The organism is Aeromicrobium sp. (assembly GCF_023146395.1).
GTDB lineage: Bacteria > Actinomycetota > Actinomycetes > Propionibacteriales > Nocardioidaceae > Aeromicrobium.
In genome coordinates this window covers 1-42,234 of sequence record NZ_JAGLCD010000003.1, presented here as the reverse complement: position 1 = coordinate 42,234, position 42,234 = coordinate 1, and the positions used below count along the sequence as shown (strand labels likewise).

Here is a 42,234-nt window from a genome sequence, read left to right as displayed (position 1 = left end):
TTCCTCGGACCAACTCGACCAGCGGAGGTCTCGAACTGCGGAGGGTTCGGGGTCAGCGGGACTTGAGGGAGCGGTCGCGGGTGGGGGCGTAGAGGTAGGACTCGCCGGCGCGGACGTCCTCGGCGAGGGCACGGCCCACCAGGATCACGGCGGCCTGGCGCAGACCCGCGGCCTCCACCTGATCGGCGATGTCGCCGAGCGTGCCGCGCAGCACGAGCCGGTCAGGACGCGACGCGTGTGCCACGACGACCACGGGGCAGTCGGCCCCGTAGTGCTCGGCCAGCTCGGTCGCGAGGGCCCGGGTCCGGGTGATCGCCAGGTGCAGGCACAGCGTGGCGCCCGTGGCGGCGAACGCCGCGAGCGACTCCCCCACCGGCATCGCGGTCGACCGCGCCTGCGTGCGCGTGAGCACGACCGACTGCACGAGCTCGGGCACCGTGAGCTCGGCCGCGACGGTCGCCGCAGCGGCCGCGTAGGCGGGCACGCCCGGGGTGACGTCCCACGGCACGCCGTGCGCGTCCAGGCGGCGCCCCTGCTCGTGCACCGCCGAGTAGAGCGACGGATCGCCCGAGCACAGCCGCACGACGTCCAGACCGGCCTCGTGCGCGCCGACGAGCTCGGCCGTGATCCGGTCGAGGTCGAGGTCCTGGGTGTCGACGAGCCGGACGCCCTCGCGACAGTGGCCGAGCACCTCGGCGTCGAGGTACGTGCCGGCGTAGACCACGACGTCGGCGGCCCCCAGCATCGCCGCGGCGCGCAGGGTCAGCAGGTCCGCGGCGCCGGGGCCGGCCCCCACGAAGTGGATCGTCACGGTGTCTCTTCCTTCGTCACGGCCCACTGCACGACGGCGCGCGCGGGCTCCCAGCCGGTGAACGTGCCGATCGGCCGTGCCGTCTCGACGGCGAGGCGGGTCAGCTCCCCGCCCACGCGGCTTGCCCAGTCCACCACGACCCGTTCGGTCTCGAGCGTCACGGCGTGCACGACGAGCCGGCCCCCGGGACCCAGCCGGGCCCACGCCGTGTCGAGCACGCCCTCGCCGGTGGCACCCCCGCCGACGAACACCGCATCGGGGTCGGGCAGGTCCGCCAGCGCATCCGGTGCGCGACCCTCGACGACCTGCAGCCCGGGCACGCCCAGCCGAGCCGCGTTCCGGGCGATGCGGGCGGCGCGCTCCGGGTGCGACTCCACGGCCACCGTGCGGCAGGTCGGATGCGCCCGCATCCACTCGATGCCGACCGACCCGGCCCCCGCGCCCACGTCCCACAGCACGGCCCCGGGGACCGGCGCGAGCCGCGCGAGCGCCGAAGCCCGCAGGTCGCGCTTGGTGAGCTGACCGTCGTGCTCGAAGGCGTCGTCCGGCAAGCCGGCGACCCAGCCGAGGAACGACGTCGGGCGGTCGGCGACGACCTCGACCGCCAGCACGTGCAGCGACGGCACCGCGTGCTTCCAGGTCTGGGCGGTCGAGCTCGCGACCGACTCGTCCGCGCCGCCGAGGTGCGCGAGGGCCGTGACCCGACTCGCGCCGAGCCCGGCGTCCACGAGCAGCGACACGACCTCGGCCGGCACGTGCTCGTCACGACTCAGCACGAGCAGCCGCTGCCCTGCGGCGAGGTGGCGCGGCAGCTGGGCGTGGTCACGCAGGACCGTGACGCTCTCCGCGGGCCACCCCATCCGAGCCCGCGCGAGCGACTCGGACGAGACCGCTGGGTGCACCACGAGACGTTCCGGCGGCACGAAGTCCCGCAGCGTCGTGCCGATGCCCGCGACGAACGGATCGCCCGACGCCAGCACCACGACACGACGGTCGGACCACGACGCGACGAGCCCGGGCAGCGCGGCGCGCATCGGCGACGGCCAGACGACGCGCTCCGCCGTCACGTGCGGCGGCAGCATCGCGAGGTGACGCTCGCCGCCCACGACGACCTCGGCCTGCGCGACCAGCGCGCGCAGGGGTTCGGCGAGCCCCTCCCAGCCGTCGGCACCGACACCGACGAGGTGCACGTCGCCGCGCCTCAGGGTCTCAGCCATGGGCGCGAGGCTAGCGGTGCCGACCCCACGCGCTAGCCTGAGCCCGAACAGAACGGCCCGAGGTGCCCCACGCGTGGGGAGAATCGGGAAGCCGGTGAGAATCCGGCACAGGGCCCGCTACGGTGACCCGGACCTGGATCCGGGAAGTCCGGAGACCGGCCTCGGGCCGCCCCATGGCGCACAGCGCCTGGCAAGAGTGCGGGAGCCCTACATGCCACGTCAGTACCCCTTCACGGCCGTCGTCGGATCCGACGACATGGCCCTGGCGCTCGTCCTCGCGACGATCTCGCCCTCGATCGGCGGCGTCCTCGTGCGCGGCGAGAAGGGCACCGCGAAGTCGACCATGGTGCGCGCGCTCGCCGGCGTGCTGCCCCCGATCGACGTCGTGGCGGGCGACCGGTTCTCGTCCGATCCGCGCACTGCCGACCCGCGGTCGCCCGACGGACCGTTCGGCCCCGAGCCCGAGATCGAGACCCGGCCCGTGCGTCTCGTCGAGCTGCCCGTCGGCGCCTCCGAGGACCGCGTGCTCGGCTCGCTGCACCTGCAGAAGGCGCTCAGCGAGGGCGTCACGGAGTACGAGCCCGGCCTGCTGGCCAAGGCGCACCGCGGGATCCTCTACGTCGACGAGGTCAACCTGCTGCACGACCACCTGGTCGACCTCCTGCTGGACGCCGCGGCGATGGGCCGCAGCACCGTGGAGCGCGACGGCGTCTCGGTCGAGCACGCGGCCCGGTTCGTGCTGATCGGCACGATGAATCCCGAGGAGGGCGAGCTGCGCCCGCAGCTGCTCGACCGCTTCGGCCTGACGGTCGACGTCGCCGCGCCCCGCGACCCGCAGCTGCGCGCCGAGGTGACCCGCCGCCGGCTCGCCTTCGACGCCGCACCGGAGACCTTCACGCAGCGATTCGCCGCCGAGGAGACTGCTCTGCGCGAGCGTCTCTCGGCCGCGCAGGAGCTGCTCGAGCAGGTGCTCCTGACCGACGACGACCTCGTGCGCATCGCCGAGATCTGCGCCGCGTTCGACGTCGACGGCATGCGGGCCGACATCGTCACGGCGCGCGCGGCCGTCGCCCATGCCGCATGGCAGGGCCGCACGCACGTCACGACCGAGGACATCCGTGTGGCGGCTCGACTCGCACTGCCGCACCGCCGCCGGCGCAATCCGTTCGACGCCCCGGGCATCGACCAGCAGCAGCTCGACGACCTGCTGGGCGACGACGAGGAGCCGCAGGGGCCAGACGACGAGCCGGATCCTGATCCCGATGGCGACGGGGGTGGCGACGGGGATGACGACGGGGGCGACGGTCCGCCCGCGGGACCCGACGGCGGCAGCGACGACGGCCCCGGCGACGCCACTGGCGAGGCCGAGGACCGTGGAGCCCCGACGCCTCCCCCGGGCGGCGACGCCGACGGCGAGCCCACTGGATCAGGCTCGGGCACGACGACGACCGCCCAGGCCGGCGAGCCGTCGCGGGCCCGCCTGTTCACGGTCGACGGCCTCGGCGCGGGTGAAGCCGGTCGGCGCTCGCGTGCCCTGACCTCGAACGGTCGCCGGGTCGGCGCCCGGCGCGCGGAGGGTTCCGGCGGCCGCCTCGACCTGCCGCAGACCCTGTGGGCCGCGGCACCCCACCAGGCGACCCGCCGCACGGCGGGGGTGCCGGGCCACGGGCGGCCAGACGGCACGGCGGGGGTGCCGGGCCACGGGCGGCCAGAAGCGAACACCGTGCGGCTCGAGCCGTCCGACCTGCGGGTCGCGGTGACCGAGGGCCGCGAGTCGAACCTCGTGCTGTTCTGCGTCGACGCGTCCGGCTCGATGGCCGCACGCCGGCGCATGGAGCAGGTCAAGACCGCGATCCTCTCGCTCCTGCTCGACGCGTACCAGCGCCGCGACAAGGTGGGCCTGGTGACGTTCCGCGGCGGCGAGGCCGAGCTCGCGCTGCCGCCCACCGGGTCGATCGACATCGCGGCCCGCCGCCTCGACGACCTCCCCGCCGGCGGCCGCACCCCGCTGGCCGAGGGGCTGCTCCAGGTCGTCGAGACGCTGCGCATCGAGCGGGTGCGGGACCCGCGCCGTCGTCCCCTGCTGGTGCTGGTGACCGACGGCCGCGCGACCCACGGTCCCGACGCCGTCCCGCGCTCGCAGCGCGCCGCGTCGCTGCTCTCGGGCGTCGAGACCGTCGTCGTCGACTGCGAGACGGGCCGGATGAGCCTGGGCCTCGCGCGCCAGCTCGCCGAGGTCATGGCGGCGAGCTACCTCCCGCTCGGCGACGTCACGGCCGACGCCCTGACGAGCGTCGTACGGACGGAGGTGGCCTGATGCCCCAGGGCGAGCCACTGATCGTCCCCGACGACGGGCTGACGACCAAGCAGCGTCGCAACCGGCCGCTGCTGATGGTCAACACCGGCGACGGCAAGGGCAAGTCCACGTCGGCGTTCGGACTGGCCCTGCGCGGCTGGAACCAGGGCTGGGACATCGGCGTGTTCCAGTTCGTGAAGTCGGCCAAGTGGCGCATCGGCGAGCAGACCGTGCTCGAGCGGCTCGGCGAGCTGCACGCTCAGACCGGTGAGGGCGGCCCCGTCGAGTGGCACAAGATGGGCTCCGGCTGGTCGTGGTCGCGCAAGCAGGGCACCGACACCGACCACGCTGCCGAGGCCGCCGAGGGCTGGGGCGAGGTCAAGCGCCGCCTCGCCGACGAGCGCCACACGCTCTACGTGCTCGACGAGTTCACGTACCTGATGGAGCGCGGCTGGGTCGACGCCGACGACGTCGTCGAGACGCTCCGTGACCGCCCCGGCCACCAGCACGTCATGATCACGGGCCGCCGCGCCCACCCCGCCCTGCGCGAGATCGCCGATCTCGTGACCGAGATGCAGCACGAGAAGCACCCCTTCGACCGTGGCCAGAAGGGCCAGAGGGGGATCGAGTGGTGACGTCGTCAGCTCGGCGGCTGGCTCACGGCTCTGGATCCACTGACCGCCACCCCGATGGAGCCAGCCACCTCGATGGGGTGACGGACAGTGGTTCGGTCTCCCACCGCCTGCCGAGGTTTGTGGTGGCGGCTCCTGCCTCGGGGCACGGGAAGACCACCGTGGCCACGGGGCTCATGGCGGCCCTCGCGGCGGCAGGTCACGTCGTGAGCGGGCACAAGGTCGGACCCGACTACATCGACCCCGGCTACCACTCGCTGGCGACCGGACGGCCCGGCCGCAACCTCGACCCCCACCTCGTCGGCGAGGAGCGCCTGGCACCGCTGCTCAAGCACGGCGCGCGGCTCGATCGCCGCCCACGGCCCGGCACCCCCGCCGCGATGGCGGACGTCGCCGTGATCGAGGGCGTCATGGGGCTCTACGACGGGCAGATCGGCGGCGACGGATTCGCCTCCACCGCCCACGTCGCCGCCGCGACCCGCAGCCCCGTCGTGCTGGTGGTCGACATCTCGTCGGCCTCGCGCACGATCGGCGCGCTCGTCCACGGCATCGCGAGCTTCGACCCCGCCGTGCGCCTCGCCGGCGTGATCCTCAACAAGTCCGGGTCGCCGCGGCACGCCGACGAGGTCCGCCGGTCGATCGAGCCGCTCGGCCTGCCGGTGCTCGGCGTGCTGTCGCGCGACGACGGCATCGTGGCCCCGTCACGGCACCTCGGCCTGGTCCCCGCGCAGGAGCGGGACGAGGCCGCCCAGGCGCTCGACCGGCTCGCGGCCCAGGTCGCCGAGCGGATCGACCTCGACACGGTCGTCGAGATCGCCCGCTCCGCCCCCGACCTCGACACCGCCGCCTGGGACCCCGCCGACCACGTGACGCCCGTCGAGGGCGCCCCCGTCGTCGCGGTGGCCGGGGGCCGCGCCTTCACGTTCACCTACGCCGAGACGACCGAGCTGCTCGAGGCCGCGGGCTGCCGGGTCGAGGTCTTCGACCCGCTCACCGCGACCGAGCTGCCCGCCGGCACCCGCGCGCTGTACCTCGGGGGCGGGTTCCCCGAGGTGCACGCCGCCGGGCTCACGGGCAACACGGCCCTGCGCGAGCAGCTGCGCCAGGCCGTGGCCGACGGCGTGCCCACCGTGGCCGAGTGCGCCGGCCTGCTCTACCTGTGCCGCAGCGTCGACGACGTGCCGATGATCGGCGCCCTCGACGCCGAGGCGGTCATGTCGCCACGCCTCACGCTCGCGTACCGCACCGGCATCGCCGGCCAGGACACCCTGCTGACCCGCGCGGGCGAGCGGGTCACGGCCCACGAGTTCCACCGCACGCACGTCGAGCCCGTGCACGGCGAGGTGCCCGCGTGGATCGACCGCGGGGCGTCGATCGGCTTCGCGAGCCCCACGCTGCACGCGTCCTACCTGCACACGCACTGGGCCGGGGCTCCGCACCTCGCCCAGCGCCTGGCCGGCGCCGCGGCGGCCTCCCCCGTGGCGGCGGGCGCGGCCCGCGTCGCGAGCACCGCGGTCGTCACCGAGCACACCCCGCCGGTCGAGCGCCCGGGTGGGCCGGGCCTCGGGTGGCACGGCGACGCCGAGCTCGACGACGGTCTGGTCGACCTCGCGGTCAACGTGACCGACGAGCCCCAGCCCGCCTGGCTCACGCACGCCCTGACCGACGCGATGGCGCGCGTCGGCGGCTATCCCGATCCGCGCGCCGCCGAGAAGGCCGTGGCCCGGCGCCATGGCCGCTCGCCCGCCGAGGTCCTGGCGACCTCGGGAGCCGCCGAGGCGTTCACCCTCGTCGCGCGGGCCCGCCCGTGGCGTCACCCCGTCGTGGTGCACCCGCAGTTCACCGAGCCCGAGGTCGCCCTGACGGCGGCCGGTCACGCCGTGCACCGCGTCGTCACGCGCCCCGAGGACGGCTTCCGGCTCGACCCCGAGGCCGTGCCCGACGAGGCGGACCTCGTGATCGTCGGCAACCCGACCAACCCCACCTCGGTCCTGCACCCCGTGACCGACCTGCGCCGGCTGCTGCGGCCCGGCCGGGTCGTCGTGGTCGACGAGGCCTTCATGGACGCCGTGCCCGGCGAGCGCGCGAGCCTGACCGGCGTGCCGATGCCTGGCCTGGTGGTGCTCCGCAGCCTCACGAAGCTCTGGGGCCTGCCCGGCATCCGCGCCGGCTACGTCGTGGGCGACGGCGAGGTCGTCGCCGAGCTGCGCCGACAGCAGCCGCCGTGGTCGGTCTCGACCCCCGCGCTCGCGGTGCTCGTGGCGACCACGAGCGACGAGGCCGTCGCGGAGGCCGAGCGCCGCGCACGCCTGGTCACGACGCAGCGCGCGATCCTCGTCGACGGGCTGACCGAGCTCGGGGTGCCCGTTGCCGGCCCCGCCACGGCCTCGTTCGTGCTGGCCCGGCCCGGCGAGGGGACCCACGCGCGCCTGCGCGCCGCGGGCTTCGCGGTGCGCCGCGCCGACACGTTCCCGGGCCTGGACGACTCCTGGGTCCGCATCGCGGTGCGGCGCCCGACCACGACCCGCTCACTCCTGGCGGCCTGGCGAGGGATGCTGCGATGACGACACTCACGATCACCCCCGGCAGTCGCGTCCTCGTGACCGCCGGCGACCCCCGCACCGCGTCCCGGGTCGAGACCCTGCTGGGCGCCGGTGCCGCCGTGACCGTCGTGGCTCCCGAGGTCTGCGCCACGATCGAGGACTGGCACCTGCGGGGCCTGCTCACCTGGGAGCCGCGCGAGGCCACGCTCGACGACGTCCGCGCGGCCGACCTCGTGGTCAACGCCGTCGCCGCGGCGGCAGCCGCCCCCGGCCCGGCGGCCACCCGCGGGCCCGGCACGGTCACGCTCGTGGGCGGCGGGCCCTCGGACCCCGGCCTCCTGACGGTCGCCGGCCACGCCGCGCTGCTGGCGGCCGACGTCGTCGTGACCGACCGCCTCGCGCCGCTCGCCGCGCTCGAGGCGCTGCCCCCGCACGTCGAGATCATCGACGTCGCCAAGATCCCGCACGGCCGGTCGACGTCGCAGGAGGACATCAACCGCGTCCTCGTCGAGCAGGCCCTGGCCGGGCGCGACGTCGTGCGGCTCAAGGGCGGCGACCCGTTCGTGTTCGGCCGCGGCGGCGAGGAGCTCGACGCGTGCCACGCCGCCGGCGTGCCCACGCGCGTGCTCCCGGGCGTCACCTCCGCCATCGCGGCACCCGAGCTCGCGGGCATCCCCGTGACGCACCGGGGCCTCACCCAGGGCTTCACGGTGGTCTCGGGTCACGTCCCGCCCGGGCACCCGGACTCGACCGTCGACTGGTCGGCGCTGGCCCGGTCCGGCACCACGATCGTCGTGCTGATGGGGGTGCGCACGCTCCCCGCGATCGCCGCGGCCCTCGTCGCTGGCGGTCTCGACCCCGCCACCCCCGCCGCGGTCGTCGCCGATGCGGGCCGCAGCAGCCAGCAGGTCGTGCGCGGCACCGTGACGACGATCGAGACGCTCGCACGCGACGCCGGCATCGGTGCGCCCGCGGTCGTCGTCGTGGGGGCCGTGGCGGCCCGTGGCGCCGATCGCCCCGCCGAGCAGCGCCCGGTCCACGCATGATCGTGTGGCTGCGGCACGGGCAGTCGACCTGGAACGCGGCCGGCCGCTTCCAGGGCCACACCCCGCACCCGCCGCTGACCGCGCTCGGCCTCGAGCAGGCGTATGCGGCCGCGGCCGAGGCCGCACCACTCGGGATCGAGCACGTCGTGTCGTCGCCTGCGGTCCGGGCCCGCCAGACCGCGGTCGTCGTGGCTCGCGCGCTCGGGCTCCCGGTGCACCTCGACCCGCGCCTGGTCGAGCAGGGCTACGGCGAGCCGCTCGACCTCGTCGACGCCCGCACCGCAGCGGCCCTGGCCGACGTCCCGAACGGCACCGCGCTGGTCGTCAGCCACGGCGACGTCATCGCCCTGGCGGTCTCCCGGGCCACGGGCGAGCCCGCACGCCTGCCCGACAACGGTGAGCTGCAGATCGTTCCGTGAGACGTTCGCCCCAGCCGTCGCAGACCGCAACGACCATGCCCTACGATCAGGCTGATCGAGACCTCGGAAGCCGGTGAGAGTCCGGCACAGTCGCGCTACTGTGACACCCGCTCCGGCGGGTGGAGTCAGACCCGAATCTCGACATTCCACCCACCACGGGACGCACGTATCCCGAAGGAGTCCAGATGAGCCAGCTCAACCCGACCGTGTCCGGAACCGCCGTCACCCCGGTCGCCATCCCCGTCCGCGATCTCGCCCCGTGGGCCCTCTTCGCCGCGCTGCTCGCGGTCGTCGTGACCTACTTCGTGGGCGCCGAGCAGGGGGCCTTCTCCCTGTTCGCCGGCAGCGACGTGCACGAGTGGGTCCACGACGGACGCCACCTGCTCGGCTTCCCCTGCCACTGACCACGCCGCCCCTGGTGCGCACCGCCACTGATGCGCACCGCGCACGACGGTCACCTCGGGTGACCGTCGTCCTCCCCTGCCGGTAGCCCGGCGACCTCGCTTCGCGGCGCGGCGACCCCGACGTGGTTCGGCGCGCCCGCACTCCTGGACGGAACCCACCCCATGAACGCACGCAGCTTTCTGATCAACGGCCTGATCGCCGGTCTCCTCGGGGGCCTGATCGCCTTCGTCGTCGCGATCGGCGTCGGCGAGCCCGCCATCGACGACGCGATCGCGGTCGAGGAGGCCGCCGCGGCCCCCGCCGACACCGCGGTGCACGACCACGACCACGACGAGACCGAGGAGGGCGCGGCCCACTCGCACTCGCACGGTGACGAGGAAGGCGGCATCACCCGCGGCCAGCAGGCCGGCCCCGGCCTCGCCACCGCCACGGTGCTCGTCGGGGCGGTGCTCGGCGGTCTGGTCGGCATCGCGTCGGCGTTCGCCGCGGGACGCTTCGGCCGCCTCTCGCCCGTCGCCACGACCGCGCTCGTCACGGCGGTCGGCTTCGTCGCCGTCGTGCTCGCGCCGTGGCTGAAGTACCCGCCGAACCCGCCGGCCACCGGCAGCGGCGACACGATCGGGGAGCGCACGGCCCTGTACTTCGGCTTCCTGGCGATCTCGATCCTCGCGGTGGTCGCCGCGATCATCGTCGCGCGCCAGGTGCTCGCCGGTCGTTCGGCCTGGCTGGCCACCGCGGTCGGCGGCGCGGTGTACCTCGCGGTGGTGGGCGTCGCGTTCGCCGTCATGGCGCCGATCGACGAGGTGCCCAACTCCTTCCCGGCCAACACGCTGTTCGAGTTCCGGGTCGGGTCGCTCATCACGCAGGCCGCGCTGTGGCTCGTGCTCGGCGTGGTCCTGACCGGCCTCGTGAACCGGGCCTGGAACCGCGACGTCGATGACCTCGCTCGACGCGACGCGGCGGCCGCCCTGTGAGCACGCTTCCCGTCACCGGCACGCCGGTCACCGCCCCGGACCCTGCACTCGTCGCGGCGGCCCGGGAGCGGCTGGCCGGGCTCGCGACACCCGCCGGGGCGCTCGGTCGCCTCGGTGACCTCGCCGTCTGGGTCGCCGCGACCCAGGGCGCGGTGCCGCCGCCGGCCCTCGAGCGGGTCCGGGCCGTCGTGCTGGCCGGGGACCACGGCGTCGCCGACCACGGCGTCTCGGCCTACCCCAAGGCGATCACCGGTGCCATGGTGCGCACGTTCGTCTCCGGGCGTGCGGGTGTCTCGGTGCTCGCGGCCCAGCACGGGGTGTCGGTGCGCGTGTTGGACCTCGGGGTCGAGGAGGAGCTCGCGGATCTCGACCCCGAGGTGCGGGAGTTCAAGGTGCGCCCCGGGTCCGGGGCGATCCACCTCGAGGACGCCCTCTCGGCCGATGAGACCCGTCGGGCGCTCGAGGCGGGCGCGACGATCGCCGCCCAGGAGATCGCCGCAGGCGCGCAGCTGCTCGTCTCGGGCGACATGGGCATCGGCAACACGACGCCGGCCGCCGCGCTGATCGCCGCGTCGCTCGGTCTGCCGGCCCACGAGGTCACGGGCCGTGGCACCGGCCTCGACGACGCGGGACTGACGCACAAGACCGCGGTCGTGCAGCAGGCGCTCGACCGGGTGGGTGACCGCACGGACGACCCGGTCCAGACTCTGCAGGCCCTCGGCAGCGCCGACCTCGCCGCCTCGGCGGCGTTCCTCGCCACCGCCGCCCGCGCCGGCGTGCCCGTGCTGCTCGACGGCGTCATCAGCGTCGCCGCGGCCGTGCTCGCCGACCGGCTCGCACCGGGCGCCGCCGCGTGGTTCGCCGCCGGCCACCGCTCGACCGAGCCGGGCCAGCAGGTCGCGCTCGCGAAGCTCGGCCTCGAGCCGATCCTCGATCTCGGGATGCGACTCGGCGAGGGCAGCGGCGCGGTCGCGGCCGTGCCGATCGTCCGCTCCGCCGGACTCCTGCTGACCGACATGGCCCTGCTCGCCGACCTGCTGCCCTGATGTCGGACTCGTCTCCGACCCGATCGGCACTGCGCGACGGCTGGCTGCTGGCGGCCGGCACGCTCACGGTCGTGCGCTGGCCGTCGCCGGTCCGGGTCGACCGGCGCTCAGCCGGCGCCGCGATGCTGCTGGCCCCACTGGCGGTCCTGCCCATCGGGCTCGCGGCGGCGCTCGTGGTCTGGCTCGGCGACCTCGTCGACGCGCCACCGCTCGCGGTCGGCCTGCTCACGACCGGTGTGCTCGCGCTCGCGAGCCGGGGGCTGCACCTGGACGGGCTCTCGGACGTCGCCGACAGCCTCACCGCGTCGCATGACCGCGAGCGCTCGCTCGAGGTCATGAAGGGCGGCACCGCGGGGCCGGCCGGAGCGGCGACGCTCGTCGTGGTGCTCGGGCTGCAGGCCGCCTGCGTCGCGGCGCTCGTGGGCACCGGCGCGGCGCCGCTCGTGGTCGGCGGGCTCGTGTGCCTGTCGCGCGCGGCACTGTCGATCTGCTGCGCCTCGGGGGTGCCGCCGGCCCGCGACTCCGGCCTGGCGATCAGCTTCGCCGGCACGGTGCCGAGGGTCGCGGCGGCCGTGACCTGGGTCCTCCTCGCCCTCACCGGTGTCGGTCTGGCGCTCGCGGCCGACCTGCCGTGGTGGCGCGGACTCGTGCTCGCCGGGGCCCTGCTGCTCGGCACCCTGGCCGTGCTGGAGCGCTGCCTTCGGCGCCACGGCGGGGTCACGGGCGACTGCTTCGGCGCCGCGATCGAGATCGCCCTCACCGCGGGGCTGATCGCCGCGAGCGTGCCGTGAGCCGCTCCCGCGCCGCCGGCCTGGTGCTCGGCTACGCCGCCGACCGCCTGCTGGGCGACCCGGCCCGGTGGCACCCCGTGGCCGGATTCGGTCGCGCGGCCGGTGCCCTCGAGCAGCGCCTCTACGCCGACCGCCGCAGCAACGGTGTCGCGTTCACGGCGGTCGCGGTCGGTGCGGTGACCGTGGCCGGCCACCTGGCCGAGCGGTGCACCGCGGACCGTCCCAGCCGGCACGCGTTCGCGACCGCCGTGACCACGTGGGCCGTGCTCGGCGGTCGTTCCCTGGGCCGCGAGGCCACGGCGGTCGGCGACCACGTGCTCGCCGGCGACCTGCCGGCCGCGCGGCACCGGGTGCGCAGCCTCGTCGGCCGTGACCCCCGTGCGCTCGACGCCGACCAGCTCGCCCGGGCCGTGGTCGAGTCGGTCGCCGAGAACACCTCCGACGCCGTGGTCGCGCCGCTGTGGTGGGGCGCCGTCGCGGGCGTGCCGGGGCTCGTGGGCTACCGCGCGGTCAACACGCTCGATGCGATGGTGGGCCACCGCTCCGCGCGGTATCGCCGCTTCGGCTGGGCGTCGGCCCGGCTCGACGACCTCGCCAATCTCGTGCCCGCCCGGCTCGCGGCGGCACTCGCCACGGTGGCCGCTCCCCTGGTCGGGGGCAGTCCGTCCGCCGCCCGGCGCGCGTGGCGTGAGGACGCCCCTGGGCACCCGAGCCCCAATGCGGGAGCCGTGGAGGCCGCGTTCGCCGGGGCGCTCGGGGTGCGGCTCGGCGGCGTCAACCACTACGAGGGGGTCATGGACGAACGCGTCCGCCTCGGCGACGGCCCGCCGCCCGCGCCGGCCGACGTGCCCCGCTCCGTGCGCCTCGCGAGCGCCGTCGGCGCCGGTGCCCTGGTGGTGGCCGCCGCCGTGACCCTCCGCCCCCGCCGCTGACGCCGACCCAGATTTGCGCCCAGTTGTGCGGTTCGCGTGGTCGACTTCTGCACAACTGGGCGCAAATCTGGCGCAGGCGGTCAGGTGCGGAGCCAGGTCAGCACGGCGGCGGGGTCGGTCACGGTGGGGACGTCGGGGGCGGGGTCGGAGCGACGGACCACGACGACCGGGATCGATCGCCGCGCCGCGGCCTCGAGCTTGGGCCGGGTGTGGGTGCCCCCGGAGTCCTTCGTGACCAGGACGTCGAGGCCGTGGTCGTCGATCAGCGCCAGCTCGCCCTCGAGCGCATAGGGACCCCGGTTCAGCAGCAGGGTCCAGGCCTCGGGCAGCGCGATCTCCGACGGATCGACGACCCGCACCAGCGCGGCGTGCTGGGCGAGCGGTCCGACGAACCGGTCGAGGGCCTGGCGACCCACCGTGAGGAACGGCCGCCGCCCCAGGTCGGCCGCCCGCACCGCCGCCGCCTCGTGGTCGTCGACCCAGTGCCAGTGCTCGGACCCGGGCACCGCGGACCAGCCCGGCCGGGCCAGACGCAGCAGCGGCACGGCCTCGGCGGCGCAGGCCGCCGCCGCGTGGCGGGTCATGCCCGCCGCGAACGGGTGCGTCGCGTCGACCACGGCCGTGACGCCGCGCTCGCGCAGGTGCGACCGCAGCCCCTCCACCCCGCCGAAGCCACCGATGCGCACGGGTCCGACCGGCAGCTTCGGGCGCGCGACCCGGCCGGCCAGGGAGGACTCGAACACGATCCCGGCCGCCAGCAGTCGCTCGGCGAGATCGCGCGCCTCCGACGTGCCACCCAGCAGCAGGACGTGCGCCTCGGGGGTCACGTGCCGGCTCCCGGCGCCAGGCGCCGCAGTCCGGCCGGCGGACCCGACATGGCCAGGTCGAGCAGCCGGTCGACGTCGAGATGCTGCTCGACGAGGTCACCCAGCACGTCGAGCCGTGCCTCGCGGCGCGCAGCGAAGGAGACGTCCGAGGCCGGCGCGGGCCGGCCGGTGACGGCCGCGACCTCGGCCAGCAGCGCCCGACGCAGTCCATCGGACTCCAGGCTCCCGTGCCACATCGTGCCGAACACGGCGCCGGCGCGAGCCCCCGCGAGGAAGTCCTCGACGCCCTCGCCACGCGTGATGCGGCCGTGGTGGATCTCGTAGCCCGACGCCTCGTGCCCCAGCGCGGAGCCGGTGGGAAGGCGCAGGACCTTCTCAGCGCCGAACTCGGTGCGCACGTCGAGCAGGCCGAGCCCGCCGACCTCGGCTCCGACCGCACCCTCGACGCCGGCGGGGTCGCTCACGGTGCGCCCGAGCATCTGGAAGCCCCCGCAGATGCCGAGCACGGGTCCGCCCGCGGCCGCGTGCCGCAGCACGGCGTCCGCCAGGCCCCGCTCGCGCAGCCAGGCGAGGTCCGCGATCGTGGCACGCGTGCCCGGGAGCACCACGAGGTCGACCCCGTCGAGGTGGTGCGGCTGCGAGGCGAACACCAGGTCGACGCCCGGCTCGATGCCCAACGCGTCGACGTCGGTGAAGTTGCTGATGCGGGGCAGCCGCACGACCGCCACCCGCAGGGCGTCGTCGGGCGACGCCGACCGGCGCCCCTCGAGGTCGAGCGCGTCCTCGGAGTCGAGCCACAGGTCGGGGTGCCACGGCAGGACCCCGAGGGTCGGGCGCCCCGAGAGCTCGGCGAGCCGGTCGATGCCCGGGGCGAGCAGCGAGACGTCGCCGCGGAACTTGTTCATGACGAACCCCGCCACGAGGTCCTGGTCGGCCCCCTCGAGCAGCGCGACCGTGCCGAAGAGGGCGGCGAAGACCCCGCCCCGGTCGATGTCGCCCACGACGAGCGTCGGCAGACCGGCGTGCCGCGCGAGCCCCATGTTGACGTAGTCGTTCGCCCGCAGGTTGATCTCGGTGGGCGAACCGGCCCCCTCGGCGACGACGACGTCGTACCGCGACGCGAGGTCGTCGAGCGCGGCGAACGCGGCCTCGGCGAGGTGGGCCCGTCCGCCGTCGGTGAAGCTGCGCGCCCCCAGCGTGCCGGCGGGACGACCCATCACGACGACGTGGCTCGTGTGGTCGCTGCCCGGCTTCAGCAGCACCGGGTTCATCGCCGCCTCGGGCTCCGCGCCGGCCGCGACCGCCTGGATCCACTGCGCTCGACCGATTTCGCCGTGCTGTCCCGCCGCCCACGGCCCGGCACCCCCGCCGAGGGGGCGCACGACCATCGAGTTGTTCGACATGTTCTGGCTCTTGAACGGGGCGACCTTGACCCCGCGACGGGCGAAGGCCCGGCAGATCGCGGTCGTGACGATCGTCTTGCCGGCGTCCGAGGTCGTGCCGGCGACCAGGAGTCCCTTCACCCGAGGCCCCGTCGCGCGTCAGGCTGCTTGTTGAGCCACGGCGCGAGCAGGCGCGTGATGAACGGCAGGGCCACGTAGGTCATGACCGGCGTCATGACCAGGACGCTCACGAGCACGCGCAGCGGCAGCACGAGGTCGGGCAGCAGATGGCTCGACGCCCAGTTGGCCGCGACGCTCAGGGGGAAGAACACCAGGAAGATCGCGCACATCTGCTTCCACCGCGGCGGCGGCACGGGCGCCGGCCGGAGGTCGCGGACGTCGACGCTGCTGGGCTCGTCGAACCAGCCCTCGATCCCCGTGCGCTGCTCGTGACGCGCCTCCTCCACAAACCCCTGCGCGGACTCCAGCCACCAGCGTCGCTGGTGCGACTCGTTCCAGGCCTCGAGGTGCTCGGGTGAGTCGAAGCGGTAGAGCATGTGCCACTCGGTCGACCCCGCGGAGGGGCGCACCCATCCCGATCCCAGGAATCCGTCGAAGCGCTCCGACAGCTGCGTGCCCGCCCGGAGCCACGCGAGCATCTGCTGCTCGTGGTCGGGATCGACGTGCCGCGTGATGGAGACGGTGACGGGTCCGGTCATGACGTCAGGCTAGGCGTCGTGGTGGCCACGTGCTGCACCCGCCGCAGTGCTCGTCGCAGCGTCGTGAGCAGGGCGGGCCCGAGCACGACCAGGCACAGCGCGGTCGTGATGGCGCGCCCGGTGTCCCACCCCCAGGTCGAGGTGAGCAGCGTGTAGACGACGAACCGGTGGAGGTTCTCCAGCACGGGGTCGCCGGGCACCATCTGGGCCGTGTCACCCGCACCAGGCGACGCGATGCCGAGCGTGAACGGCCACGACGACAGGTTCATGAGGAATCCGTAGAGATAGGCCGCAACGACGCCGTACAGCACGAGCACCGCGATCTCGGCGCGCCCGCGCAGCCGCGACGGCAGCAGGCCCGCCCCCATCCCGATCCACGCCGCGCACATCATCTGGAACGGCAGCCACGGCCCCACGCCCGAGCTCAGCAGCGCGGAGGCGAACAGGCTCGTGCACCCCAGCACGAAGCCGAATCCGGCTCCGTACACGCGCCCGGCGATGATGAGCAGGAAGAAGATCGTCTCGATGCCGGCGGTGCCCGCGCCGAGCAGCCGGATCGCCCCGTTGACCGCCGTGAGCACCGCCAGGACGGCCAGGACCTTGGAGTCCATGCCGCCCTCGGTCAGCTCCGCGACCACGACCAGGACGACGACCGGCAGCAGCAGCATGAAGATGAACGGCTGGTCGACCCGCGTGTCGCCGGGCGCGGGTTGCAGGATCAGCGGCCAGAGGAACATCGCGAGCCCGGCCAGGCTGGCCACGGCCAGGACGGCGACCGACCGGGGCCCGAGTCGCAGTGCGGTGTCGCGTCCGGCCTGCACGTCGCGGCTCATCGCAGCGCCTCCCGCACCTGCGGGACCGTGAGCCAGGGCGGACCGAGGACCTTGCTGACCTGGGGGGCGAACGACGGCGACTCGGCGAGCACCTCGGCCGCAGGACCACGCGAGACGACCTCGCCCTCGGCCATCACGACGACGGCGTCGGCGACCTCGGCGACGAACTCGACGTCGTGGCTCGCGACCACGACGCCATGACCTCGCGCGGCGAGGTCGTGCAGGATCGCGGTGAGCGCCGCCTTGCCCGCGTAGTCGAGACCGCGGGTCGGCTCGTCGAGGACGACGAGCAGCGGCGACGACGTGAGCACGACGGACAGCACGAGCGCGAGCCGCTGGCCCTCGGAGAGGTCGCGCGGGTGCTGGGCGTCGCCGATCTCGGGCGCGAGGCGGTCCAGCAGCCCGCGACACGTCCCGGACGGCACCGCGGCCTGGTCGTCGGCAGCGGCGCACTCCTCGGCGACCGTCTCGAGGTAGAGCAGGTCGGCGGCCGTCTGGGGCACGAGCCCGACCCGCGCTCGGGCGTCCTCGGCCGACATCGTGGCCGGGTCGTCGCCGCCGATCTCGACCGTGCCCGCGGCTCGCTTCTGGGCGCCGCGCAGCGCCCACAGCAGCGACGACTTCCCGGACCCGTTGCGACCCATCAGACCGACGACCTCGCCCGCGGCGACGTCGAGGTCGACCTCGCGGACCGCGGCGAAGGACTTGTAGGCGACCGAGACACCCCGGGCACGGAGCACCGCGTCGCCCGCCCGCACCTGCGGGGGCGCCGGTTCACGCAGCCGCGCCAGGAGATCGGTGCGCCGGCGGCGAGCCTCCCGCACCGAGAGCGGCAGCGGGTCCCATCCCGCAAGTCGCCCGAGCTCGACGATCGGCGGGGCCACCGGTGAGTCGACGAGCGCGGCCGCTGGCTCCCCGACCGACACCGAGCCGTCGTGCACCACGACCAGGCGGTCGGCGAACGGGATGACCCGCTCCATGCGGTGCTCGGCGATCACGACCGTGAGGCCGAGGTCGTCGACGAGCCGGGCCACGGTGGCCAGCACGTCCTCCGCCGCCGTGGGATCGAGCGCCGACGTGGGCTCGTCGAGCACCAGCACCCGCGGGTGCATCGTGAGCACCGCTCCGATCGCGACCCGTTGCTGCTGACCGCCGGAGAGGGCACGGAGCGGCCGGCGCCGCAGGTCGGCGATGCCGAGGAGGTCGAGCGTCTCCTCGACCCGTCGGCGCATGGTCTGGGCGGGAAGACCGAGCTGCTCCATGCCGTACGCGAGCTCGTCCTCGACGACGTCGCTGACGAATCCCGAGAGCGGATCCTGGGGCACGAAGCCCACCACGTGCGCGAGCTCGCGCGGCGGGAGGCCGAGGATCGAGCGGCCGTCGACCAGCACGTCGCCTGCCAGGGTGCCGCCCGTGAAGTGCGGCACGAGGCCGTTGAACAGGCCGAGCAGGGTGGACTTGCCCGAGCCGGTGCGGCCGCAGGCCAGCACGAGCTCGCCCTCGTCGAGGCGCAGGTCGACGTGCTGCCAGGTCCAGTCGGTGCCGGTGTAGGCGAACGAGACGTCGCGCAGCTCAAGCATCGACGACCTCCTCCGGGCTGGGGCTCTGTGTGCCACGTTCGACCGCGGGCGGCGGCGTGACGAACGCCGGCAGGGCCCCCACCATGATGATGGCGAGCACCCAGGGCGAGACCTCCGGCCACCCGTCGAGCCCCGGGACGACGGCGAACGGGTCGAGTGCGTACGCCCGGTCGACCCCGATCGCCACGGCGATCCCGGCACCCGCGGTGACCAGCTCGGCGGTCCGCCAGCGGTCGGGTCGGTATCGCGTGCGCTCGACCCGGCGCCCCGCCGACCAGAGTCCAGCGGCGGCCGTGAGCAGCCCGACCGCGAGGCCGCCGACCGCGAGCGCGCGGGGTGCCGTCGCGTCGAGATAGGCGTAGATGCCGACGCAGAGCGCAAAGAGTGCGACGAGCATCAGCACGCCGGTGACGAGCCGCTCGCGGGCGGTGGCGCGGCCACTGCGGCCGTACCCTCGCGCGTCCATGCCCATCGCGAGCGTCATCGACCGCTCGAGGGCGTCCTCGAGCACGGGCACGACCACCCGTCGCAGCACGCCGACGCCGCGGCGCGGGGACCCCCGCAGCTGCCGGGCCCGGTTGACCCGCTGCACGCTCTCGGCGAGCTGCGGGAAGATCGTGAGCGCGACGACGACCGCGGTGCCCACCTCGTACAGCGCAGGCGGCACGGACTTCAGCAGGCGCTTCGGGTTGGCCAGGGCGTTCGCGGCACCCACGCACAGCACGATGGCGCCCAGCCGCAGGCCGTCGTAGAAGCCGCTGAGCAGGGCCACGAGGGTCACGTCACCGAGCAGCTGGATGCCGCGAGCCGCCTCCGGCAGGGGGATCTCCGGCAGGTGCAGCACGATGACGTCCGCGTCGGTGGCCGCGGTGCCGAAGACGATCCGGAACACCACCCGCAGGACCACGATGAAGATCGCGAGGAACACGTAGAGACGGAACGACAGGGCCCACGGGGCCTCCGAGCGACGCGCCATCACGACCAGCGCGGCGACCGCCCAGATCAGCAGCAGCGCGACCGGATTGAGCGTGAACGTGGCGGCTGCGGCCAGACCGATCGCCCACAGCCACCAGGCTCCGGGGTGCAGGTCACGCGCGAGCATCATCAGTCCTGTTCAGGTCGGCCGGGCCACCGCTCGACGATACGGCTCAGGCGCCGGACTGGCGGCGTCGGTTGACCACGATCGCGGCAGCCACGACACCAGCGACCAGGAGCACCGCCACCACGAGGCCCCAGGGTCCGCTGCCGTCCTGCTCGTCGACACTGCTGCTCGTGGCGCGGGTCTTGTCGTCACGCTCCTCGGCCGCGGTGGCGGCCGAGGACGGACCGGCGCTCGCGTCGGCGGACGGCTCCGCGTCGGGCGTCGCCCCCGGAGTCTCGCCGGGCGCGACGGTGGGATCCGCCGAGGGGGCCGGGGCAGATCCGCCGGCCCCACCGGTCGATCCGGGGCCGTTGCCCGAGCCCGAGCCACCGGAGCCACCCGATGCCGGCGGCTGCGTGGGAGCGGGCGACGGCGCAGCCGGGCCGCGGGGCGTGACCGACGGTGCACCGCCCGACCCGAAGCGAAAGCCCACCCAGTCACCTGAGCGCAGGGTCAGCGAGCCCGCCCCCGAGTTGGAGTAGGACCACGAGCCAGTGCCACCGCGCGAGTGGTGGATCGACCAGTAGGCGCTGGCCGGCGGCATGCTCATGCAGGACTCCTGGTCCGGGCCCGGGTAGTTGTCGATGCGGCAGATGGCACCCTGTCCGTTGCCCCCGGCCGGCGTGACGGAGTACACCGAGCGCAGCGCCGACAGCGCCGTCGTGCTTGAGACGTTCAGACAGGTCGTGCTGTTGACGGGGCCGCCCTGCACGACGACGGTCACCCCGCTACCGGCCGTACAGGCCGCCGCCTGCGCCGGCTGCGGGACGAGCACGACCAGCAGTGCGGCCAGGAGCGAGGTCACGATAGCCGGCACCAGCGCGCCGGCCGGGAGTCGCCGCGAGGACGTCATGCCCGCGCGCGCCTCACGATCACGGCACCAGCCGCGACGGCAGCCGCCGCGAGCGTCACGAGAAGCAGATCGACCGGCGCACCGGTGTCCGGCAGCCGACCATCACGGCGCGCGGCCGTGGCGTCCGACGCGGCACCGGAGCCCTCCGCACCGCCCCCGGCGGTGCCTCCGCCGGTGGTGCCATCGCCGGGTGCCGCCGCCAGCACCGTGATGTCCACGGTGCCCGTGCGGCCCGTGCCCAGCCCGGTCACCAGGATGGACTGCGGCCCCAGGGCGGCCGGCAGCGTGACGGAGACCGTCGCGGTTCCCGCAGCGTTGGCCACCACGGTGGTCGGCAGGGCGACGGCCGCGAAGCCGACCGAACGGCCCGCACCTGCGGAGCTCTCGAACTGGACCTGGACGGTCTCGTGGGGCGCCAAGCCGGACAGCGTCAGCGCCACGTCCGACCCGGCCGAGGCTTCGGCCGGCGCGCCGGTCACGACGACCGAACCGCTGGCGGGGTTGATCTGCAGAGCCAGTGCAGCCTGCGACGAGGCGCGCACCCACTCGTGGCGCTGGGCAGGCTCAATGCCGTAGGTCAGGGCGTCGGTGAACTGCGCGGAGTCCTTGGCGAAGGCACCCACCTCACCGGCCAGCGGGCTGCCAGCCGGCGCGAGGGCAGGGGTGACGAACCGGCCGCGGACCCAGTCGGCGGCCTTGAGCGCTGCGGCAGCCTGACCCTGCACCGCCAGGACGCGCGCGGCCTGACCTGTCGAGTTGGTGCCCGCGAAACCGGCCCCGTCGAACGAACCGTCCGTGGACTGCTGCGCGAGGAGGTAGGTGGTCGCGTCCGAGAGGTTGGTACCAAGGCCCGCCGCGCCCTCGGCCTGGGCGAGCTGCAGCGCCGTCATGGCGAACAGCGTTGAATCGAGATCTGACTCGCAGGACGTCGCGGGATCGAGGTAGGCCGCGTTGGCGAAGGTGGTCGGATCGACCTCGCTGTACACGTCACGGAACCCTCCGTCGGCGCACTGCTGACGGGTGAGGAAGTCGGTGGCGTCGTCCGCGAGCGGATCGCCGGCCAGACTGAGCGCCGAGACGACGAAGGGCTGCGTGAAGCCGGAGCTGTAGTCGCCCCAGGGGCTGGCGTCGACTCCCCGGCCAAGCTCGGGGCCCGCGTCGGTGACGACCATGTCGACGACCTCCGCCAGCACGTCACGACCTCCGAGGTCGCTCGCGTCGCGGCTGGTCTGCTGCAAGACGGTGGCAAGCTTGCCGGCACCGCCAGCGCTGCCGACGCCGTAGGCCTCAGGCTCGGCAGCCAAACCGTCGAGCACGGCGGCCTGGGCCGCGGGCTGGACTCCCAGCTGATGCAGGGCCGAGACGATGTCGAGGCTCAGGCCGTAGTCGGGGTAGTCGCCGAATCCGCTGTCGTAGCTGTACACGCCGGAGGCGACGTGGGGCGCGAGCCAGGCACCGGCATCGGCGACCTCCTGGCCCGACGTGGCCGACGGGGCGGCGCCCGCGGACGGGGCGAGCAGCACGGGGAGCGCAACCGCGCCGATGGCGAGGGCCGCGAGACGTGAGCGACGAACGGTCATGATGTGGGTCCTTCCCGCTGCATGAGCGGGACGGACCGGGGCTCCGGCGCGACCCGCTGCGTTCCGCGACAGCGTTGGAGGTCTGTCCTGCGGCAGGTGCTCCGGCTCGCCACGCGAGGTGGCCTACGGCTGCGGGTCAGCGCCGGACTTGGACCGGCTTCCCCTGGACGCAAGAGATGAGATGGATGCCCGAAGGCACGTGAAAACTACCACGATTGCGCCCGCGCGGGATCATCGTCGCCCCACTACCGTGGACAGCATGACGCTGGCAGATGAGCTCCGGATCTCCCTCGACGGCAAGTGGCGGCACGTCCGCGAGGAGTCGCGCGAGCGCCTCGCGGAGCTCGATCTCGCCGTCGACCCCGACCTCGACCTCGAGGGGGCGCGCGACCACACGTTCGCCCAGCTCAAGGATCTCGTGCCGACGGGCGTCCCCGCGGCGGGCTTCCGCGAGTCGCACGGCGGCACGGGCGACCCGGGCATGGCCGTCACGGGCATCGAGATGCTGGCGCAGTTCGACCTCTCCCTCATGGTCAAGGCCGGGGTGCAGTGGGGGTTGTTCGGCGGCGCGGTCGAGAACCTCGGCACCGAGCGCCACCACGAGCTCATCCCCCGGATCATCGACCTCGACCTCGTCGGCTGCTTCGCGATGACCGAGATCGGGCACGGCAGCAACGTGCAGGCGCTGGAGACCACCGCGACGTACGACCCGCAGACCGAGGAGTTCGTGGTCCACTCCCCCACGCCGAGCGCCACGAAGGACTACATCGGCAACGCCGCCCGGCACGCCTCGATCGCCGCGGTGTTCGCCCAGCTCGTGACGCGCGGCGAGAGCCACGGCGTGCACTGCTTCCTGGTGCCGATCCGGGACGAGAACGGGCAGGACATGCCGGGCGTCTCGACGGCCGACGACCACCACAAGGGTGGTCTGCGCGGCGTCGACAACGGTCGCATCACCTTCGACCAGGTGCGCATCCCGCGCGGCAACCTGCTCAACCGGTACGGCAACGTCGACGAGAACGGCGCCTACAGCTCGCCGATCGACGACACCGGCAAGCGTTTCTTCACGATGCTCGGCACGTTGATCCGCGGCCGCATCAGCGTGGGCGGATCGGCCCTCGCGGCCTCCGAGGTCGCGCTCAGCATCGCGGGCCGCTACGCGCTCAAGCGCCGCCAGTTCGGTCCGCCCGGCGGCGAGGAGGCGCTCCTGGCCGACTACCGGATGCACCAGCGCCGGCTGCTGCCGCTCATCGCGCGCGGCTACGCCTACCGGTTCGCGCAGAACCAGCAGGTGGCCCGCATGGACCGCCTGCAGCGTTCGACCGATCCCGACGCGCAGCAGCAGCGCGAGCTCGAGGGGCGCGCCGCGGGGCTCAAGGCCATCCTGACCTGGCACGCGTCGCGGTCCGTGCAGGAGTCGCGCGAGCTGTGCGGCGGGGCCGGCTACCTCGCCGAGAACCGCATCTCGACCCTGCGGGGCGACATCGACGTCTTCACGACGTTCGAGGGTGACAACCACGTCATGCTGCAGCTCGTCGCGAAGGAGCTGCTGACCGCCTACGCCCACGAGGTCGGCGGCCTCGACCCGCTCGGCATGGTCAAGTTCGTGGCCAGCACCGTCACCGACGTCGTGCGCGAGCGCACGGCCGCGTCGCAGCTGATCCAGCGCCTGATCGACGCCCGCCCCGGGGGCGACGACGACCACGACCTGCTCGACCGCGGCACGCAGCTGAGCCTGTTCGAGGATCGCGAGCAGCACGTCATCGAGACCGCGGCCCGCCGGCTGCAGCGCGCGTCCGGGGCCGACGGCGCCGAGGCGTTCCGCATCTTCAACAACGCCCAGGACCACGTCATCCGGTGCGGCCGCGTCCACATCGACCGCATCGTGCTGGAGGCGTTTACCGCCGGTATCGCGCGGTGCGAGGACGAGGAGGCGGCCGACCTGCTCCGCGAGGTCTGCACGCTCTACGCGCTCAGCGTGATCGAGGAGGACCTGGCGTGGTTCATGGGGCACAACCGCCTCTCCGACGCGCGGGCCAAGACCGTCACGTCGTTGCTCAACGAGCAGCTCGACAAGCTGCGCCCGCACCTGCTGACCCTCGTCGAGGGCTTCGGCATCCCCGAGTCCACGCTCGGGGCGGCGTTCCTGCTCGACACCGAGGGCGAAGCCTGAGCCGATGACCGAGGTCCGCCTGGCCACGGCGTCCGATGCCGACGCCGTCGCGCAGATGCTGTGGGACTTCAACACCGAGTTCGAGACCCCGGTGCCGCCGGTCGAGGAGCTGACGGGGCGGGTCCGCAGCAAGCTCGAGTCGGGTGCGGTTCGGGTGCTGCTCGTCGGCGACGGGCCGGACGGGTTGTCCCTCACGGTCGAGCGCCCCAGCGTCTGGTACGAGGGCCCGGTCGTGATGCTCGAGGAGCTCTACGTGCGCCCGGCGCTGCGCGGCGGCGGGCTCGGCGCGGCGCTGATCACCCGCCTGCTGGCCGACGCCGAAGAGCGGGGCGCGGGGATGGTCGAGATCGGGGTCGACGAGCCCGACGTCGACGCCCTGAGGTTCTACCTGCGTCACGGCTTCACCCAGAGCGACCCCATCACCGCCGAGCGCGCCTTCTACCTCTGGCGCGAGCTCTGAGACGACGCTGAGCCGCACCACCCGGTGGTGACCCAGTCGCTGGTCGAGTGCTCGGCGAGCCCTGGCGAGCCGGCGTATCGAGACCCGGTCAGGTGACGGCAAGCGGTGCCACCGGCCGGTGCCACCGCCCACGATCACGCGGGCAGCGTCTCGATACGCCGTCCTCGTTCCTCGGACGCCACTCGACGACCGGGAAGCGCGACTGCGTCGCGGACACCCTGACGCGCAGACTGCGTCTTCGGCGTCAGCCGCCCTCGAAGTCGGTCTCCCGCAGGACGCGGAGGATCGTGAACGCCGCGCGCTGCTGCTCGACCGGGAGGGCCTGCAGGCCGAAGTCGATCCGCATGAGCGACTCGGTGGCCGCGTCGAGCACGACGCGCCCCTCCTCGGTGAGGGAGGCGAGCACCCGGCGGCGGTCGGCCGCGTCGGCCTCACGGTCGACCAGACCATCGGCCGCGAGCCGGTCGATCACGTTGGTCACCGAGGTCGGATGGACCATGAGGCGCTGGCCGATCTTGCTCAGCGGCAGCGAGCCTCGAGAGCTGAAAGACAGCAGCCGCAGCACTTCGAACCGTGCGAAGGTGATGCCATGGGGTCTGACCGCCGCATCCAGCTCCGCGAGCACCAGCTGGTGCACGCGCATCAGGGACGTCGCGAGCCGCATCGAGTCGGCCGGGCCCACGTGCTTCTCCCAGAGCTCACCAGCGCGCTCGATGGGATCGAAGTCCAGTCCTGGCATGGACTGGAGCGTACCGTCAGAATTTAGTAGGATGTCAAAGTATCGGACTTCCGAGCACTTGGTCCCCAGGAGTTGAGCCGCATGAGCACCAGTAACCCGAGCGATCGCCCCCCCGTTCGCCTCGTCACCGCGTCGGCCCTGTTCGACGGCCACGACGCGAGCATCAACATCATGCGGCGCATCATGCAGTCACAGGGCGCCGAGGTCATCCACCTCGGGCACAACCGCTCCGTCGCCGAGGTCGTCACCGCGGCGATCGAGGAGGACGTGCAGGGTGTCGCGGTCTCGAGCTACCAGGGCGGCCACGTCGAGTACTTCGAGTACCTCGTGGAGTCCCTGCGCGCCCAGGGCGCCGGTCACGTCAAGGTCGTCGGCGGTGGCGGCGGCGTCATCGTGGCCGAGGAGATCGCGCGGCTGCGCGAGGCCGGGGTCACGATCTTCAGCCCCGAGGACGGCCAGCGTCTGGGACTGCCCGGCATGATCGCCGAGGTCGTCGACGCCTGCGCCTTCGACCTCAACGACCTCGGCCCGCTCGACGTCGACGCCGTGCTCGCCGGCGACCGGGCGGCGATCGCCCGTGCGCTCACCGCCGCCGAGGCCGGACGGCTCTCCGACGACGCACGCGAGCGACTGCTCGCGAGCGCCGCGTCCCACGCGACCCCGGTGCTCGGCATCACCGGCACCGGCGGCTCGGGCAAGAGCTCGCTGACCGACGAGCTGGTCCGCCGTCTGCGCGTCGACCAGCAGGACAAGCTCCGCGTGGCCGTCATCGCGGTCGACCCCACCCGCCGCCGCGGCGGCGGCGCGCTCCTGGGCGACCGCATCCGGATGAACTCCCTCGACGGCGACCGCGTGTTCTTCCGCTCGCTGGCTACCCGCGGCGCGCACGAGCTGCCCGAGACCCTCACCGACGTCATCGCCGTCACGAAGGCCGCCGGCTTCGACCTCGTGGTCGTGGAGACCCCTGGCATCGGCCAGGGCGATGCCGCGATCGTGCCGTTCGTCGACCACTCGTTGTACGTCATGACGCCGGAGTTCGGCGCCGCGTCGCAGCTCGAGAAGATCGACATGCTCGACTTCGCCGACGTCGTCGCGATCAACAAGTTCGAGCGCCGCGGCGCCAAGGACGCGCTGCGCGACGTGGGCCGTCAGCTCGTGCGCAACCGCGAGGCCTTCGGCAAGCGGCCCGAGGACATGCCGGTCTTCGGCACCTCGGCCGCGACGTTCAACGACGACGGCGTGACGGCGCTCTACCAGCACCTGCGCAGCATCCTCGGCGACGGCGGGCTCGCCCTCGACGAGGGCGTGCTGCCGGCGGTCGACGTGCGCCACTCCAGCGGCATCCGCCAGGTCGTGCCGCCGGAGCGGGTGCGCTACCTCGCCGAGGTCACCGAGACCGTGCGCGAGTTCCATGCCGAGACCGAGAAGCTCGCCGACGCCGCCGATCGCGTGCAGCGGCTCGAGCTCACGGCAGCCGAGCTCGAGCGCGCCGAGGTCGACGCGACGTCGGTCGAGGGCCTGCTGGAGGCGGCCCGCAAGGAGGTGCCGCACGCGATCTCCGACCAGATCACCGGCTGGCCTGCCGTCGTGGAGTCGTACTCCGGCGACGAGCAGGTCGTGAAGGTGCGCGACAAGGAGATCCACACGCGCCTGACCCGCGAGTCGCTCTCGGGCAACAAGGTCCCGCGCGTGTCGCTGCCGCGCTTCCGCCACCACGGCGAGCTCGTGCGCTTCTGGCGCCGCGAGAACCTGCCGGGTTACTTCCCGTACACGGCGGGCGTCTTCCCGTTCAAGCGTGACGGCGAGGACCCGGCGCGCATGTTCGCCGGCGAGGGCGACCCCTTCCGCACCAACCGTCGCTTCAAGCTGCTGAGCGAGGACGGCGACGCCACGCGGCTCTCGACCGCGTTCGACTCGGTCACGCTCTACGGCCGTGACCCCGACGAGCGTCCCGACATCTACGGCAAGGTCGGCACGTCCGGCGTGTCCGTCGCGACCCTCGACGACATGAAGGTGCTCTACGACGGCTTCGACCTGGCCTCACCCAGCACCTCGGTCTCGATGACGATCAACGGCCCGGCGCCCACCGTGCTCGCGTTCTTCCTCAACACCGTGATCGACCAGCAGGTCGACCGCTTCCGCGAGGAGCAGGGCCGCGAGCCCGATGCGGCCGAGCACGCCGAGCTGCGCTCGTACGCGCTCAAGAACGTCCGCGGCACGGTGCAGGCCGACATCCTCAAGGAGGATCAGGGCCAGAACACGTGCCTGTTCTCCACCGAGTTCAGCCTGCGGATGATGGCCGACATCCAGGAGTGGTTCATCGCCGAGGGCGTCCGCAACTTCTACTCGGTCTCGATCTCCGGCTATCACATCGCCGAGGCCGGGGCGAACCCCATCAGCCAGCTCGCCTTCACGCTCGCGAACGGTTTCACCTACGTCGAGGCGTACCTGGCGCGCGGCATGGACATCGACGACTTCGCGCCGAACCTGTCGTTCTTCTTCTCCAACGGGATGGACCCGGAGTACTCGGTGCTCGGCCGCGTGGCCCGCCGCATCTGGGCCATCGCGATGAAGGAGAAGTACGGCGCGAACGACCGCAGCCAGAAGCTCAAGTACCACGTGCAGACCTCGGGCCGGTCGCTCCACGCACAGGAGATGGACTTCAACGACATCCGCACGACCCTGCAGGCGCTCATCGCGATCTACGACAACGCCAACAGCCTGCACACCAACGCGTACGACGAGGCCGTCACGACCCCGAGCGCCGAGTCGGTGCGACGTGCCCTGGCGATCCAGCTCATCATCAACCGCGAGTGGGGCCTGGCGATGAACGAGAACCCGCTGCAGGGCTCGTTCATCATCGACGAGCTCACCGACCTGGTCGAGAAGGCCGTGCTCGAGGAGTTCGACGCGATCAACGAGCGCGGCGGCGTGCTCGGCGCGATGGAGACGGGTTACCAGCGAGGCCGCATCCAGGACGAGTCGATGCTCTACGAGCACCGCAAGCACGACGGGTCGCTGCCGATCATCGGCGTCAACACCTTCCGGAAGCCGCACGTGGAGGACGAGGAGCCGCAGACGATCGAGCTCGCCCGCGCCACGGAGACCGAGAAGCAGGGTCAGCTGACCCGAGTGCGCGAGTTCCAGACGACGCACTCCAGCGAGGCCGCCGAGGCGATCTCGCGGCTCAAGGAGGCGGCCGTGACGGGCGAGAACGTCTTCGCGGTCCTGGTCGACGCGGCCCGGGTCTGCTCGCTGCAGCAGGTCACCGACGCCTTCTTCGAGGTCGGCGGGCAGTACCGCCGGAACGTCTAGCGCCCGGCTTCCCCAGATGTGGTGGCCGACGGGCGATTCACCCGGGTCGTGCCGACCCACCGGCCACCATCTCTGGGGGCTCCGTGGGAGTGCTCGGCGCGCGCCCGCACGGTTCCTGCGGTAGCAAGGACAGGGCAGGGTCCTCGACACGCACGCGCCTCCCGGCGCGCTCCTGGGCCCGCACGAGGGGGAAGCCTGATGGATGCCTGGGTCTGGATCGTCATCGCCGTCGCCGCCGTCGTGGTGGTCCTCGCGGTGGTCGCCCTGATCGCGCGGCGCGCGGGGGCCGACCGTCGCCGTCAGCGCGACGAGCAGCGCCGGCGGGAGGAAACCGCCCAGCTGCGCGACGAAGCGCACGAGGCCACCGTCGCTGCGCGGCAGTCCGAGGCCGGCGCGGCCGCGGCGCGCGCCGACGCCGAACAGGCACGGCTCACGGCCGAACGCCTCGAGTCCCAGGCCGACGACCTGGAGCACGAGGCGGCCGAGACCTCGGGCGTCGCCCAGGACCGTCTGGCCGAGGCGGAGCGTCTGGACCCGGACGCCGGGACGCCGACCGACGGCCCCGCGCTGACCGACCCGGCCCGCACCCCTCCGCCGCCGGTCGATCCTGCCCCTCCGGCGGGTCCGCCCGCGTCGACCGATCGCGTCTCGCCCCCGGTGGCACCGCCGGCGGCTGAGGGCGGAGCACCTGACAGGCCCGCACCGCCGCCCGCCTGAGCCGCCGGTACCGTGCAGGCGTGAGTGACTTCGCGACCTATGAGCAGCTGGCGGCCCTCGACCCGACCTCCACCGCGGTCGTCGGTCCGGAGCACCTGGACCTCAACGGCCACATGAACATCAGCCACTACTACACGTTCGGTGGACGGGCGATGTGGTCACTCAACGAGACCACCCTCGGGATGCCCGACGGCTACATCGCCGAGCGCGGCATGACCACGTTCACCGCCGAGCAGCACCTGCGCTTCCTCGCCGAGTCGCACGCCGGGGATGAGCTCGCCATGGTCGCCCGGGCCATCGATCGCGGGTCCCGGGCGCTGCACCTGGCCTCGGTCGTCCTCAACACGACCCGGGGCCAGATCGCGTGCGTCACCGAGACGCTGGTCGTCCACGTCGACTTCTCGACGCGCCGTCCGGTGCCCTTTCCCGACGACGTCGCCGCCAAGATCGACGCCGCGCTGGCGGACTCGGCGGACCTGCGTCTGCCGATCAGCGGGGCGCTCGGGATCCGCCGGTGACGACCGACGACCGGCCCCGCATCGAGATCTCGACCGACGGCGCGTGCCTGGGCAATCCCGGGCCCGGCGGCTGGGGCGCGATCCTGCGCGCGGGTCAGCACGAGAAGGAGCTCTCCGGCGCCGAGCCCGACACGACCAACAACCGCATGGAGCTCACGGCCGCGATCCGTGCACTGGAGGCGCTCAAGCAGCCGTCGCGCGTCGACCTGCGCACCGACTCGACCTATGTCCGCAACGGCATCATGAGCTGGGTCGCGAACTGGCAGCGCAACGGCTGGCGCACCTCGGCGAAGCAGCCGGTCAAGAACGCCGACCTGTGGCGCGAGCTCGTGGCGGCCTGCGAGCGGCACGAGGTCACGTGGCACTGGGTCAAGGGCCACGCCGGCGATCGCGACAACGAGATCGCCGACCGCCTCGCCAGCGCCGCGGCCCGCACCCTCCTCTGACCCCTGGGCGGTGACCTGCTCGCCGATCACCCCGCCGGGCGGTGAGCTGCTCGCCGATCGGCGGCCCCGATAGACGAGTACGTCACCGCCCAGGGGCCTCGATAGACGAGCATCACCGCCCGGACGTGAGAACGTGGAGCACATGCATGACGACCTGGGCACCGAGCTGGCCATCGACCGCCCCGTCCGCCGGGTCGTGAGCCTCGTGCCGTCGCTCACCGAGGCCATCGCCGCCACCCGGCGGGAGGCGCTCGTGGGCGCGACGGACTGGTGCACGCACCCCACGGACCTCGACGTCCCGCGGGTCCGGGGCACGAAGAACCCCGACCGCGCGGCCATCGAGGCGCTGGCTCCCGATCTCGTCGTGGCGAACCAGGAGGAGAACCGCGAGCTCGACGTGCGACGCCTGCGCGACGCCGGCGTGCCGGTGTGGGTCACGCGCATCGAGACCGTCGACGAGGCCCTCACGTCGATGCGACGGCTCTTCGACGAGGCGTTCGGCTGGGGCGTGCCGGGCTGGCTCGAGGAGGCCGGCCGCGCGTGGGCCGAACCGGTCGCGGCGCGCGGCACCGTCGCCGTCCCGATCTGGCGCGACCCGTGGATGGTGGTCGGTCCCCGCACCTACACCGACGACCTGCTGCGGCGGCTCGGCTACGCCAACCACTTCGGCGCCGATCCCGATCCGGACGCCGAGGTCGACCGGTACCCCCGGGTCGAGCTCGACCGGCTCGACCGCGCCGAGATCGACCTGGTGCTGCTGCCGGACGAGCCCTACGTGTTCACCGCCGACGACGGACCCGAGGCGTTCACGTCCGCGCCGACCCGACTCGTGTCGGGCCGCCTGCTGACCTGGTACGGCCCCGCGATGCTCGAGGCCCGCCGCACCCTGGGCTGAGCCCCGGACTACTTCTGCGCGCTCTGGGCCTGCTTGCGCGCCTCGACCCGGCGCACCTGGGCCTTCTTGACCGCGGGGGTGATGTGCATCTCGTGCTTGGCCACGACGTAGGGGGTTTCGCCCACGATCGCATTGTGGCTGCCGCTGAAGAGGTACTTGCTGCCGAGGTTGATCATCGTGGCGAGGCGGTTGCGGTTCCCGAGCAGGGTGGCGACGTGCAGCCCGACCCAGATGATCCACGCCGGGAATCCGGTCAGGCGGGGCAGGTGCGTGATCTCGGCGACGGCCGACGACTTGCCGATCGTGGCCATCGTGCCCTTGTCGGAGTACTTGAACGGCTTGACGCCCGCGCGCTTGCCCTTGAGGTCGGCCTTGATGAGCTTGCCGACGTGCTTGCCACCCTGGATCGCCGGCTGCGCCAGCTGCGGCAGCGACGAGGGGCCGATCGAGATGTCGCCGATCGCGAACGTGTTCTCGAGCCCGTTGACGGCCTGGTGCTCGTCGACCTCGATGCGGCCGCCGCGCCCCTGCGGCACGTTCCAGTCGAGCACCGTGGGGTGGGCCGTGACGCCCGTGGCCCACACGACGATGCCGGCCTCGAGGAACTCCTCCTGGCCGTCGTGCTCGACGAGCACACCGTCGGAGCGGACCTCCTTGACGGCGGTGTTGAGGCGCAGGTCGACCTCGCGCTTCTCGAGCGACCGCTTCGCGTAGGCACGCAGCTTCTCGTGGAACGGACCGAGCACGTCCGGCGCCATCTCCAGCAGCGTGACGTGGATCCGGGCGCGGTCGAGCTCGGGATACGTCGTGGGCATGTCGTTGTTGCGGAACTCCGCGAACGCACCCGCGGTCTCGACACCGGTGGCGCCACCGCCGACGACCACGATCCGCAGATCGGACTCCTGGCCGTTGATCGCGAACTCCTCCAGGCTGGCGAAGAGCCGGTCGCGGACCTCGAGCGCCTGCGAGCGCTTGTAGAGCGGGATCGCGAAGTCCTCGGCGCCCGGGGTGCCGAAGAAGTTCGTGGTGACGCCGTTGGCCAGCACCAGGTAGTCGTAGGAGACCGACACGTCGCCGTGCAGGCGCAGCAGCTTCTGGTCGTGGTCGATGCCGGTGACGATGCCCTTGAGGAAGCGCACGTTGCGCTGGCGCGAGCGCACCGCGCGCAGGAACCAGGTGATGTCGCCGGGGTTCAGGCTCGCGGTGGCGACCTGGTAGAGCAGCGGCTGGAACGTGTTGTACGTGTGGCGGTCGATCAGCGTGATCGACACGTCGGCGCGCTTGAGCTTGCGGACCAGGGCGAGGCCGCCGAAGCCGCCTCCGACCACCACGACGTGCGGACGCTTCGGCATGGTCGGCTGTCGATCGGTCATGCCCTCAGTCTACGAGCGGGGAGGCGGGTCGAGCATCTGGGAGGGCCCGACGTGACGGGACTCACCGGCCGCCCACACCCGCACGGACGGGTGGCGCAGCAGCACGTAGGTGGCGATGCACGCGGCCGTGACGAGCAGGGCCCCGAACACCGACGGCGCCACGGCGGCGCTGGCCGCAGCCCCGAGGATCGTCAGCACGATCGCGGCGGTCAGGAGCCGTCGGCGGCCCATCAGCAGGCCGATCGCGACCCCCGTGGCGGCCAGTGCGGCGAGGGCGAACGCCGTCAGCACGGCGATCGCCAGCACCACGGCGTCGTCGCCCCGCGCCAGGCGCGGCGCGAGGTCCAGCAGCGGGTCGTTGCCGGTCACGGCCTCGTCGTAGAAGCCCGGCGCGGCCTCCCGCACCAGGTAGAGGAACGCGATGGACCCGGTCGAGAGGGCCGTGACGAGGCTCCCCACGATCATCGTGACGGCGCCGGCCACGAGCGCACCCGGCAGACCCCGGCGATGCGGCACGACCGGCAGGGGCGGACCCCATCCGGCCGGCGTCTGGTGCGCGCCGTGCTGCGCGGGCCACGGCTGCTGCGGAGGCGGCGGGGCGACGCCGGAGACCCGAGGTGGCGGGCCGTCGGGAACGCCGGCACGCGGGTGCTGGGGCGGCAGCGGCGCTCGACCCGTCAGCGCGTCGACGTTGGCGTCGCGCTGACGCTGGTCGCCGAGCCCCTGGCGTGCCCGGGCGCGGGCGACGAGCTCCGGTGAGGGGGTGCGCCCGTTCTTCAGGTCGAACCAGACGCGGGCCTCGGGCCACCAGAGCATGAAGGTGGCCGCGATCAGCACGATGCCGGGCAGGATCGCCCCGAACATCGCGCCCACGACGCCGCCGAAACCGCACAGCGCCGTGAGGGCGATGCGTGAGGGCCGGTCGCCGCGCACGGTGTAGGCCGCAAGCACCATGACCGCGATGGCGAGCACGAGCACGACGTAGAACCAGGCCTGCAGCCAGGACAGCGCCGTGTCGAGCGAGAGGCTCCCGGCGAGTCCGGCCTCGTCGATGACCTCCGTGACGACCTCCTGGAGCTCCAGCGAGCCCCAGTCGGCCAGCAGCCCGATCGTGCTGGTGAGCACGAGGAACGCCGCGAACGCGGCGCCGGCGCAGGCCAGGGTGACGGCCGTCGGCCTGCGGAGCTCCTCGGTCATGTCACCCATCCCATCACGCCGGCCCCAGCGCGGTCATCTCCGCGAGCCCGTCGATCCGGGCCTCAGGCCGGTTCCACGCTGAGACCGTCGAGGTGCTCCTCGCGGTCGACACGGACCGTCGTGCCGTCGAGGACCTCCCCCGACAGCAGCGCCTTCGCGAGCCGGTCACCGATCGCCTGCTGCACCAGACGGCGCAGCGGACGCGCCCCGTAGGCGGGGTCCCAGCCCGTCAGCGCGAGCCACTCCTTGGCCGCGTCGCTCACCTCGAGCGTGATGCGACGCGCGTCGAGCCGGCGCTGGAGCGAGGCCAGCTGGAGGTCGACGATGTGCGTGAGCTCCTCGGTGCCGAGCGGGTCGAAGGTCACGATCTCGTCGAGCCGGTTCAGCAGCTCGGGCTTGAACGCCGCCTTGACCGCGTCCATCACGGCGGACCGCTTGGCCTGGTCGTCGAGCTGCGGATCGGTCAGGAACGTCGACCCGAGGTTGCTCGTGAGGATCACGATGCTCTGGCGGAAGTCGACCGTGCGGCCCTGGCCGTCGGTCAGGCGGCCGTCGTCGAGCACCTGCAGCAGGATGTCGAACACCTCCGGGTGCGCCTTCTCGACCTCGTCGAGCAGGACGACCGAGTAGGGACGACGCCGCACGGCCTCGGTGAGCTGTCCGCCGTCCTCGTGGCCGACGTACCCCGGGGGCGCGCCGACGAGCCGGGCCACGCTGTGCTTCTCGGCGTACTCGCTCATGTCGATGCGCACCATCGCGCGCTCGTCGTCGAACAGGAAGGCCGCGAGGCTCTTGGCCAGCTCGGTCTTGCCCACCCCCGTGGGGCCGAGGAACAGGAACGAGCCGGTGGGACGGTCAGGATCGGCGATGCCGGCCCGGCTGCGGCGCACCGCGTCCGACACGGCCGTGACGGCGGCCTTCTGGCCGATGAGCCGCCTGCCCAGCTCGTCCTCCATCCGCAGGAGCTTGCCGGACTCTCCCTCGAGCAGCCGGCCCGTGGGGATGCCGGTCCAGGCCGCGACGACCTCGGCGATCTCGTCGGCGCCGACCTCCTCGCGCACCATGCGGTCCTGGGTCGCGGCGCTGGCCTCGGCCTCCTGGGCCGCCTCGAGCTGCTTCTCCATCGCAGGGATCTCGCCGTAGAAGAGCTTGCTGGCGGTCTCGTAGTCGCCCTCGCGCTGGGCGCGTTCGGCGGCGATGCGCGTCTCGTCGATGCGCTCCTTGATCTCGCCGACCGCGTTGAGGCTCTGCTTCTCGCTCTCCCACCGTTGCTCGAGCGCCCGCAGCGTCTCGGCCTTGTCGGCCTTTTCGACGCGCAGCTTCTCCAGGCGGTCGACACTGGCCGGGTCGCTCTCCTTGGCCAGGTGCAGCTCCTCCATCGTGAGCCGGTCCAGGCCGCGGCGGAGCTCGTCGATCTCGACGGGGCTGGAGTCGATCTCCATGCGCAGACGGCTGCTGGCCTCGTCGACGAGGTCGATGGCCTTGTCGGGCAGCTGACGGCCCGTGATGTACCGGTCCGAGAGCGAGGCCGCCGCGACCAGGGCCGCGTCGGAGATCTCGACCTTGTGGTGGGCCTCGTAGGTCGACTTGATGCCGCGCAGGATCGCGATGGTGTCCTCGACGCTCGGCTCGCCCACCAGCACCTGCTGGAAACGACGCTCGAGGGCCGGGTCCTTCTCGAGGTGCTCGCGGTACTCGTCGAGGGTCGTCGCGCCGATCATGCGCAGCTCCCCGCGCGCCAGCATGGGCTTGAGCATGTTGCCGGCGTCCATCGCGGAGTCGCCCCCGGCGCCGGCACCCACCACGGTGTGGAGCTCGTCGATGAAGGTAATGACCTGGCCGGCGGACTCCTTGATCTCGGTCAGCACGGCCTTGAGCCGTTCCTCGAACTCGCCGCGGTACTTCGCGCCCGCGACCATCGCGCCAAGATCGAGACTGATGAGGCGCCGGCCCTTGAGGCTGTCGGGCACGTCGCCGGCCACGATGCGCTGGGCGAGCCCTTCGACGACGGCGGTCTTGCCCACGCCGGGCTCGCCGATCAGGACGGGGTTGTTCTTGGTGCGCCGGCTCAGGACCTGGATCAGGCGTCGGATCTCGGAGTCGCGGCCGATCACGGGGTCGAGCTTGCCCTCGCGGGCGATCTCGGTGAGGTCGACGCCGTACTTCTCCAGCGACTGGTAGGAGTCCTCTGCGTCGGCACTGGTGGCGCGGGCGGAGCCACGGACCGACTCGAAGGCGGCCTGCAGCGCCTCGGGCGCCGCGCCGGCACGAGTCAGCAGCTCGCTCGTCGGCGAGGCGACGGTGGCGAGGGCGACCACGAGGTGCTCGGTCGAGGTGAACTCGTCGCCGAGACTGCCTGCGAGCTCCTGGGCCTGCTGCAGGACGGCGTGGCTCGCGCGGCTCAGGCTGGGCGAGGCGACGGTGCTGCCGGAGGCCCGCGGGAGCGCGTCGAGCTCGGCCTTGACGCCGGTGGCGACGGCCTGCGCGTCGACGCCGGCCGCGGCCAGGAGCGGGCCGGCGGTGCCGCCCTCCTGCTGCAGCAGCGCGCTCAGCACGTGGGCCGGTTCGACGGCCGGGTGACCGCCGGCCGCCGCCAGGCTGATCGCGCCGGCGAGCGCCTGCTGGCTGCGAGTCGTGAAGGTGTCGAGATTCATCGGCGTGCTCCTGGGGACAGTGTGTGACCTATCCTGTTCAACCTCATCAAAGTTGAGTCTATTCCACTCAATCCCATCTGGCCGATGAGGGCGGAGGCCAGGTCGTCCGGCACCTCGGACCCGCACTCTCGCCCCGACGGCCGTGGAAGGATGGCGCCATGGCAGCCCGGCAGGTCAGCAATCGCGCGAAGGGCCTGAATCCCGACCTGATCACGCGCACGGCCCTGGAGCTCATCGACGCCGAGGGCGTCGGGGCGGCCACGATGCGCGCGATCGCGGGACGTCTCGGCGTCGAGGCCATGTCGCTCTACAAGCACGTCAGCACCCGCGACGAGCTGCTCGACCTGGTGGTCGAGCTGATCGTCGCCGAGCTCGACCAGGACCCGCAGGTGCGCCGGGACGCGTCCGACGGCTGGCGCGACTACCTGACCCGCCTGGCCCGCGGAGTGCGGCGCTACGCACTGGCCCACCCGCACGCGTTCCCGCTCGTCACGACCCGGCCGGCCGAGGCGCCGTGGATCAACCCGCCGCTGCGGTCCCTGGCCTGGATCGAGTCGATGCTCGCAACGCTGCAGGGTGCCGGGTTCTCCGACGAGCAGGTGCTCTTCACGTACCGCTCGTTCAACAGCTTCCTGCTCGGCTACCTGCTCATGGAGTCGGGGGCCCGGACGCTGCGCGACCCGCAGGACGGCGACGGCTCGATGGGCACCTCCGACGAGCCCGTGCCGGGCGGCCTCTCACCGACTCGCACGGACGCCGAGCAGGACGCCGTGGCCGAGGCGACGTCGCCGCAGGTCCAGATCGATCCGCAGGGCGACATCGAGGTCACGGAGTTCCCCACGATCCACCGGCTGGCCGAGCGCCTGGCCGAGGACCGGTTCGACGAGGAGTTCGAGCGGGGCCTGGAGCGGCTGCTCGACTCGGTCGCCGCCCACCTGGACTGACCGCGACCGGGGTCACGTCGCTTCAAGTTGCAAGACGCCCGGGTCGGCGTACTCTCAAAGTATGGCTTACACCGTAAGCCGCATCGGCAGAGAGCCGGTGCTTCCTCATCCGAAGGAGTACGTCATGGGCATCGTCGACAAGGCCAAGAACACCGCGGAGAAGCTCGCCGGCCAGGCCAAGGAGGCCGTGGGCGACGCGACGAACAACGACGACCTCAAGGCCGAGGGCCAGAAGGACCAGGCCAAGGGCAGCGTCAAGAACGCCGCCGAGGACGTCAAGGACGTCTTCAAGAAGTAACCCCTCTGCCGCGATCGGGGCCCGCCGCCGTGCGGCCCCCGGTCGCCGCACCCGATGAAGGAGCAGCCATGAGCGGAAAGACCCCCCACGAACCCGTCGAGCAGGTCGGGCCCGACGGCCCGGTCACGACGCCCGCCTCGGGCTCGAGCGTCGACCCCGCCGTGCCGCAGGACGCCCCGCGCGACACGACACCGCCGCGACGCTCCGGGCTCGACGAGAAGGGACGCGTCAAGCGCACCCGCGCCGGCACGGTCTGGGCCTCCTCGGTCGCCCTGGCGGTCGTCACGATCCTCTTCGTCGTGTTCGTCGTGCAGAACTCGCAGTCGATCGTGATCGACTTCCTGTGGATGTCCGGCAACATCTCCGCCGCTGCGGCGCTGCTCATCGCGGCCGTCGCCGGTGCGCTGCTCGTGGCCATCCCGGCCGGCGTCCGCATCGCCCAGCTGCGCCACTCCCTGCGCCGCAACGGCTGACCCCCTCCCTCCGCCCCGGGCGGTGAGCCACGCGCCAAACCCGCCCCGAGCGGTGACCTACGCGCCAAACTTCGGCGAAATTTGGCGCGTAGGTCACCGCCCCTCCGGCGGTGCAGCGAGGTACGTCAGCGGCGGACGGCGCGGAGCGAGCCGACGTGGAGCACCTCGGTGAAGCCGTCGGCCAGGGCGCGCTGGTACACGTGGAACGGGGCCTGGCCACCATCGGCCGGGTCCGGGAAGACGTCGTGGATCACGAGCACCCCACCCGCGCGCACGTGCGGCGCCCAGCCGGCGTAGTCGGCCTGCGCGGCCTCCTCGGTGTGGCCGCCGTCGATGAACACCGCGTCGAGCGGCGTGGTCCAGAACGCCGCGATCGTGCTCGACCGCCCCACGACCGGCACCACGACCTCCTCCAGGCCCGCCCGGTGCAGCGCCCGCCGGGCGAACGGCAGCGTGTCCATGACCCCGATCTCCGGGTCGACGAGGTCGGTGTCGTGGTACTCCCACCCCGGCTGCTGCTCCTCGGAGCCGCGGTGGTGGTCGAGCGTCAGCAGGGTCGCCCCCACCTCGCGCGCCACGTGGCCCAGGTGGATCGCCGACTTGCCGCAGTACGTGCCGATCTCGACCGCCAGGCCGCCCGGACGCAGGTGCGCCGCGACGACCGCCCGCAGCGCGTCGGCCTCGTCGCCGGGCAGGAAGCCCTTGGTCGCGGCCGCGACCTCGGCGAGATCCGGCGGGAGCGGCATCTCCACGAAAATCTCCGTGCTCATGCGAGCCCCTCTCCGCGGAACAGCCCGCTGCCGCGCGTCACGCCGTGCAACGCGTCGTGGGCGAGCAGCACCGTGGCCGCGGTCCACGTCGTGCGCTCGTCGGGCCAGCGCTGCTCGCTCTCGTACTCGAAGCCGGTCCAGTAGGAGCCGTCCTCGTGGCGCAGGTGCTGCATGTCGGCGAAGACCTGGAGGGCGTCCTCGTGCCGGCCGACCGCGTCGAGCGCCAGCGCGAGCTCGCACGACTCCGCCCCGGTCACCCAGGTGTTGGGGGTCACGCACTTGATGCCGAGCCCGGGCACGACGAACGTGTCCCAGCCGTCCTTGACGCGGCGCTCGACGTCGTCGGCCGTCCAGGCCGCGCCGAGCAACGGGTAGTACCAGTCCATCGAGTGCGGCTTGGCCTCGAACAGCTCCGGTCGGCGCAGGGCGTCCGCGACCGCGGCCGCGGCGTCGGCCCAGGCCGGTCGGTCGGCGCCCACGACCCGCGCCACGGCCCCGGCGCACCGCAGGGAGAAGGCGATGCTGGCGTTGCCCGTCACGAGCGCGTCCGGCTCGCCCGGGGTCCAGACGAAGGCGCCGTCGGCGCGCTGCAGCGGCAGCACCGCCTCGATCGCGGCGTCGACCGTGGGCCACAGCTCCCGGGCGAACGCCTCGTCGCGTGTCGTGAGCCAGTGGTGCCACGCCCCGGTGGCGAGGTAGGCGGTGAAGTTGGCGTCGACGTAGTGCTCGACCGCCTCCCCCGCGACGTACTTCGCGGCCCACGTGCCGTCGGACCGCTGGGCCGAGACCGACCAGCGGTAGCCCCGCTCGGCCGCGCCCCGGCGCCCCGACGCCAGCAGACCCATCGCGGCCTGCACGTGGTCCCACGGGTCGAGGTGACCGCCGGAGTACCACGGGATCGCGCCGGACTCCTCCTGCTGCGCGGCGACCCAGGCCGACGTCAGAGCCAGGGCGTCCGGCGTCACCACGGGCCCGTCACCAGGGCTTCGTGAAGTACAGCGCGACGCTCTTGCCGATCAGCGGGTCGAGCGCCTTCTCGGCCAGGCGCGTCGCGGCGGGCGCCTTCATCATGTCCCAGACGAGCAGCTGGTGGTACGCCCGCACGAGCGGGTGCTGGTCGCGCTCGACACCCACGGCGCACTTGATCCACCAGTAGGGCGCGTGCAGGGCGTGCGCGTGGTGCTGGTGCAGGAAGGTCAGCCCCGTGAGCTCGAGCTTGTCGCGCAGCTCGTCGGCCGTGTAGATGCGGATGTGCCCACCCTCGTTGGCGTGGTACTCGTCGCTGAGCGCCCAGCAGATCTTCTCCGGCAGCCACCGCGGCACGGTCACGGCGAGCATGCCGCCGGGCGCGAGGATGCGGGTCAGCTCGCGGATCGCGGTGACGTCCTCGGGCACGTGCTCGAGGATCTCCGAGGCGAGCACGACGTCGAACGCGCCGTCCTCGTAGGGCATGTCGAGGATCGTGCCGACCTCGACGCGACCGCTGCCGCCGGGCGGCACCTCGCCCTCGAGCTGCATCGCGCCGAACATGTCGTCGACGCCCTTGAGCTCGACCTCGTCCATGTCGAACGCCGTGACGTCGGCGCCGCGTCGCAGCGCCTCGAAGGAGTGACGCCCGGCCCCGGCCCCGACGTCGATGAACCGGGTGCCGCGCCCCACACGGAGGCGGTCGAAGTCAACGGTCAGCACGGGCGTTCCTCTTCTGTGTCGCGTTCTGGGTCTTGGTCGCGTTCTGGGTCTTGGCGATGGCGGTCTCGTAGGCCGTGACGGTGGCGGCGGCCACCGAGGTCCAGCTGTAGCGCTCCTCGACCCGGGCCAGGCCCAGGGCGGCGAGGCGGTCCCGCTCGGCCGGGTCGTCGAGCAGCTCGCCGAGCGCCTCGGTGAGCTCGCCGACGTCCCCCGGGGTCACGAGGCGGGCGGCCTCACCGACGGTCTCGGGCAGGGCGCCGGCGCGGCTCGCCACGACGGGCGTGCCGCACGCGAGCGCCTCGACGGTCGGGAGGCTGAATCCCTCGTACAGCGACGGCACGGCCATGACCTCGGCCGAGGCGAGCAGGTCTGCGAGCGCATCGTCGGACAGCCCGCTGTGCAGCGTGACGGCACCGGTGAGCCCGAGGTCCTCGATACGGCGGGCGGTCGCGCTCTTGGGGTCGATCCGCGAGACGAGGTGCAGCTCGACGTCGCGCTCGACGCGCAGCTTGGCGACGGACTCGAGCAGGTGCGCGACGCCCTTGAGCGGGGAGTCGGCGCTGGCGATCGCGACGATGCGCCCCGGCACCCGCTCGCCGCGCGGACGGAACACGTCGGTGTCGACGCCCAGCGGCACGATCGCCATGCGGTCGGGGTCGATCCCGAAGTCCTCGATCGTGTCGGTGGCCGACGCGGTCGAGACCGTGAGCAGCGCCGGGAGCTGCCGGGCCACGCGTGCCTGCATGCGCACGAACCCGTACCAGCGGCGGGTGCTGATCTGCTTGCGGAGCGAGGCGGCCGCGATGTCGACCTTGCGGTCGCGGCTGATGGGGTGGTGGATCGTGGCGACGAGCGGGATCCCCCGGCGCAGCAGCCACAGCAGGCCGTAGCCCAGCGACTGGTTGTCGTGCACGACGTCGAACTCGTCGAGGCGCCGGTCGCGCGCCATGCGGAGCGTGAAGGTCAGCGGCTCGGGGAACGCGGCGGTGAGCATCAGCAGGTACTCGAGCACGTCGACCGGGCCGCGGAACTCCCGCAGGTGCGGGGTGCGGAACGGGTCGGGATCGCGGTAGAGGTCGAGGCTCGGCACGGTCTCGAGCCGTACCCGCGGGTCGAGGGCCTCGGGGTACGGCTGTCCCGAGAACACCGTGACCTCGTGACCGAGCTCGGCCAGCCCACGGCTCAGGTGCCTGACGTACACGCCCTGACCGCCGCTGTGCTCCTTGCTGCGATACGACAGCAGTGCGATGCGCATTCCACCTCCGACCTCGCCAGCAATCCTGTCACGGTCAGTTGCACCCCGCGCTGCCGGGGGAAATCAACCGCGCAGAGCCGAACCACCCGGTGGTCGAGTGGTCGCGAGCTCCGCGAGCGGCCGAATCGAGACCCGGTCAGGTGCTGGCACCCATTCCCACCGGCCGGGTCCGACTGTTCGAGGTCATCTGGGCAGCCTCTCGCGCACCGCTCGACGACCAGGACGACGGCGGTCACCACCTCGCTGGTCGAATGCTCGCGAGCTCTGCGAGCGGCGTACCGAGACCCCCGC

The 42,234-nt window shown here is 73.1% G+C and carries 38 protein-coding genes and 3 riboswitches; of the genes, 20 read left to right on the top strand and 18 right to left on the bottom strand.

Features of this window, described 5'->3' with window-relative positions; translation table 11 throughout:
- Nucleotides 1–52: 52 nt before the first annotated feature.
- Nucleotides 53–811: an SAM-dependent methyltransferase gene (locus tag KAG51_RS02025; protein ID WP_290580101.1), complete on the bottom strand. Its 759-nt coding sequence runs from the start codon at nt 809–811 to the stop codon at nt 53–55.
- Nucleotides 808–2,028, bottom strand: a complete 1,221-nt coding sequence (gene cbiE / locus KAG51_RS02020) for a precorrin-6y C5,15-methyltransferase (decarboxylating) subunit CbiE (RefSeq protein ID WP_290580099.1) — start codon at nt 2,026–2,028, stop codon at nt 808–810. The genes KAG51_RS02025 and cbiE overlap by 4 nt, the downstream gene beginning before the upstream one ends.
- Before the next feature lie 43 nt (nt 2,029–2,071).
- Nucleotides 2,072–2,207: riboswitch (cobalamin riboswitch) on the top strand.
- A gap of 32 nt (nt 2,208–2,239) precedes the next feature.
- Between cbiE and KAG51_RS02015 the strand changes: the two genes are divergently transcribed.
- From KAG51_RS02015 to KAG51_RS01970, 10 genes are all read left to right on the top strand, one after another.
- The gene (locus KAG51_RS02015; protein WP_290580097.1) at nt 2,240–4,345 is read left to right on the top strand and encodes a VWA domain-containing protein; all 2,106 of its coding nucleotides are present in this window, start codon (nt 2,240–2,242) and stop codon (nt 4,343–4,345) included.
- The gene (gene cobO, locus KAG51_RS02010) at nt 4,345–4,959 is read left to right on the top strand and encodes a cob(I)yrinic acid a,c-diamide adenosyltransferase (RefSeq protein WP_290580095.1); all 615 of its coding nucleotides are present in this window, start codon (nt 4,345–4,347) and stop codon (nt 4,957–4,959) included. The genes KAG51_RS02015 and cobO overlap by 1 nt, the downstream gene beginning before the upstream one ends.
- Before the next feature lie 122 nt (nt 4,960–5,081).
- The gene (locus tag KAG51_RS02005) at nt 5,082–7,520 is read left to right on the top strand and encodes a cobyrinate a,c-diamide synthase (RefSeq protein WP_290580093.1); all 2,439 of its coding nucleotides are present in this window, start codon (nt 5,082–5,084) and stop codon (nt 7,518–7,520) included.
- Nucleotides 7,517–8,545 (top strand): uroporphyrinogen-III C-methyltransferase, encoded by a 1,029-nt coding sequence (cobA, locus tag KAG51_RS02000; RefSeq protein ID WP_290580091.1) that lies wholly within the window; start codon nt 7,517–7,519, stop codon nt 8,543–8,545. The genes KAG51_RS02005 and cobA overlap by 4 nt, the downstream gene beginning before the upstream one ends.
- Nucleotides 8,542–8,964, top strand: coding sequence for a histidine phosphatase family protein (locus KAG51_RS01995; RefSeq protein ID WP_290580089.1), 423 nt, complete (start codon nt 8,542–8,544; stop codon nt 8,962–8,964). The genes cobA and KAG51_RS01995 overlap by 4 nt, the downstream gene beginning before the upstream one ends.
- A 65-nt stretch (nt 8,965–9,029) precedes the next feature.
- Nucleotides 9,030–9,095, top strand: a riboswitch (cobalamin riboswitch).
- A 54-nt stretch (nt 9,096–9,149) separates the two neighbouring features.
- Nucleotides 9,150–9,368, top strand: a complete 219-nt coding sequence (locus tag KAG51_RS01990) for a CbtB-domain containing protein (RefSeq protein ID WP_290580087.1) — start codon at nt 9,150–9,152, stop codon at nt 9,366–9,368.
- Between the two features lie 162 nt (nt 9,369–9,530).
- A complete protein-coding gene (locus KAG51_RS01985; protein WP_290580085.1) occupies nt 9,531–10,343 on the top strand; it encodes a CbtA family protein in 813 nt (270 codons plus the stop codon).
- Entirely contained in the window at nt 10,340–11,389 is a 1,050-nt protein-coding gene (gene cobT / locus KAG51_RS01980) for a nicotinate-nucleotide--dimethylbenzimidazole phosphoribosyltransferase (protein ID WP_290580083.1), read from the top strand. Before KAG51_RS01985 ends, cobT begins: the two co-directional genes overlap by 4 nt.
- Nucleotides 11,389–12,180 carry an adenosylcobinamide-GDP ribazoletransferase gene (locus tag KAG51_RS01975; protein WP_290580081.1) on the top strand — a complete coding sequence of 264 codons (792 nt, stop codon included), beginning with the start codon at nt 11,389–11,391 and terminating at the stop codon, nt 12,178–12,180. Before cobT ends, KAG51_RS01975 begins: the two co-directional genes overlap by 1 nt.
- Entirely contained in the window at nt 12,177–13,112 is a 936-nt protein-coding gene (locus KAG51_RS01970) for a cobalamin biosynthesis protein (RefSeq protein WP_290580079.1), read from the top strand. The genes KAG51_RS01975 and KAG51_RS01970 overlap by 4 nt, the downstream gene beginning before the upstream one ends.
- Before the next feature lie 80 nt (nt 13,113–13,192).
- Here KAG51_RS01970 and KAG51_RS01965 read toward each other — a convergent pair whose 3' ends face one another.
- Genes KAG51_RS01965 through KAG51_RS01930 form a run of 8 tightly spaced genes read right to left on the bottom strand, consistent with a single transcriptional unit; the run spans nt 13,193 to nt 22,027 of the window.
- Nucleotides 13,193–13,939 carry a cobalt-precorrin-6A reductase gene (locus KAG51_RS01965; protein WP_290580077.1) on the bottom strand — a complete coding sequence of 249 codons (747 nt, stop codon included), beginning with the start codon at nt 13,937–13,939 and terminating at the stop codon, nt 13,193–13,195.
- The gene (locus KAG51_RS01960; protein ID WP_290580075.1) at nt 13,936–15,462 is read right to left on the bottom strand and encodes a cobyric acid synthase; all 1,527 of its coding nucleotides are present in this window, start codon (nt 15,460–15,462) and stop codon (nt 13,936–13,938) included. The genes KAG51_RS01965 and KAG51_RS01960 overlap by 4 nt, the downstream gene beginning before the upstream one ends.
- Complete coding sequence (locus KAG51_RS01955) at nt 15,459–16,040, bottom strand: antibiotic biosynthesis monooxygenase (RefSeq protein ID WP_290580073.1); 582 nt, start codon at nt 16,038–16,040, stop codon at nt 15,459–15,461. The genes KAG51_RS01960 and KAG51_RS01955 overlap by 4 nt, the downstream gene beginning before the upstream one ends.
- Complete coding sequence (locus KAG51_RS01950; protein ID WP_290580071.1) at nt 16,037–16,873, bottom strand: ECF transporter S component; 837 nt, start codon at nt 16,871–16,873, stop codon at nt 16,037–16,039. The genes KAG51_RS01955 and KAG51_RS01950 overlap by 4 nt, the downstream gene beginning before the upstream one ends.
- Nucleotides 16,870–18,453 (bottom strand): ABC transporter ATP-binding protein, encoded by a 1,584-nt coding sequence (locus KAG51_RS01945; protein ID WP_290580069.1) that lies wholly within the window; start codon nt 18,451–18,453, stop codon nt 16,870–16,872. The genes KAG51_RS01950 and KAG51_RS01945 overlap by 4 nt, the downstream gene beginning before the upstream one ends.
- On the bottom strand, nt 18,446–19,555 hold the full coding sequence (locus tag KAG51_RS01940; RefSeq protein WP_290580067.1) for an energy-coupling factor transporter transmembrane component T: 1,110 nt from the start codon (nt 19,553–19,555) through the stop codon (nt 18,446–18,448). Before KAG51_RS01940 ends, KAG51_RS01945 begins: the two co-directional genes overlap by 8 nt.
- A 46-nt stretch (nt 19,556–19,601) precedes the next feature.
- A complete protein-coding gene (locus KAG51_RS01935) occupies nt 19,602–20,447 on the bottom strand; it encodes a hypothetical protein (RefSeq protein ID WP_290580065.1) in 846 nt (281 codons plus the stop codon).
- The gene (locus KAG51_RS01930) at nt 20,444–22,027 is read right to left on the bottom strand and encodes a prenyltransferase/squalene oxidase repeat-containing protein (protein WP_290580063.1); all 1,584 of its coding nucleotides are present in this window, start codon (nt 22,025–22,027) and stop codon (nt 20,444–20,446) included. The genes KAG51_RS01935 and KAG51_RS01930 overlap by 4 nt, the downstream gene beginning before the upstream one ends.
- A gap of 73 nt (nt 22,028–22,100) precedes the next feature.
- Nucleotides 22,101–22,236, bottom strand: a riboswitch (cobalamin riboswitch).
- 50 nt (nt 22,237–22,286) lie between these two features.
- Here KAG51_RS01930 and KAG51_RS01925 point away from each other — a divergent pair.
- Together KAG51_RS01925 and KAG51_RS01920 are read left to right on the top strand one after the other, a co-directional pair.
- Complete coding sequence (locus tag KAG51_RS01925; RefSeq protein ID WP_290580061.1) at nt 22,287–24,200, top strand: acyl-CoA dehydrogenase; 1,914 nt, start codon at nt 22,287–22,289, stop codon at nt 24,198–24,200.
- A 4-nt stretch (nt 24,201–24,204) separates the two neighbouring features.
- On the top strand, nt 24,205–24,660 hold the full coding sequence (locus KAG51_RS01920) for a GNAT family N-acetyltransferase (protein WP_290580059.1): 456 nt from the start codon (nt 24,205–24,207) through the stop codon (nt 24,658–24,660).
- A gap of 244 nt (nt 24,661–24,904) precedes the next feature.
- Here the strand turns inward: KAG51_RS01920 and KAG51_RS01915 are convergent, their stop codons facing one another.
- Nucleotides 24,905–25,399: a MarR family transcriptional regulator gene (locus tag KAG51_RS01915; RefSeq protein ID WP_290580057.1), complete on the bottom strand. Its 495-nt coding sequence runs from the start codon at nt 25,397–25,399 to the stop codon at nt 24,905–24,907.
- Between the two features lie 81 nt (nt 25,400–25,480).
- On the opposite strand from KAG51_RS01915, the gene icmF reads away from it, so the two are divergent.
- From icmF to KAG51_RS01890, 5 genes are all read left to right on the top strand, one after another.
- Nucleotides 25,481–28,714, top strand: a complete 3,234-nt coding sequence (gene icmF, locus KAG51_RS01910; protein ID WP_290580055.1) for a fused isobutyryl-CoA mutase/GTPase IcmF — start codon at nt 25,481–25,483, stop codon at nt 28,712–28,714.
- Between the two features lie 198 nt (nt 28,715–28,912).
- Nucleotides 28,913–29,431: a hypothetical protein gene (locus KAG51_RS01905; protein WP_290580053.1), complete on the top strand. Its 519-nt coding sequence runs from the start codon at nt 28,913–28,915 to the stop codon at nt 29,429–29,431.
- A gap of 20 nt (nt 29,432–29,451) precedes the next feature.
- Entirely contained in the window at nt 29,452–29,949 is a 498-nt protein-coding gene (locus KAG51_RS01900; protein ID WP_290580051.1) for a thioesterase family protein, read from the top strand.
- A complete protein-coding gene (gene rnhA, locus KAG51_RS01895; RefSeq protein ID WP_290580049.1) occupies nt 29,946–30,395 on the top strand; it encodes a ribonuclease HI in 450 nt (149 codons plus the stop codon). Before KAG51_RS01900 ends, rnhA begins: the two co-directional genes overlap by 4 nt.
- A gap of 142 nt (nt 30,396–30,537) precedes the next feature.
- Nucleotides 30,538–31,290, top strand: coding sequence for a helical backbone metal receptor (locus KAG51_RS01890; RefSeq protein WP_290580047.1), 753 nt, complete (start codon nt 30,538–30,540; stop codon nt 31,288–31,290).
- A gap of 8 nt (nt 31,291–31,298) precedes the next feature.
- Here the strand turns inward: KAG51_RS01890 and KAG51_RS01885 are convergent, their stop codons facing one another.
- From KAG51_RS01885 to clpB, 3 genes are all read right to left on the bottom strand, one after another.
- The gene (locus KAG51_RS01885; protein ID WP_290580045.1) at nt 31,299–32,663 is read right to left on the bottom strand and encodes an NAD(P)/FAD-dependent oxidoreductase; all 1,365 of its coding nucleotides are present in this window, start codon (nt 32,661–32,663) and stop codon (nt 31,299–31,301) included.
- 9 nt (nt 32,664–32,672) lie between these two features.
- Nucleotides 32,673–33,860 (bottom strand): hypothetical protein, encoded by a 1,188-nt coding sequence (locus tag KAG51_RS01880; protein ID WP_290580043.1) that lies wholly within the window; start codon nt 33,858–33,860, stop codon nt 32,673–32,675.
- Between the two features lie 62 nt (nt 33,861–33,922).
- Entirely contained in the window at nt 33,923–36,514 is a 2,592-nt protein-coding gene (clpB, locus tag KAG51_RS01875) for an ATP-dependent chaperone ClpB (protein ID WP_290580041.1), read from the bottom strand.
- 158 nt (nt 36,515–36,672) lie between these two features.
- Between clpB and KAG51_RS01870 the strand changes: the two genes are divergently transcribed.
- The 3 genes from KAG51_RS01870 to KAG51_RS01860 all read left to right on the top strand — a co-directional run bounded on the left by KAG51_RS01870 (nt 36,673) and on the right by KAG51_RS01860 (nt 38,229).
- Nucleotides 36,673–37,458, top strand: coding sequence for a TetR/AcrR family transcriptional regulator C-terminal domain-containing protein (locus KAG51_RS01870; RefSeq protein WP_290580039.1), 786 nt, complete (start codon nt 36,673–36,675; stop codon nt 37,456–37,458).
- A gap of 61 nt (nt 37,459–37,519) precedes the next feature.
- Nucleotides 37,520–37,756 (top strand): CsbD family protein, encoded by a 237-nt coding sequence (locus tag KAG51_RS01865; RefSeq protein ID WP_363316131.1) that lies wholly within the window; start codon nt 37,520–37,522, stop codon nt 37,754–37,756.
- A gap of 68 nt (nt 37,757–37,824) precedes the next feature.
- Complete coding sequence (locus KAG51_RS01860; protein WP_290580037.1) at nt 37,825–38,229, top strand: lipopolysaccharide assembly protein LapA domain-containing protein; 405 nt, start codon at nt 37,825–37,827, stop codon at nt 38,227–38,229.
- A 125-nt stretch (nt 38,230–38,354) separates the two neighbouring features.
- Here KAG51_RS01860 and KAG51_RS01855 read toward each other — a convergent pair whose 3' ends face one another.
- The 4 genes from KAG51_RS01855 to KAG51_RS01840 are packed head-to-tail and all read right to left on the bottom strand — an operon-like array spanning nt 38,355 to nt 41,943.
- Nucleotides 38,355–38,999 carry a class I SAM-dependent methyltransferase gene (locus KAG51_RS01855; RefSeq protein ID WP_290580035.1) on the bottom strand — a complete coding sequence of 215 codons (645 nt, stop codon included), beginning with the start codon at nt 38,997–38,999 and terminating at the stop codon, nt 38,355–38,357.
- The gene (locus KAG51_RS01850) at nt 38,996–39,964 is read right to left on the bottom strand and encodes a prenyltransferase (protein WP_290580033.1); all 969 of its coding nucleotides are present in this window, start codon (nt 39,962–39,964) and stop codon (nt 38,996–38,998) included. Before KAG51_RS01850 ends, KAG51_RS01855 begins: the two co-directional genes overlap by 4 nt.
- Nucleotides 39,965–39,974: 10 nt before the next feature.
- A complete protein-coding gene (locus KAG51_RS01845; protein ID WP_290580031.1) occupies nt 39,975–40,688 on the bottom strand; it encodes a class I SAM-dependent methyltransferase in 714 nt (237 codons plus the stop codon).
- Nucleotides 40,675–41,943, bottom strand: a complete 1,269-nt coding sequence (locus tag KAG51_RS01840) for a glycosyltransferase family 4 protein (RefSeq protein ID WP_290580029.1) — start codon at nt 41,941–41,943, stop codon at nt 40,675–40,677. Before KAG51_RS01840 ends, KAG51_RS01845 begins: the two co-directional genes overlap by 14 nt.
- Nucleotides 41,944–42,234 lie beyond the last annotated feature (291 nt).

Excerpts from the sequence above, each read along its gene's own strand:
- KAG51_RS01925 (WP_290580061.1), top strand. The coding sequence starts at position 22,287 with ATGACGCTGGCAGATGAGCTCCGGATCTCCCTCGACGGCAAGTGGCGG.
- KAG51_RS01855 (WP_290580035.1), bottom strand. The coding sequence starts at position 38,999 with ATGAGCACGGAGATTTTCGTGGAGATGCCGCTCCCGCCGGATCTCGCC.
- KAG51_RS01840 (WP_290580029.1), bottom strand. The coding sequence starts at position 41,943 with ATGCGCATCGCACTGCTGTCGTATCGCAGCAAGGAGCACAGCGGCGGT.
- KAG51_RS01975 (WP_290580081.1), top strand. The coding sequence starts at position 11,389 with ATGTCGGACTCGTCTCCGACCCGATCGGCACTGCGCGACGGCTGGCTG.
- cobO (WP_290580095.1), top strand. The coding sequence starts at position 4,345 with ATGCCCCAGGGCGAGCCACTGATCGTCCCCGACGACGGGCTGACGACC.
- KAG51_RS01990 (WP_290580087.1), top strand. The coding sequence starts at position 9,150 with ATGAGCCAGCTCAACCCGACCGTGTCCGGAACCGCCGTCACCCCGGTC.
- KAG51_RS01860 (WP_290580037.1), top strand. The coding sequence starts at position 37,825 with ATGAGCGGAAAGACCCCCCACGAACCCGTCGAGCAGGTCGGGCCCGAC.
- KAG51_RS01985 (WP_290580085.1), top strand. The coding sequence starts at position 9,531 with ATGAACGCACGCAGCTTTCTGATCAACGGCCTGATCGCCGGTCTCCTC.
- KAG51_RS01885 (WP_290580045.1), bottom strand. The coding sequence starts at position 32,663 with ATGACCGATCGACAGCCGACCATGCCGAAGCGTCCGCACGTCGTGGTG.
- KAG51_RS01905 (WP_290580053.1), top strand. The coding sequence starts at position 28,913 with ATGGATGCCTGGGTCTGGATCGTCATCGCCGTCGCCGCCGTCGTGGTG.
- KAG51_RS01940 (WP_290580067.1), bottom strand. The coding sequence starts at position 19,555 with ATGCTCGCGCGTGACCTGCACCCCGGAGCCTGGTGGCTGTGGGCGATC.
- KAG51_RS01930 (WP_290580063.1), bottom strand. The coding sequence starts at position 22,027 with ATGACCGTTCGTCGCTCACGTCTCGCGGCCCTCGCCATCGGCGCGGTT.
- KAG51_RS01935 (WP_290580065.1), bottom strand. The coding sequence starts at position 20,447 with ATGACGTCCTCGCGGCGACTCCCGGCCGGCGCGCTGGTGCCGGCTATC.
- KAG51_RS01945 (WP_290580069.1), bottom strand. The coding sequence starts at position 18,453 with ATGCTTGAGCTGCGCGACGTCTCGTTCGCCTACACCGGCACCGACTGG.
- KAG51_RS01870 (WP_290580039.1), top strand. The coding sequence starts at position 36,673 with ATGGCAGCCCGGCAGGTCAGCAATCGCGCGAAGGGCCTGAATCCCGAC.
- KAG51_RS01890 (WP_290580047.1), top strand. The coding sequence starts at position 30,538 with ATGCATGACGACCTGGGCACCGAGCTGGCCATCGACCGCCCCGTCCGC.
- KAG51_RS01920 (WP_290580059.1), top strand. The coding sequence starts at position 24,205 with ATGACCGAGGTCCGCCTGGCCACGGCGTCCGATGCCGACGCCGTCGCG.
- KAG51_RS02015 (WP_290580097.1), top strand. The coding sequence starts at position 2,240 with ATGCCACGTCAGTACCCCTTCACGGCCGTCGTCGGATCCGACGACATG.
- clpB (WP_290580041.1), bottom strand. The coding sequence starts at position 36,514 with ATGAATCTCGACACCTTCACGACTCGCAGCCAGCAGGCGCTCGCCGGC.
- cobA (WP_290580091.1), top strand. The coding sequence starts at position 7,517 with ATGACGACACTCACGATCACCCCCGGCAGTCGCGTCCTCGTGACCGCC.
- KAG51_RS01950 (WP_290580071.1), bottom strand. The coding sequence starts at position 16,873 with ATGAGCCGCGACGTGCAGGCCGGACGCGACACCGCACTGCGACTCGGG.
- KAG51_RS01865 (WP_363316131.1), top strand. The coding sequence starts at position 37,520 with ATGGCTTACACCGTAAGCCGCATCGGCAGAGAGCCGGTGCTTCCTCAT.
- KAG51_RS01880 (WP_290580043.1), bottom strand. The coding sequence starts at position 33,860 with ATGACCGAGGAGCTCCGCAGGCCGACGGCCGTCACCCTGGCCTGCGCC.
- KAG51_RS01955 (WP_290580073.1), bottom strand. The coding sequence starts at position 16,040 with ATGACCGGACCCGTCACCGTCTCCATCACGCGGCACGTCGATCCCGAC.
- KAG51_RS01995 (WP_290580089.1), top strand. The coding sequence starts at position 8,542 with ATGATCGTGTGGCTGCGGCACGGGCAGTCGACCTGGAACGCGGCCGGC.
- KAG51_RS01915 (WP_290580057.1), bottom strand. The coding sequence starts at position 25,399 with ATGCCAGGACTGGACTTCGATCCCATCGAGCGCGCTGGTGAGCTCTGG.
- cbiE (WP_290580099.1), bottom strand. The coding sequence starts at position 2,028 with ATGGCTGAGACCCTGAGGCGCGGCGACGTGCACCTCGTCGGTGTCGGT.
- icmF (WP_290580055.1), top strand. The coding sequence starts at position 25,481 with ATGAGCACCAGTAACCCGAGCGATCGCCCCCCCGTTCGCCTCGTCACC.